Origin of the sequence: Haloarcula laminariae, assembly GCF_025457605.1 — an archaeon.
GTDB classification, from domain to species: Archaea; Halobacteriota; Halobacteria; order Halobacteriales; family Haloarculaceae; genus Haloarcula; species Haloarcula laminariae.
Map to the genome: position 1 here is coordinate 2,159,652 of NZ_JAMZFY010000001.1, position 52,474 is coordinate 2,212,125.

General features: G+C 67.4%; 62 protein-coding genes and 1 tRNA gene (2 of these 63 only partly in view). 33 read left to right on the forward strand and 30 right to left on the reverse strand.

Features of this window, described 5'->3' with window-relative positions; genetic code table 11:
• On the forward strand, positions 1-868 hold the end of the coding sequence (locus tag NJQ98_RS10985) for a DUF7527 domain-containing protein (protein WP_262178509.1). 1,562 nt of this gene lie to the left of the window's left edge; the window shows 868 of its 2,430 coding nt (coding positions 1,563-2,430); the start codon falls outside the window, past its left edge; its stop codon occupies positions 866-868.
• Positions 869-879: 11 nt separating this feature from the next.
• Here NJQ98_RS10985 and NJQ98_RS10990 read toward each other — a convergent pair whose 3' ends face one another.
• Complete coding sequence (locus NJQ98_RS10990; RefSeq protein WP_262178511.1) at positions 880-1,185, reverse strand: hypothetical protein; 306 nt, start codon at positions 1,183-1,185, stop codon at positions 880-882.
• A 237-nt stretch (positions 1,186-1,422) separates the two neighbouring features.
• Between NJQ98_RS10990 and NJQ98_RS10995 the strand changes: the two genes are divergently transcribed.
• Entirely contained in the window at positions 1,423-2,799 is a 1,377-nt protein-coding gene (locus NJQ98_RS10995) for an adenylosuccinate synthase (protein WP_262178514.1), read from the forward strand.
• A gap of 59 nt (positions 2,800-2,858) precedes the next feature.
• A complete protein-coding gene (locus NJQ98_RS11000) occupies positions 2,859-3,053 on the forward strand; it encodes a methytransferase partner Trm112 (RefSeq protein ID WP_262178516.1) in 195 nt (64 codons plus the stop codon).
• Between the two features lie 18 nt (positions 3,054-3,071).
• Here NJQ98_RS11000 and NJQ98_RS11005 read toward each other — a convergent pair whose 3' ends face one another.
• From NJQ98_RS11005 to NJQ98_RS11015, 3 genes are all read right to left on the reverse strand, one after another.
• Entirely contained in the window at positions 3,072-4,151 is a 1,080-nt protein-coding gene (locus tag NJQ98_RS11005) for a DR2241 family protein (RefSeq protein WP_262178518.1), read from the reverse strand.
• A gap of 128 nt (positions 4,152-4,279) precedes the next feature.
• Positions 4,280-5,158, reverse strand: coding sequence for a CbiX/SirB N-terminal domain-containing protein (locus tag NJQ98_RS11010; protein ID WP_262178520.1), 879 nt, complete (start codon positions 5,156-5,158; stop codon positions 4,280-4,282).
• Between the two features lie 73 nt (positions 5,159-5,231).
• Positions 5,232-6,587 carry a hypothetical protein gene (locus NJQ98_RS11015; protein ID WP_262178522.1) on the reverse strand — a complete coding sequence of 452 codons (1,356 nt, stop codon included), beginning with the start codon at positions 6,585-6,587 and terminating at the stop codon, positions 5,232-5,234.
• A 202-nt stretch (positions 6,588-6,789) separates the two neighbouring features.
• Here NJQ98_RS11015 and NJQ98_RS11020 point away from each other — a divergent pair, with 202 nt between their 5' ends.
• From NJQ98_RS11020 to NJQ98_RS11030, 3 genes are all read left to right on the forward strand, one after another.
• Positions 6,790-7,263 carry a DUF7523 family protein gene (locus tag NJQ98_RS11020; protein WP_262178523.1) on the forward strand — a complete coding sequence of 158 codons (474 nt, stop codon included), beginning with the start codon at positions 6,790-6,792 and terminating at the stop codon, positions 7,261-7,263.
• A 61-nt stretch (positions 7,264-7,324) separates the two neighbouring features.
• Positions 7,325-8,809 carry a cysteine--tRNA ligase gene (gene cysS / locus NJQ98_RS11025; RefSeq protein ID WP_262178525.1) on the forward strand — a complete coding sequence of 495 codons (1,485 nt, stop codon included), beginning with the start codon at positions 7,325-7,327 and terminating at the stop codon, positions 8,807-8,809.
• A gap of 82 nt (positions 8,810-8,891) precedes the next feature.
• Entirely contained in the window at positions 8,892-9,617 is a 726-nt protein-coding gene (locus NJQ98_RS11030; protein ID WP_262178527.1) for a DUF6517 family protein, read from the forward strand.
• 19 nt (positions 9,618-9,636) lie between these two features.
• On the opposite strand, the gene NJQ98_RS11035 is transcribed toward NJQ98_RS11030, so the two are convergent.
• A complete protein-coding gene (locus tag NJQ98_RS11035; protein WP_262178529.1) occupies positions 9,637-9,894 on the reverse strand; it encodes a DUF7410 domain-containing protein in 258 nt (85 codons plus the stop codon).
• Positions 9,891-11,270: a hypothetical protein gene (locus tag NJQ98_RS11040; RefSeq protein WP_262178531.1), complete on the reverse strand. Its 1,380-nt coding sequence runs from the start codon at positions 11,268-11,270 to the stop codon at positions 9,891-9,893. Before NJQ98_RS11040 ends, NJQ98_RS11035 begins: the two co-directional genes overlap by 4 nt.
• Positions 11,271-11,478: 208 nt before the next feature.
• Here NJQ98_RS11040 and NJQ98_RS11045 point away from each other — a divergent pair, with 208 nt between their 5' ends.
• Both NJQ98_RS11045 and NJQ98_RS11050 read left to right on the forward strand, forming a co-directional pair.
• The gene (locus NJQ98_RS11045) at positions 11,479-12,336 is read left to right on the forward strand and encodes a cytochrome c oxidase subunit 3 (protein ID WP_262178533.1); all 858 of its coding nucleotides are present in this window, start codon (positions 11,479-11,481) and stop codon (positions 12,334-12,336) included.
• Positions 12,337-12,412: 76 nt separating this feature from the next.
• A complete protein-coding gene (locus NJQ98_RS11050) occupies positions 12,413-12,655 on the forward strand; it encodes a DUF7385 family protein (RefSeq protein ID WP_262178535.1) in 243 nt (80 codons plus the stop codon).
• Between the two features lie 6 nt (positions 12,656-12,661).
• Here NJQ98_RS11050 and NJQ98_RS11055 read toward each other — a convergent pair whose 3' ends face one another.
• Positions 12,662-12,961: a DUF7562 family protein gene (locus NJQ98_RS11055; RefSeq protein WP_262178537.1), complete on the reverse strand. Its 300-nt coding sequence runs from the start codon at positions 12,959-12,961 to the stop codon at positions 12,662-12,664.
• A 217-nt stretch (positions 12,962-13,178) separates the two neighbouring features.
• On the opposite strand from NJQ98_RS11055, the gene NJQ98_RS11060 reads away from it, so the two are divergent.
• Both NJQ98_RS11060 and NJQ98_RS11065 read left to right on the forward strand, forming a co-directional pair.
• Positions 13,179-14,219, forward strand: a complete 1,041-nt coding sequence (locus tag NJQ98_RS11060; protein ID WP_262178539.1) for an NAD(P)-dependent alcohol dehydrogenase — start codon at positions 13,179-13,181, stop codon at positions 14,217-14,219.
• Positions 14,220-14,270: 51 nt separating this feature from the next.
• Positions 14,271-14,795 carry a DUF8173 domain-containing protein gene (locus tag NJQ98_RS11065; protein WP_262178541.1) on the forward strand — a complete coding sequence of 175 codons (525 nt, stop codon included), beginning with the start codon at positions 14,271-14,273 and terminating at the stop codon, positions 14,793-14,795.
• Between the two features lie 13 nt (positions 14,796-14,808).
• Here the strand turns inward: NJQ98_RS11065 and NJQ98_RS11070 are convergent, their stop codons facing one another.
• The 5 genes from NJQ98_RS11070 to NJQ98_RS11090 form a co-directional block, all read right to left on the reverse strand.
• Positions 14,809-15,450, reverse strand: coding sequence for a DUF2238 domain-containing protein (locus NJQ98_RS11070; protein WP_262178543.1), 642 nt, complete (start codon positions 15,448-15,450; stop codon positions 14,809-14,811).
• On the reverse strand, positions 15,437-16,030 hold the full coding sequence (locus NJQ98_RS11075) for a hypothetical protein (RefSeq protein WP_262178545.1): 594 nt from the start codon (positions 16,028-16,030) through the stop codon (positions 15,437-15,439). Before NJQ98_RS11075 ends, NJQ98_RS11070 begins: the two co-directional genes overlap by 14 nt.
• Positions 16,031-16,239: 209 nt before the next feature.
• A tRNA-Thr gene (locus tag NJQ98_RS11080) sits at positions 16,240-16,313 on the reverse strand.
• Between the two features lie 112 nt (positions 16,314-16,425).
• Complete coding sequence (locus NJQ98_RS11085) at positions 16,426-16,839, reverse strand: universal stress protein (protein ID WP_262178547.1); 414 nt, start codon at positions 16,837-16,839, stop codon at positions 16,426-16,428.
• Positions 16,840-16,916: 77 nt separating this feature from the next.
• Entirely contained in the window at positions 16,917-17,897 is a 981-nt protein-coding gene (locus tag NJQ98_RS11090; RefSeq protein ID WP_262178549.1) for a class I SAM-dependent methyltransferase, read from the reverse strand.
• A gap of 76 nt (positions 17,898-17,973) precedes the next feature.
• Between NJQ98_RS11090 and dph5 the strand changes: the two genes are divergently transcribed.
• Positions 17,974-18,744 (forward strand): diphthine synthase, encoded by a 771-nt coding sequence (gene dph5, locus NJQ98_RS11095; protein WP_262178551.1) that lies wholly within the window; start codon positions 17,974-17,976, stop codon positions 18,742-18,744.
• Here dph5 and artA read toward each other — a convergent pair.
• The 5 genes from artA to NJQ98_RS11120 all read right to left on the reverse strand — a co-directional run bounded on the left by artA (position 18,741) and on the right by NJQ98_RS11120 (position 25,266).
• A complete protein-coding gene (artA, locus tag NJQ98_RS11100; RefSeq protein ID WP_262178553.1) occupies positions 18,741-19,742 on the reverse strand; it encodes an archaeosortase A in 1,002 nt (333 codons plus the stop codon). The two genes, dph5 and artA, sit on opposite strands and share 4 nt — an antisense overlap.
• A 193-nt stretch (positions 19,743-19,935) precedes the next feature.
• On the reverse strand, positions 19,936-22,278 hold the full coding sequence (locus NJQ98_RS11105) for a DUF7827 domain-containing protein (protein ID WP_262178555.1): 2,343 nt from the start codon (positions 22,276-22,278) through the stop codon (positions 19,936-19,938).
• Positions 22,279-22,852: 574 nt separating this feature from the next.
• Complete coding sequence (locus NJQ98_RS11110) at positions 22,853-23,605, reverse strand: VOC family protein (protein ID WP_262178557.1); 753 nt, start codon at positions 23,603-23,605, stop codon at positions 22,853-22,855.
• A gap of 46 nt (positions 23,606-23,651) precedes the next feature.
• The gene (locus NJQ98_RS11115) at positions 23,652-24,092 is read right to left on the reverse strand and encodes a TIGR04206 family protein (protein ID WP_262178559.1); all 441 of its coding nucleotides are present in this window, start codon (positions 24,090-24,092) and stop codon (positions 23,652-23,654) included.
• 64 nt (positions 24,093-24,156) lie between these two features.
• On the reverse strand, positions 24,157-25,266 hold the full coding sequence (locus NJQ98_RS11120; RefSeq protein WP_262178560.1) for an OBG GTPase family GTP-binding protein: 1,110 nt from the start codon (positions 25,264-25,266) through the stop codon (positions 24,157-24,159).
• 136 nt (positions 25,267-25,402) lie between these two features.
• Between NJQ98_RS11120 and NJQ98_RS11125 the strand changes: the two genes are divergently transcribed.
• From NJQ98_RS11125 to NJQ98_RS11150, 6 genes are all read left to right on the forward strand, one after another.
• Positions 25,403-25,603: a VNG_1110C family protein gene (locus NJQ98_RS11125; protein ID WP_262178562.1), complete on the forward strand. Its 201-nt coding sequence runs from the start codon at positions 25,403-25,405 to the stop codon at positions 25,601-25,603.
• Between the two features lie 223 nt (positions 25,604-25,826).
• The gene (locus NJQ98_RS11130) at positions 25,827-26,315 is read left to right on the forward strand and encodes a 50S ribosomal protein L11 (protein ID WP_262178564.1); all 489 of its coding nucleotides are present in this window, start codon (positions 25,827-25,829) and stop codon (positions 26,313-26,315) included.
• Between the two features lie 186 nt (positions 26,316-26,501).
• Positions 26,502-27,140: a 50S ribosomal protein L1 gene (locus NJQ98_RS11135; protein WP_262178566.1), complete on the forward strand. Its 639-nt coding sequence runs from the start codon at positions 26,502-26,504 to the stop codon at positions 27,138-27,140.
• Between the two features lies 1 nt (position 27,141).
• Positions 27,142-28,188, forward strand: coding sequence for a 50S ribosomal protein L10 (locus NJQ98_RS11140; protein WP_262178568.1), 1,047 nt, complete (start codon positions 27,142-27,144; stop codon positions 28,186-28,188).
• 18 nt (positions 28,189-28,206) lie between these two features.
• Positions 28,207-28,551 carry a 50S ribosomal protein P1 gene (gene rpl12p, locus NJQ98_RS11145; RefSeq protein ID WP_262178570.1) on the forward strand — a complete coding sequence of 115 codons (345 nt, stop codon included), beginning with the start codon at positions 28,207-28,209 and terminating at the stop codon, positions 28,549-28,551.
• 118 nt (positions 28,552-28,669) lie between these two features.
• Positions 28,670-29,896, forward strand: coding sequence for a tripartite tricarboxylate transporter permease (locus tag NJQ98_RS11150; RefSeq protein ID WP_262178572.1), 1,227 nt, complete (start codon positions 28,670-28,672; stop codon positions 29,894-29,896).
• Here the strand turns inward: NJQ98_RS11150 and corA are convergent.
• Together corA and NJQ98_RS11160 are read right to left on the reverse strand one after the other, a co-directional pair.
• Positions 29,891-30,868 carry a magnesium/cobalt transporter CorA gene (corA, locus tag NJQ98_RS11155; protein ID WP_262178574.1) on the reverse strand — a complete coding sequence of 326 codons (978 nt, stop codon included), beginning with the start codon at positions 30,866-30,868 and terminating at the stop codon, positions 29,891-29,893. The two genes, NJQ98_RS11150 and corA, sit on opposite strands and share 6 nt — an antisense overlap.
• Positions 30,865-31,035, reverse strand: coding sequence for a hypothetical protein (locus NJQ98_RS11160; RefSeq protein ID WP_262178575.1), 171 nt, complete (start codon positions 31,033-31,035; stop codon positions 30,865-30,867). Before NJQ98_RS11160 ends, corA begins: the two co-directional genes overlap by 4 nt.
• Positions 31,036-31,152: 117 nt before the next feature.
• Here NJQ98_RS11160 and NJQ98_RS11165 point away from each other — a divergent pair, with 117 nt between their 5' ends.
• Complete coding sequence (locus NJQ98_RS11165) at positions 31,153-31,437, forward strand: DNA-directed RNA polymerase subunit L (protein WP_262178577.1); 285 nt, start codon at positions 31,153-31,155, stop codon at positions 31,435-31,437.
• Between the two features lie 2 nt (positions 31,438-31,439).
• On the opposite strand, the gene NJQ98_RS11170 is transcribed toward NJQ98_RS11165, so the two are convergent.
• The gene (locus NJQ98_RS11170; protein WP_262178578.1) at positions 31,440-32,276 is read right to left on the reverse strand and encodes a hypothetical protein; all 837 of its coding nucleotides are present in this window, start codon (positions 32,274-32,276) and stop codon (positions 31,440-31,442) included.
• 152 nt (positions 32,277-32,428) lie between these two features.
• Between NJQ98_RS11170 and NJQ98_RS11175 the strand changes: the two genes are divergently transcribed.
• On the forward strand, positions 32,429-32,668 hold the full coding sequence (locus NJQ98_RS11175; protein WP_262178580.1) for a HalOD1 output domain-containing protein: 240 nt from the start codon (positions 32,429-32,431) through the stop codon (positions 32,666-32,668).
• Positions 32,669-32,671: 3 nt separating this feature from the next.
• Here the strand turns inward: NJQ98_RS11175 and hisF are convergent, their stop codons facing one another.
• Entirely contained in the window at positions 32,672-33,487 is an 816-nt protein-coding gene (gene hisF / locus NJQ98_RS11180; protein ID WP_262178581.1) for an imidazole glycerol phosphate synthase subunit HisF, read from the reverse strand.
• 155 nt (positions 33,488-33,642) lie between these two features.
• Between hisF and NJQ98_RS11185 the strand changes: the two genes are divergently transcribed.
• Together NJQ98_RS11185 and NJQ98_RS11190 are read left to right on the forward strand one after the other, a co-directional pair.
• A complete protein-coding gene (locus NJQ98_RS11185) occupies positions 33,643-33,834 on the forward strand; it encodes a DUF7550 family protein (RefSeq protein WP_262178583.1) in 192 nt (63 codons plus the stop codon).
• A gap of 179 nt (positions 33,835-34,013) precedes the next feature.
• Positions 34,014-34,478 (forward strand): pyridoxamine 5'-phosphate oxidase family protein, encoded by a 465-nt coding sequence (locus NJQ98_RS11190; RefSeq protein WP_262178584.1) that lies wholly within the window; start codon positions 34,014-34,016, stop codon positions 34,476-34,478.
• On the opposite strand, the gene purL is transcribed toward NJQ98_RS11190, so the two are convergent.
• Entirely contained in the window at positions 34,479-36,641 is a 2,163-nt protein-coding gene (purL, locus tag NJQ98_RS11195) for a phosphoribosylformylglycinamidine synthase subunit PurL (protein ID WP_262178586.1), read from the reverse strand.
• A gap of 61 nt (positions 36,642-36,702) precedes the next feature.
• Positions 36,703-37,299, reverse strand: a complete 597-nt coding sequence (locus tag NJQ98_RS11200) for a TetR/AcrR family transcriptional regulator (protein ID WP_262178588.1) — start codon at positions 37,297-37,299, stop codon at positions 36,703-36,705.
• A gap of 84 nt (positions 37,300-37,383) precedes the next feature.
• Here NJQ98_RS11200 and NJQ98_RS11205 point away from each other — a divergent pair, with 84 nt between their 5' ends.
• Both NJQ98_RS11205 and NJQ98_RS11210 read left to right on the forward strand, forming a co-directional pair.
• Complete coding sequence (locus NJQ98_RS11205; protein WP_262178589.1) at positions 37,384-38,088, forward strand: YqjF family protein; 705 nt, start codon at positions 37,384-37,386, stop codon at positions 38,086-38,088.
• Positions 38,085-38,507 (forward strand): thiol-disulfide oxidoreductase DCC family protein, encoded by a 423-nt coding sequence (locus NJQ98_RS11210; protein ID WP_262178591.1) that lies wholly within the window; start codon positions 38,085-38,087, stop codon positions 38,505-38,507. Before NJQ98_RS11205 ends, NJQ98_RS11210 begins: the two co-directional genes overlap by 4 nt.
• Before the next feature lie 168 nt (positions 38,508-38,675).
• On the opposite strand, the gene NJQ98_RS11215 is transcribed toward NJQ98_RS11210, so the two are convergent.
• The 3 genes from NJQ98_RS11215 to NJQ98_RS11225 form a co-directional block, all read right to left on the reverse strand.
• A complete protein-coding gene (locus NJQ98_RS11215; RefSeq protein ID WP_262178595.1) occupies positions 38,676-38,969 on the reverse strand; it encodes a DUF7521 family protein in 294 nt (97 codons plus the stop codon).
• 62 nt (positions 38,970-39,031) lie between these two features.
• Positions 39,032-39,331: a DUF7521 family protein gene (locus NJQ98_RS11220; RefSeq protein WP_262178598.1), complete on the reverse strand. Its 300-nt coding sequence runs from the start codon at positions 39,329-39,331 to the stop codon at positions 39,032-39,034.
• A 2-nt stretch (positions 39,332-39,333) separates the two neighbouring features.
• A complete protein-coding gene (locus NJQ98_RS11225; RefSeq protein ID WP_262178600.1) occupies positions 39,334-39,711 on the reverse strand; it encodes a winged helix-turn-helix domain-containing protein in 378 nt (125 codons plus the stop codon).
• 321 nt (positions 39,712-40,032) lie between these two features.
• Here NJQ98_RS11225 and NJQ98_RS11230 point away from each other — a divergent pair, with 321 nt between their 5' ends.
• The 5 genes from NJQ98_RS11230 to NJQ98_RS11250 all read left to right on the forward strand — a co-directional run bounded on the left by NJQ98_RS11230 (position 40,033) and on the right by NJQ98_RS11250 (position 43,881).
• Positions 40,033-40,353: an Htur_1727 family rSAM-partnered candidate RiPP gene (locus NJQ98_RS11230; protein WP_262178602.1), complete on the forward strand. Its 321-nt coding sequence runs from the start codon at positions 40,033-40,035 to the stop codon at positions 40,351-40,353.
• Positions 40,350-41,561, forward strand: a complete 1,212-nt coding sequence (locus NJQ98_RS11235; protein WP_262178604.1) for a TIGR04347 family pseudo-SAM/SPASM protein — start codon at positions 40,350-40,352, stop codon at positions 41,559-41,561. The genes NJQ98_RS11230 and NJQ98_RS11235 overlap by 4 nt, the downstream gene beginning before the upstream one ends.
• A gap of 46 nt (positions 41,562-41,607) precedes the next feature.
• The gene (locus tag NJQ98_RS11240; RefSeq protein ID WP_262178606.1) at positions 41,608-42,294 is read left to right on the forward strand and encodes a PHP domain-containing protein; all 687 of its coding nucleotides are present in this window, start codon (positions 41,608-41,610) and stop codon (positions 42,292-42,294) included.
• Positions 42,295-42,297: 3 nt separating this feature from the next.
• Positions 42,298-43,380, forward strand: coding sequence for an asparagine synthase C-terminal domain-containing protein (locus NJQ98_RS11245; RefSeq protein ID WP_262178608.1), 1,083 nt, complete (start codon positions 42,298-42,300; stop codon positions 43,378-43,380).
• Positions 43,381-43,674: 294 nt separating this feature from the next.
• Complete coding sequence (locus NJQ98_RS11250) at positions 43,675-43,881, forward strand: DUF2061 domain-containing protein (protein ID WP_262178610.1); 207 nt, start codon at positions 43,675-43,677, stop codon at positions 43,879-43,881.
• Here NJQ98_RS11250 and NJQ98_RS11255 read toward each other — a convergent pair whose 3' ends face one another.
• Together NJQ98_RS11255 and NJQ98_RS11260 are read right to left on the reverse strand one after the other, a co-directional pair.
• Positions 43,882-44,352 (reverse strand): NUDIX hydrolase, encoded by a 471-nt coding sequence (locus tag NJQ98_RS11255; RefSeq protein ID WP_262178612.1) that lies wholly within the window; start codon positions 44,350-44,352, stop codon positions 43,882-43,884.
• Positions 44,353-44,443: 91 nt separating this feature from the next.
• Positions 44,444-45,418 carry a transcription initiation factor IIB gene (locus NJQ98_RS11260; protein WP_262178614.1) on the reverse strand — a complete coding sequence of 325 codons (975 nt, stop codon included), beginning with the start codon at positions 45,416-45,418 and terminating at the stop codon, positions 44,444-44,446.
• Positions 45,419-45,644: 226 nt separating this feature from the next.
• Between NJQ98_RS11260 and gatC the strand changes: the two genes are divergently transcribed.
• The 4 genes from gatC (at position 45,645) to NJQ98_RS19080 (ending at position 49,136) form a co-directional block, all read left to right on the forward strand.
• Complete coding sequence (gene gatC / locus NJQ98_RS11265) at positions 45,645-45,923, forward strand: Asp-tRNA(Asn)/Glu-tRNA(Gln) amidotransferase subunit GatC (RefSeq protein ID WP_262178617.1); 279 nt, start codon at positions 45,645-45,647, stop codon at positions 45,921-45,923.
• Positions 45,924-47,204 carry an Asp-tRNA(Asn)/Glu-tRNA(Gln) amidotransferase subunit GatA gene (gene gatA, locus NJQ98_RS11270; RefSeq protein WP_262178619.1) on the forward strand — a complete coding sequence of 427 codons (1,281 nt, stop codon included), beginning with the start codon at positions 45,924-45,926 and terminating at the stop codon, positions 47,202-47,204.
• A gap of 210 nt (positions 47,205-47,414) precedes the next feature.
• On the forward strand, positions 47,415-47,582 hold the full coding sequence (locus NJQ98_RS11275; RefSeq protein ID WP_262178621.1) for a hypothetical protein: 168 nt from the start codon (positions 47,415-47,417) through the stop codon (positions 47,580-47,582).
• 42 nt (positions 47,583-47,624) lie between these two features.
• On the forward strand, positions 47,625-49,136 hold the full coding sequence (locus NJQ98_RS19080; RefSeq protein ID WP_262178623.1) for an FAD-binding domain-containing protein: 1,512 nt from the start codon (positions 47,625-47,627) through the stop codon (positions 49,134-49,136).
• Here the strand turns inward: NJQ98_RS19080 and NJQ98_RS11285 are convergent, their stop codons facing one another.
• Positions 49,137-50,243, reverse strand: coding sequence for a glycosyltransferase (locus NJQ98_RS11285; RefSeq protein ID WP_262178626.1), 1,107 nt, complete (start codon positions 50,241-50,243; stop codon positions 49,137-49,139).
• Between the two features lie 95 nt (positions 50,244-50,338).
• Here NJQ98_RS11285 and NJQ98_RS11290 point away from each other — a divergent pair, with 95 nt between their 5' ends.
• Positions 50,339-51,664 (forward strand): MFS transporter, encoded by a 1,326-nt coding sequence (locus NJQ98_RS11290; RefSeq protein ID WP_262178628.1) that lies wholly within the window; start codon positions 50,339-50,341, stop codon positions 51,662-51,664.
• Here the strand turns inward: NJQ98_RS11290 and NJQ98_RS11295 are convergent.
• Positions 51,661-52,474 carry the 3' portion of a glycosyltransferase family 4 protein gene (locus NJQ98_RS11295; RefSeq protein WP_262178630.1) on the reverse strand. 236 nt of this gene lie beyond the right edge of the window, so only the last 814 of its 1,050 coding nucleotides appear in the window; its start codon lies off the right edge, out of view; the stop codon is at positions 51,661-51,663. The genes NJQ98_RS11290 and NJQ98_RS11295 overlap by 4 nt on opposite strands.

The following is a 52,474-nucleotide window of genomic DNA, read 5'->3' on the forward strand; positions in this document are numbered from 1 at the left end:
GATTCGGGACCTCTCCGCCGAGAACGAGGAGCTGGCCGCCGAGCGCGACCGCCTGACCGACGAACTGGAGGAGGCCCGCGCCGAGATACAGCGCCTGGAGGAGGAGCTTGAGGCGGCCGGCGGGCCCGCGCCGAGCGGGCGGGCGCTGTCGGCGGCGGAGGCCATCGACGGGACGAACCTCTTCGTCCGCTACCACTCGAAGGGGGAGGCGACCCTGGCGAAAGCGCAGGACGGGAGCGCCGACAGGGCGTCCGTCGAGGAGAACCTCCGACTGGAGTATCACACCCAGTTCGATGCCGAGGACGCCTCCGTCGACGGCGAGGCGTTCGAGACGTTCCTCCACGACAGCATCCACTACCGCTTTGTCGACTGGTTCGTCCGGAGCCTCCTGTACGAGATCAGGGACACGGGCCACGAGAGCGAGATGGGCGTGCTCTACGACGCCCTCCCGGATATCGACCGGGCCGAACTCAACGGCCAGGTCTCGGTGACCTACACCGAAGACGGGCAGGAACACCGTTCGCAGGAGACCTTCGACGTGGTCGTCCGCGACCGGATGGGCAATCCGCTCGTGGTCGCCAACATAAACGACTCCCGGCAGCCGGCGACCGACGGACAGATGACCGACATCGTGCGAAACGCCGAGCGGGTCGGCAACGCCTCGGACTCGCTGGCGGCGGCGTTCCTGGTCACGAGCAGTTTCTTCGAGCCCGAAGCCCTGGAGACGGCGAAACAGGCCACGTCCAGCGGTCTGCTCAGCCGCGACAAGCGCAAGAGCTTCGTCAACCTCTCGCGGAAGGGCGGCTACCACCTCTGTCTGCTCGAAGCGCGAAACAAGGAGTTCCACCTCGCGGTGCCGGAACTCTAGAAAGAGACCGCTTAGCTCTCTATCTCTGCGGCGTCGTCGATTTTCATTCCGTTGAGCTTGTCGATGATCTCGTCGATCTTCTCGTCCAGGTCGTCGACGAACTCGCCGGTCTGTTCCGTGGTAATAGCGCCCTGGCTGGAGGGCTCGATGAGGTTCTCCTCTTCGAGGACTCGCAGGGAGTACCGAACCTTGTGGTGTGGGTAGCCCGTCTCGTTGGACATCTTCACGATCCCGATAGGCTCGTTCTCTATTACCATGCGAAGCACCTGCAGGTGGCGCTCCAACATGTCGACTTCCTTCTCAAGCCTGTCTATCATGGCAATTGTTAACTTGTGTTGGGTGGGTTTAAAAGTTACCCTCGTCCACCCGGCCTTGCCGGTTTCACGCTACGACGGGATGGGTGTTAAAAGCGTCGTAACACTTCACATGGAATGTGTTGGCGTATCCGACCACGCCCGGCATCGGCGTGGGCCCGTTCCGAGTCCCGCGGACCGCGGCCAGTCACTGCTGTGAGACCGTAATCTGTTTATCATGGTGGCGGGAACGTCCGAGCGATGACCGTAACCATCGTCGGCTCGCAGCTCGGCGACGAGGGCAAGGGCGGCATCGTCGACCTGTACGGCGACGACATCGACGTCGTCGCGCGGTATCAGGGCGGCGATAACGCCGGCCACACCGTCGTCCACGAGGGCGAGACCTACAAGCTCTCCCTCGTCCCGAGCGGGGCCATCCGCGGCAAGGTCGGCGTACTCGGCAACGGCTGCGTCGTCAACCCGCGAACACTGTTCGACGAGCTAGACACGCTACAGGAGCGCGGACTGGACCCGGACGTGCGAATCGCCGAGCGCGCACATATCATCTTCCCCTTCCACCGCGTGCTCGACGGTATCGAGGAGACAGTCAAGAGCGAATCCGACAGCGAGGTCGGCACCACGGGCCGAGGTATCGGCCCGACCTACGAGGACAAGGTCGGCCGGCGCGGTATCCGGGCCGGCGACCTCCGCAACCCCGACGTCCTCCGGGAGCGCTTGGAGTACGTCGTCCCGCAGAAGCGCGCCGTCGTCGAGGACGTCTACGGGGTGGCCGTCGAGGACCTCGACGACCCCGACGCGTTCGACGTGGACGCCCTCTACGAGGAGTACCGCGAGTACGGCGAGCGCTTCGAGGCCGAGGACATGACGGTAAACGCCAGCGTCTTCCTCACCGAGAAGATGGCCGACGGCCAGAACGTCATGCTGGAGGGCGCACAGGGGACCACCATCGACATCGACCACGGGAACTACCCCTACGTCACGTCTTCGAACCCGACCGCGGGCGGCGCGACCACGGGGACCGGTCTCAGCCCCGGCGTCGTCGGCGGCGGCGAAGTCGTCGGCATCGTCAAGGCCTATCTGACCCGCGTCGGCAGCGGCCCCCTACCCACGGAGCTCGGCGGCGTCGTCGGCGACACGCCCGGCTACGAGGAGCAGGGCGGGGGCGAGAACGAGGAGCTCGCCACGCAGATACGCGAGGAGGGCGGCGAGTACGGGACCGTCACCGGTCGCCCCCGGCGGGTCGCCTGGCTCGACATGCCCATGCTGCGCCACGCCGCGCGCGTGTCGGGCTTTACCGGCCTCGCCATCAACCACATCGACGTGCTGGCCGGCCTCGACGAAGTCAAGGTCGGGCACGCCTACACTCTCGACGGCGAGGAACGCCACACGCTGCCCGCCACCACCGAGGAGTGGAGCCGGTGTGAGGCGAGCTACCGGAGCTTCGACGGCTGGCCGGAGTTCGACCCGGCGACGGTCGCGAGCGAGGGGTACGAGGCGCTCCCCGAGAACGCGCGGACCTACGTCGAGTACATCGAGGACGAACTGGACACGCCGGCCTACGCGCTCGGCGTCGGGCCCGGCCGCAGCGAGACGATAGTCCGCGAGCGCCCCGTCTGAAAGCGTTCGGGGTGTCGGCAGACAGTATCCTTTTATTCCCACCGACCCGACCAGCGGGTATGAAAGAGGACTTGATGGACATCATCTGCTGTCCGCTGGACAAACACGACCTCGACCTCGACGTCTCCGAGCGCGACGGCGAGGAGATTCTCGACGGGACGCTCACCTGTACGGAGTGTGGCGAGCGGTTCCCCATCGAGGACGGCATCCCGAACCTCCTCCCGCCGGACATGCGGGAAGAGGCCCCGGCGTAATCACCGGCGTTTTCCGTATTACTCGTCGGTCTCGACGCCGGCGAGATTGCCGTCGTCGTCGAACAGCTTCGCCCGCAGGAAGCGAGTCCGGTAGCGGTTCGCCCCGTCGTAGACGTCGGCCTCGCGGATGTCGTCGGCCCGGCCGTCGGCGACGGCGTCGATTATCTCCTCGACCTGCTCTTTCTCGCTCGGCGTCAGCTCGAACTCGTAGGTCTGTGACTGCTCGCCCTCCAGCTTGGTCCACTGGCGGGCCCCGGCGATGACCAGCGAACAGGGCTCACGGCAGGGGAAGGCGCCGTCGCCGCCGTCGACGTCGAGCTCGGTCTCCTCGTCGTAGTCCCACTCCCGCCGTTTCAGACACTGGGAGTCGTCACAGCAGGCCTCGGCCACCCAGTTGACGTGTTCGTACCCCTCGCCGCGGTCCCACGTGCGGACGACGCCGTAGATACCGGTCTGGCGCTCGACGGTCTCGTGCCAGTGGTCGATGTCGAGTTCCCCCTCGCGCTCGCGGTGCCAGTTCTGGACCGTCGCCGGGTAGAACGCGTGGACGGCCTCGACGACGTCGGCGGCGCCGAGGTCGGGGAACTGCCAGCCGGTCCGGAGGGAGGGGGCGGTCTTCAGCGGCCGGTACGCCCCGTCGTCGTCGTGCTTGGCGAGTTCGCGGGCGTCCAGGGGCGCCTCGTGGGCGTCCAGTTCGTCCGCCGGCGTCCCGGCGTCGTCGACGTGTCGCAGGTCGTAGCTGCGCCCGGCCGGGCCGTCGAGCGAGACGGTGACCCGGAGCTGGCCCCACTCGGTGGTCAGTCCGTCCGCGAGCGCCTCGTACCGCTCCGGAACGGGCTGGTCCCCGCCCCCTTCGAGCCAGCGAAGGAACGCCCAGCGAGCGTCCGTCTGGGGCGCGACGGCGTGCCAGAAGTACCAGTTCCCCACGTGCGGGTCCTCGGCCGCGGTATCGCGGAGCGCGGCCTCGTCGAGCCCGTCCGCCGTCGCCGCGGGCGTCTCGAACGTGTAGCCGCCGGCGCTCTCCTCGACGCGGAGGCCGTCGAAGTCGATACCGTCCGGCGCGGTAGCCACCAGCGCGTCCACCGGGTCCTCGTTCATACTGGACCACGGGACTCGGGCGAAAAAAGCGGGTCGGTTCCCACGGCCGTTGCCGAGGGACCGTCGAGCGGTTCCGGGTACCGCCGACCCGAGCCGGCGGCGACCGGTGAATCCAATACTACTCCGTTTCAGTCGCCGGCGGCCGACCCCGCGCCGCTCTCCCCGCGGACCTGTTCGATGGCCGCGCTCACGTCGGCGCCGGCGTCGGCCGCCCGCTCCAGCACCACGTCGGCCATCAGCGGTTCGGTCCCGACGGCGCCGGCGTACCAGATGCGGTGGCCGTCGACGGTCTCCGGGACCGCCCAGCCGTCGCGGTAGTCCTCACACAGCCCCATGTCCTCGGGGATGTCCTCCTGGGTGTGGTAGCCGTCGGCGATAAAGAGGGGAACGACGACGACGTCCTCGCTCTCGAAGAAGTCCGTCACGTCGTCGACTTCGGGGTCCTCGTCCATGAACAGCGCCTCTACCTCGTCGAAGCGGTCCATCTCGGCGATGCGGTCGGCGTGGTACTCGATGGCCTTCGCGGAGTTCTCGTTGCGCTCGGTGCCGTGGCCGACCACGGCCAGCCCGAAGCCGTCGCCGACGTCGGGGTCGTCGGTCACCGACTTCGCGCGCTGGACGATGACGTCGCTCATCGAGTCGTGGGTACCGACGGGACCGCAGTAGTGGACGGTCTGGTCGGTGTCCGCGGCGGTCAGCGTGGCGGAGTTGGCGCTCGTGCCGTCGGAGTCCCACAGCTCAGGGTCCCACTCCTCCAGGCGGAACTCCCGCGGGATAACCTGCTCGGTGAAGTAGCCCTCGGAGATGAACAGCGGTACCAGATACACTTCCCCGGCGTCCACGGTGCGGAGGGCCTCCCGGAAGTGCGGTTCCTCCTTCCAGAACGACTCCCTGACCTCGCTGAACGCGCCGGTCGCGCGAATGGTGTCCGCGTGCGAGAACGTGGGGGTGCTCGACTCGGCGTTCAGGTGTGAACCGTGGGCGGCGATGACGAGCGCTTGATCCATACGGGCCATTGGGCGGAATCGGCCTTAGGGGCTTCGCCCTGCGACGAGCGAGTCAGTCGGGGACGCGGCCGGCCTACTCGTCCGCAACCTCGGTCACGTGACGCGGGGCGAGTGAGTCCGACTCGACCAGCCGGACGCCGAGTTCCTCCGCGAGTCGCTCGTCGGCCGCCCGCACCGTCCCCGTCGTCGCCAGCATCGCCGTGTCGGTGCCGGCGGCGCCGGTGACGACGCTACAGCGTTCGATGCTGTCCCTGACGGTCCCGGCCTCGGGGCTGTGAACGACGACGCCCATCAGCTCGTCACCGCGGTCCGCGAGCAGGTCGAACGGTCCCGACGCCGCCGAGCTGACCGCCCAGCCGGCCGTTCCGAGGACCTCGCTGACCATCTCCCTCACCGCCTCGACCGTCGGCGGGTCGGCGGTGTCGCGCATCGTCGACACGTTACGGAGGCGGACCCCGAGGTCCGCGGCCAGTCGCGCGTCGGCCTCGCTAATGGTCCCCGTCGTCGCCAGCATCGCCGTGTCGGTGCCACCGGCCCCAGTAATCGCGTCACACTCCCGTATCGCCTGTTGGTCGAGGCGGCCGTCGTCGGGGCAGTGGACGACGACCCCGACGAGTTCGTCCTCGCGCTCGGCCAGCAGGTCGAACGGGCTCTCGGGTTGTGCGCCCCGGGCCCGCCAGTCCGTCTTTGCCAGGGCCTGCAGTATCTCGTCTATCGCCGTCTCCTTGTCCGGCTTCTCCGGCCCCGGGGTCGGCTCCGTCCCGGAGCGGCGGCTATCGGTCGCCGTCGGCTCCGGCTCGGCGGTGTCGGTTCGCTCGTCCCCGTCGCGCTGTGGGTCGTCGAGCGACGGTATCAGCTCGGCCACCCGGTCGCGTTCGAGCGACTTCGCGGAGTCGACCGTCGTCTCGAACAGCCCCCGTAGCGACCGTGTCGCGGTGCCCACGCGGCCGGCAGTCGCACACGCTTCGCGTCTGCGCCGGAGGTAGTCAGCGACCGCCCCGAGACCGTCGGCCTCGGTGTGGAGACGCCACGTCGGCCCGTCGGCACAGTCGAGTGTCAGACGCCCCTCCCGGCGGTCCGCGGTCGTGGCCACGTCGGTTATCTCCGCGATGTCGAGCGTGAGCTTCCGGTCGCCGCCCAGTTTGCCGACCAGCGCGATCACCCGCCGGTCCGTGACGACCACGACGGTCTCGTACCGGCTGTCCGGCACCACGCGCGTGGTCGTCTCGCGCTCTATCTCGATGCCCCGCTCCCGGTTCGTCACGACGTACTCTACGGTCTCGTCCTCCGCGACAGCGTCTATCGCCGGCCGGTCCGCGAGGTACTCGCCGGACCGGAGTCCCTCCTTTGCGGTCCGGGTGAGCGCCGGCGGCAGTTCGCTGTCCCCCCTGGTGACGTTGCTAATCTGGCCCACTGATTGCCCTCCCACGCGATATCCCCCCGTTCGGATAACGTGTCGTTCGTTCTTTTTGACGGTATCCGACAAAAAGCTTCGCTGCGGTTGCTGTCGGCTCTGTGTGGGCGACTGACGGTCGAGCGTGACCGCGCTCCCGGACAGTGTGGCACGTCGACCCGAGAGAGTGCGACCGGTTCCGGCGACACTTTTGTGCGTTCCCCGCCGGGGATACCGTATGTCACTCGCCGCCGCCACGCGCGACGCTGTCCGCGAGCGCCCGTTCCTCTACGACGCCCTACGGGCCGGCGTGGTCAACTACACCGCCGCCGCCAGAACGCTCGACGTCGAGGGGGACACCGACGCCGTCGCCACCGCGCTGCGCCGCTTCGCCGACGAACTGACCGACGAGCCCGTCCACGAGAGCGAGGCCCGCGTCTCGATGCGGAGCGGCCTCGGCCGCGTCGAAGACGGCGACGGGGCCCTCGTCGTCGGCGACATCCGTCTGCGCGAGGGCGCGGGCTCGCTGACCGGCATCGTCGCCAGCGGCGACGTGTCGCCGCCGGCACTGGCCGACGTACTCGGCTGCCTGCGAGCCGGGGACATCGCCGTCAGGGCCGCCGGAGTGGGCGAGGGGAGCCTCGTCGTCGTGGTCGAGCGGCGCGACGGACCGGACGCCCTGCGGGTCGTCGAGAGCGCCGTGGGGCGGTAGCCGGGGACCGAAACGAACGGTTCCGACGCCTTGAAGCGGCCCGGTCCGGTGGGTACAGCTAATGACGCTGCGCGTGACGAACACGCTGACCGGCGAGACAGAGCCGTTCGAGCCACGCGACCCCGATTCGGTGTTGCTGTACTACTGCGGGCTGACGACGTCTGACCCGCCCCACCTGGGCCACGCCCGCGGGTGGGTCCACGTCGACGTCATGTGTCGCTGGCTGGAGTGGCTGGGTTACGACGTCCACCACGTCGAGAACTTCACCGACGTCAACGAGAAGATAGTCGCCCGCGTCGGCGAAGACGGTGAGAGCGAGGCCGACGTCGCGCGCCACTACGTCCAGCAGGTCATCGAGGACATGCGGTCGCTGAACCTCTCCCGCGCCGAGGTGTATCCGCGCGTCTCCGAACACGTCCCCGAAATCATCTCGCTCGTCGAGCGCCTCGTCGAGAGCGGCCACGCCTACGAGGTCGACGGCTCGGTCTACTTCGACGTGACGAGCTTCGAGGACTACGGCGAGCTGTCGGGCCAGTCCGTCGAGGACCTCGAATCCCAGGGCCAGGCCACGGGCGAGAAGCGCAACCCGGCGGACTTCGCGCTCTGGAAGGCCGGCGGCGTCGCGCCCGAAGACATCGAGGAACACCAGCACCCCGAGGCCGCCCCCGCCGAGGAGGCCTGCGAGACGGCCCAGACGTGGGACTCGCCGTGGGGCGAGGGCCGGCCCGGCTGGCACATCGAGTGTTCGGCCATGTCGATGACCCACTTGGACGAGACAATCGACATCCACGTCGGCGGGCAGGACCTCGTCTTCCCCCACCACGAGAACGAGGTCGCACAGAGCGAGGCCGCGACCGGAGAGCGGTTTGCCGACTACTGGCTCCACGTCCGCCTGCTCGAGACGAAAGGCGAGAAGATGTCCTCTTCGCTGGGGAACTTCTTCACCGTCAGCGAGGCCGTCGACGAGTTCGGCCCGGACGTCCTCAGGACGTTCCTGCTGTCGACGGCCTACACCTCGCGGGCCACCTACAGCGAGGAGACCATCGGCGAGGCCCAGGAGCGGTGGGACCGACTGCAACGCGGCTACGAGCGCGCGGTCGAGGCCTGTGACAGCGTCGACGCGTACGCCACCGTGAGCCACGAGGGGCTCCGGGACGCTGTCGACGAGGCCCGCGAGACCTTCGAGGCGGCGATGAACGACGACTTCAACACCCGGGAGGCGACGACGGCGCTGCTCGACCTGACGGGGGCGGTCAACGCGTACGTCGACGACCGCGAGACGTACGACTACGCGGCGCTCCGGCAGGTCGTCGAGACCTTCGAGGAGTTCGGCCGTGGCGTCCTCGGTCTCGGCTTCGGTGACGGCGGCGAGGACGGCGACGTCTCGCTGGCCGGCGACCTCGTCGAACTCGTCCTGCAGGCCCGGGAGGACGAGCGGGCGGCGGGCAACTACGAGCGGGCCGACGAGCTACGCGACGAACTCGAAGCCATGGGCGTCGAGGTCCAGGACACCGACGAGGGGCCGACCTACCGCCTCGGCGACTGACGCGAGCGCGCCGCTGTCGAGGGGACTTTCGCTCGCCGGGATAGCCACGAAACTTATAAACAAAGAACAGGGTTGTGTTGGTATGAGACGTGTTATTCTGACAGCCGTCGTGGCCGTACTGGTCGTCTCCTCCGGCTGTGTCGGCCTGATTACGGGCGAGACAGTGGAGTTCGAGGCCAGCGAAGGGACGGTCAGCGACAGCGCGCTGGATTCGACCGGGTACGAGATGAACAACTCCAGCGAGCGGACGATAACCCGGGACGTGAGCTTCTTCGGGCAGGAGCGGACCATCCGCATCGTGAACCAGGTCAACAGGTACACCAGCAGCGGCTCGCTGGCGGATGCCTCGGGTAACGAGACCCTGGCCAACAACGAGACCTTGGCGAACAACGAGACGGTTCAGGACGCCTTGGCGGAGGAGTCGGGCGGCGATACCGAAGTCGCGGACATGAAGCGGTTCGTCGTGGTCTCCTCGCCGGGGGCGTCGGTGGCCGGGCGGACGCTCAACCCCGCCGCGAGTTGGTCCAACGAACGCATCCTCGAACAGGTGGCCGAGCAGACCGGAACGCTGGACGACCTCGAACAGCAGGACACGCGGACGGTCGAGTCACTCGGCGAGGAGCGCAACGTCACCCAGTTCACCGCGACGACCCAGATAGAGGGCCGCGAGGTGGAGGTCCAGGCCCACGTCGTCAGCTTCGAACACGACGGTGACGTAATCATCGCTGTCGCCGTCCACCCCGAGCAGTTCGACGAGTCCGACAACGTCGACGAGCTCATCGGCGGCCTCGAACACAGCGGCAACTAGACTCCACTGTTTTCGGCGCTCAGACGAGCGCGTAAATCATCAGCAGGAAGAAGTAGATGACGACGAGCGCGCCGAGCGCCCGCAGTCGGAAGGCCCCCAGCTCCGATTTCTCTGCGTCGTGGGCCGCCCGGAACGCTTCGATTTCCTCGTCGCCCAGCTCCGCGGGGTGGTCCAGCCCGCGGTGCAGGGCGAGCAACTCCTCGCGAGCGTACGGGTGCCCGCAGTAGCGACACTCGTAGACCTCTGCGCCGTCGGGGACGTGGTAGTCGTCGGTCATAGGTAGGGCAGTGGCACCTCCGGCCGGGAGATGACCCACAGGCTGGTCATCGTATAGAACACCATCACGGCGATGAAGGGGTACTGCGAGCGGACGGCCTGGAGCCGCGACGGGAAGACGTCGTAGGCGACGGCGTGGGCCACCCAGATGGCGACGAGGTGGCCGACGACGACGGCGGCGATGCCGACGCCGCTGAACCAGCCCGGCGGCTCGTAGACGGGGACCGCGCCGGGGTCGGACAGCGGCGACAGCAGCGCCACCCCCAGCGCCGGGGCGAGTACGAGGAAATAGCCCAGATAGTGTGCGAGGTGATACCCCGCGGCGATGGCGAGCAGTGGCGGGGCGAACCGCTGGGCGAGCGTCTCGGCGGTGAGATACGTGGCGGCGGCGCGCCGGCTCAGCCGGACCGCGAGCCAGTACGCGCCGAGGAACAGCCCGAACCCGGCGGCGAGCGCAAGCGGGTAGAGCAGCTGCGCCGGGAGGCCGGCGTCGACCAGCGGCCGCGTCAGGTCCCGCCAGGCCGGCGTCACCACGAGGCCGTCGAACGTGGTCCCCCACAGTAGGGCGACCACGAAGGCCACCTCGTCGCGCCCGTCGACCAGCAGCGGCGACGAGAGGTCCATCCCGGGCAGGCGCAGGCGGAGACCGCGCTCGTCGTAGCCGATGGGGGCGACCCGACCGTAGTACCGGAAGACGCGCTCGACCGGGTCCGCCTCGGCGAACCACGTCTCGCGGCCGAAGACGACGGCCCCAGCCAGCGCCAGGGCGCTGTATCCCACGACTGCGGTCGCCAGCAGGCGCGGGTCGTCGGCCAGCGGGCTCACGACTTCGAGCCAGATGAGCGCTAGCAGGCCGACCACGGCGGGCCAAGCGCCCACGCGGTCGGGGTACTCTCGGTCCAGCGACGGCAGCGCCAGCGCGACGGTGTCGAGCGGGTTGAGCGCCCGCCAGGTGTTGCCGACGAGGTACGTCGTCATGGCGAGCCCGGCCCACCAGCCGACCCACACCAGCAGGATGGCGAGGTTCGTCTGCGGGGTCGGCGGGCCGACGAAGCCGACGACGATGACGGCCACGTACCCCACGAGCCCGACGGTACGGGCGAACAGTTCCGGGAGGCGCGACTCACTTACTGTCAGCGGGACCCCCCAGTCGTGGATGCGCTCGATAAACGAGCGGTCGGTGACGAAGGAGGCGAGCAGGAACGAGGCGCCGACGGCGGCACCGCCCGTCGAGAGGAACAGCCAGGTCGGTACCGTAATCGACTCGCGACCGCCCCCGGCGAGGCTGCCCCCGTGGGCCGAGGCGGTCCCGGCCGCCAGCAACAGCACGAGCGCGCCCGCCAGCCGGCCGCCGACGCGGCGTCGACGCGTGTTCATCGGTGGCACTAGAGTCTTGGGGCCCGTGTAGCTTCCGACATCGACCCGGCCGCGGCCCGTCGCTTGCTCTGAGGCTCGCCGCCGAGATGTCTCACAGTACTCGACGCCCGGGTCGCTCCGCGGCATCGCTCCGTCGAGGCACCTCCCGCCGTCGGCACCTCGCGACCAATGGGATGGGCTTTTAGTAATTCGCTCGTAAGGGGCCGGTATGAGCACGACCGACGAACACGAGGGAGGCCACGAACACCACCTCCCCGCGACGGAGGACTGGCCACACGGCTTCGGCGAGGCGAGCTGGTGGCCCTTCATCACGGCTATCGGCGGGTCGGGGATATACGTTGGAGCGGCGCTGTTCGTCCTCTCGATGGGCGAGAGCGCGCTCGTGAGCGCGACCACCGGCGCCGGCGTCACTGTCGCCAGTATCGGCCTGTTCCTGGCCGGTATCTACGGCTGGCTCTACCACGCTTTCGTCGTCGACTTCTGGGAGCGGGGTACCGACCACCACTCCGGACGGGCGCTGAAGTTCGCGATGCTGTTGTTCCTGGGGACGGAGGTGGCCACCTTCGGGGCCGGCTTCGTCTACTACTTCTTCATCCGCGGGTCCGACGTTTGGCTCGCGGCCGACATCCCGAGCGTGTGGGGCTCGCTGGTCGTCGTCAACACCCTGATTCTCGTCGCGAGTTCCGTCACGCTGCACTACAGTCACGTCGCGTTGCGGAACGGCAACCGCTCCCGTTTCACCAAGCTGCTCGGCGTGACCCTCCTGCTGGGCATCGTCTTCATCGGCGGGCAGGTGTACGAGTACTACGAGTTCATCGTCCACGAGGGCTTTACCCTCTCTGAGGGCATCTACGGCTCGGCCTTCTACGGCCTGACCGGGCTCCACGGACTCCACGTCACGATGGGCGCGGTCCTGCTGGGCATCGTCTTCGTCCGTGGCTGGTACGGCCAGTACTCCGCCGAGCGCCACACCTCGGTCTCGACGGCCTCGATGTACTGGCACTTCGTCGACGTCGTCTGGGTCTTCCTCGTCGTCGTCCTCTACGTCGGCGCGAACCTGGTCTGAGACGGCGTATCGTCGCCGCGTTCCGCGGAGCGGCAATCCGTACAACGCTTAAGCACCGCGGGGTCGTCGGACGTGTATGGAACAGCTAGACGTCAGCGGTGGCTTCGACGTCCACGACTACCGCCACGGGCTGAAACTACTGAAACAGGACCGCGGGACGATGACGCTGGCGAACCGCGAGGGATTTGCCTGTCCGTCCTGTGGCGACCCCTTCGAGCGGCTGTTTATCACCGAACAGCGGACGGCGAGCTTCGGCGACCCGGGCACGTCGTTCTGTCTCGCCCGGACCGACGACGGGCTCCTCGTGCTCACGCACTGATTCCGGTCACTCCTCCTGAACCGGCGAGCAGTCCTCACGAGCCAGCGCGAGATACCGAGCGACGAACGCCTCGGGACAGTCCGTCCCCTCCGCCGCCTCGACGAGACGGGCCTCCAGCCCGTCGCGCGGGCGGTGACAGCGCGCCCGGTCACAGGGCTTGCAGAGGTGCTCGAAGGACTTCCCCTCGCGCTCCCAGCGGTCGCCGTGTTTGTCGTACTCGCGGGCCGCCGACCGGTCGACCGACTCCCCGCAGGCGATACACGTGACAGTTGCGTCGTCGCGGTGCCAGGCGTTCCGAAACCCCATCGCTACACACTGTCCTCCCTGTCGCTCACGGCCTTGATTGTGACCATATCCGTGCGTTCGGGTGTCCGAATACTCGCTGTTGTGCCCCAGCTGAGAGGGGCATTTATCCGTCCCCGGGCGGCGCTGCAGCCGTGAAAGGCCGAGACGCCCCTTTCGGGGCTCCGACCGGGAAATTAACAGCTGATTTTTATAACGAATTATCCCGAACGTTCAGGGGATGCGCGCCGCCAGATTACACGAGTACACGGACGAGATGGAAGACGGGCTCTCTATCGACGAGGTAGACGAACCCCAGGTGACAAACAGCGACGACGTAATCGTCGAGGTCGAGGGCGCGGGCTGGTGCCAGACGGACAACCACATCATCGAGGGGATGTGGGAACAGTACGTCCCACAGCCGCTGCCGATGACGCTGGGCCACGAGAACGCCGGCACCGTCGTCGCCGTCGGGGAGGAGGTCCAGCTGGTCGAACCAGGCGACCAGGTCATCTGCCATCCCGTCCAGACCTGCGGTACGTGCCGTCCCTGCCGGCAGGGCGAGACGATGTACTGCGAGAACGACGCGTTCAACGGGCTGACGACGGACGGCGGCTTCGCCGACAAGCTCCACACGAGCGAGCGGTCGGTCATCCCGCTGCCCGACGGCGTCGACCCGGCCGACATCGCGCCCCACGCCGACGCGGGCATCACCGCCTACCACGCCGCGAAGAAGGCCGTCCGGGAGCTCAACCCCGGCGACGCGGCGGTCGTCATCGGCGTCGGCGGCCTGGGCCACATCGGGCTGCAGTGTCTCGACGCGATGAGCGCCGCCGACATCGTCGGCGTCGACATCAAACAGTCCGCCCGCGACCTCGCCAGCGACCTGGGAGCTCACTACACTATCGACCCGACGAGCGAGGACGTGGCCAGTGAAATCGAAGGCATAACCGACGGGGTCGGCGCCGCGCAGGTGCTCGACTTCGTCGGCGCCGACGAAACCACCCAGCTCGCGCCCGACATCACCGCGGCCGGCGGGGACCACCACATCATCGGCTACGGCGGACACATCCACGAGCCCGCACAGGCGCTGGTCAACGGCGAGTTCGCCTTCCAGGGCAACATCGTCGGCCGCTACGCCGAGCTCCAGGAGCTCGTCGCGCTGGTCGAACGCGGCGCCGTCGACCTCCACACCACCCGCTACGACCTCGAGGACGTCAACGACGTAGCGGTGAAGCTCGAAGAACGCGAGATAGACGGCCGCGCGGTCATCATCCCCTGAGACGGGGCCATCTGGCATACGCTTTTTACCGCCCCGTTCGTCTCCACCGGTATGTCAGCTACCTCACAGGCGATTGCGGCCGCGTTGCAGATGGGACCGGGGCCGGGCCAACCGGTGGAATCGGTCGGCAGTCCGCTCCTCAATCTGGCCGGGAGCGCCGTCGGCGCCTTCGTCACCACGCTCGTCGTCGGCGCAATCCTGGTCGCCGTCGTCCCGGACTACACCGAACGGAAGATGGCTACCCTGCTAGACGAGCCGGTCGGCTCGTTCATCTACGGCTTCGTCTCGCTGATTTTCTTCGCCCTCGTGGTACTGGTGCTCGTCATCACCATCATCGGTATCTTCGTCGCGATTCCGCTCGTCCTGGTGTTGTACATCGTCTGGGCGGTCGGCGCGTCCATCGCCTTTCTCGCCATCGGTGAGCGCCTCGTCGGGCGCGACGACGGCTGGACGAAGCCGCTGCTCGTCGGGGCCGGTATCAACGGCGCGCTGACGCTGACCGGTATCGGCGGCATTCTGACGCTCGCCATCGGCGCAGCCGGCTTCGGTGCCGTCCTGCGTGACTTCCTGGACTGAGCGGTAGCGGGTCTTACCGCTCGTCTACGGACCGAAGCCACCGGCGGACGAGCGGCACGAAGTCGTCGAAGTAGCCGCTCCCCCAGACAGCGACGAGAAGGGCGCCGACGGTGTTGAATACCATGTCCGTGACGATATCCTCGATGCCGTAGACGACCAGCGGCGACCCCACGCCGAGAACGCGCGACAGCTCGGCGATGGTGAACTCAAGCACCTCCCAGGCGACTCCGGCGGCGAGGACGAACACGAGAATGAACACCCCGCGGACGGCCGCCGGGACCTCGACCGCGGCCGAGTGGCGCTCGAACGCCAGGAGGACGGCGTAGCCGATGCCCGCGATGAGCACCGCCGAGACGGTGTGGGTTATCTCGTCGTACCAGGAGACCCACCGGTAGGGACCGAGCGCGCCCACGACGTGGAGGACGACGGCCACGGTGATGAGGAGGACGAGCCCGGCGTCCATCGTATACCCGTATTCGCGCCGCAACAGCGCCGGCAACAGCGTCACGCCGAGAGCCACGCCCGCGTTCGCCGCCATCCCCAGTTGGAACGTCACGACGCCGTACACGGTCAGCCCGCCGAGCAGGACCTGCAACACGCGAACCAGGCGCCGTTCCCCGGCCGCGGACAGCCCGAGCGCGTCAGTTAGCGTCATCTGTGGTAACCGCGGGTCGCTTGGCGGAGCCGACGTGTCCGGTCCGGTCAAAGTACCACTGGAAACACGCCGCCACGGCCACACCGACGCCGGTCACGAGGACGATATCCCACTGCAGCTCCCGCTGGGACCGCAGGAACGTGGTCCCCAGCCACCGGTCCGAAGCGTACTGTGCGACGATCCACCACCCCTGGACGGCGAGCGTCGTCAGCGCGGCAAAGCCCACCGCGAAGCGTCGGCTCATCTCGACCGGGGTCAACGCGTCGAGTTCGACCACCACCAGCAGCGCCAGCGTCGCGACGGCCAGATAGCCCGCCGCTTCCGAGTGGATACCGAACGACTGGACGGCCGCGGCGGCGACACCGAGCGCTACCACCGGCCACGGAACCATCACCGTCCACGCCCGTACCGCCAGGGGCGGCACCACCGCGACGGCGACGACAAGCAGCGTCAACCCGGCCCAGAGCACGTCGCCGGTACGAAGGCTCCCGACAGCGTCGAGCGTCAGCAGGCCTATCAGTACCCACGCCAGAGCCGCGTTCGTTCGTTCGTCGCGTGTGAATGCAGTGAACTGAGCCACGACCCGAACATGTCATACTGGTAACTAAAATATTCGGGCGCCACAGCAGTCGGCTGTCGCGCCGTTCCGCGACAGCGGCCGAAACGACCCTGCTCGGGATCGGTTCACAGCAGGGAGCCGGTGGGGATAGCACGGTCTGGACGGAGTCCTTCCCTGATTGGAATCACCGGAACGAATTGCCGACTCAGGGATTCGCTCGGCGGAAAAGAAGCCGGTGGAGGGATTTGAACCCTCGGCCTAATCCTTACGAAGGATTCGCTCTGCCAGTCTGAGCTACACCGGCGCGTTGGCACACTCGACCAAGCACGCGTTCCGACAGCACGTCCACAGTGTGCCTCTCAGCAATACAGGATAGTGCCGATAACCGCAATAAGGATTGCGAATCGGCGGCGCCCTCAGGCCAGTTGCGTCCCGACGATAGTGACGGGGACGGGCGATTCCAGCAACACCTGCTGGGAGACGCTACCGAAGATGACCTTGCCGGTCGGGGAGCGCTTTCGCGACCCCATGACGATCTGGTCGACATCGTGGTCCTCGGCCATATCGAGGATGCCGTCGGCCGGCGGGAGTCGCCCCGCGGCGAGTGTCACGTCGTAGCCGCGTTCTTCGAGGTAGTCCCGCGCGAGCGTGACGGTCTCGATGTCGGTCAGGTTATCCAAGTCCTCGGGGTCCTCGACATCGTCCGGGGGGAGCGCGTGGGTGACGACGACCTCGATGTTCGCCGCGTCGGTCGGCATATCTTCGACGAAGGCGGCCTGTCCGCGGGCACGATCCGGGTCCGTATCAACGGGGAGGAGTATTCGGTACATGATATCCGAGGGACCGTCAGGTCCCGTTGCGCGGAGGTTCAACTGCTGCCCCCGTAACTTTTGTCACTCCGGCGAACTCACCGCCGTATCCGAGCGTCGATGACGACGTTGTGTTCGCCCGGCGCGTACGACCGCACGGTCCGGCGGGTCTCGATAGACACCTCGTAGGCCGGTTCGGCCGCCGCGCGTATCGCCCGCTCGCCCGGTCCGAACGGGTCCGTGTCGGGCTGGATGTCGTAGTAGTGTATCTTGCAGTCGTCCCCGGCAAGCCCGACTGCGGTCTCCAGAAAGTCGTCGGCGCTGTGTGGGAGGTTCATCACGACGCGGTCGGCCCACCCCTCGTAGTCGGTCGAGACCTGCCGGACGTCGCCGGAGATGGCCCTGACCCGGTCGGCGACGCCGTTTCGCTCCGCGTTCCGGCGGAGGTACTCGATAGCTCGCTCGTTGATGTCCGTCCCGACACAGGTCGCGCCCCGCTTCGCGAACGGGATGACGAAGGGGCCGACGCCGGCGAACATGTCGAAGGCCTGCTCGCCCTCCTCGACCTGTTCGACCACCCGGTGGCGCTCGGTGGCCAGCCGCGGGGAGAAGTACACCTCGGCCAGGTCGAGCTCGAACGCACAGCCGTACTCCCGGTGGAGCACCTCGGTGGTGTCGCCGGCCAGGACCTCCCAGTCGCGGACGCGTTCGGTGCCCTTTATCTTCGAGGCGCGGTTCAGTACCCCCTCGACGGGCAGGTCCGAGGCGACGATGGCGTCGGCTATCCGCCGGGCCCTGTCCGGGTCGTCCTCGTCGATGATGACCAGGTCGCCCAGCCGCTCGTAGCTCGGGTCGAACCCCAGCTCGTCGGCGGGCATCGTCTGTCCCTCCCGGACCGGCGCGTCGAAGGCCACGACCTCGAATGTCTCCGGCACCGCGGCGGCTTCCGTCACTGGGATGTACAGCGTGTCCGCTTCGACGGTGATGTCGTAGCCGTCGTCTATGAGGTCCGCATCGGCGAGGCGCTGTCGGGTCGCCTCGCCCTCGGTGACGGCCACACGAACGCAGGGAACGGCCATACGCTCCCCTCGCCCGCCCCCAGCGGTAAGCCTGACGCTTCGCGTCCTTTATGGCCCGCGCCGACCGACTCGGGGTATGCTCACCTTCGTCGGTCTCGGCCTCTACGACGAGCGCTCTGTCACTATCGATGGGCGCGACGCCATCCGCGAGGCGGACCGCGTCTTCGCGGAGTTCTACACCAGCCGGCTCGTCGGGACGGACCTCGACTCCCTGGAACGGTTCCACGACACGACCATCGAGGTCCGTGACCGCGCCGGCGTCGAGCGTGACCCCGAACCTGTCCTCGACGCCGCCGAGTCGGCCGATGTCGTCTTCCTCACCGCCGGCGACACGATGGTCTCGACGACACACACCGACCTCCGAATCCGCGCCGAGGAGCGTGGCATCGAGACCCGCATCGTCCACGGAACGACCGCACAGACGGCCGCCGGCTCGCTCACCGGCCTCCAGAACTACCGTTTCGGGAAGGCGACGACGCTGCCCTTCGAGAAGGCCCACGGCGGCGACGGCGTCCCCGACAGCGTCGTCGCGACCATCGAGGACAACCGTGAGCGAGACCTCCACACGCTCGTCTACCTCGACATCAAGGTCGACGACCCCCACTGGGCCGAGAGCGACGACACGTACATGACAGCCGACCGGGCCGCCGAGCTGCTCAGTGCCGAGTTCCCCGAGCAACTCGCCGTCGTCGTCGCCCGGGCCGGAAGCCCGGACCCGCTGGTCGTCGCCGACACGCTGGCGAATCTCGCCACCCGTGACTTCGGCGACCCGCTTCACCTGCTCGTGATACCCGGGGACCTACACCCCATCGAAGACGAGGCGCTGTCGGCTATCGCCGACGCCTAGTCGTCGGTCGGGGCCGCGTCGTCCACTGTGTCAGCGCCCGTATCGAACGCTGCCGCTAGGTCGTACTCGTTTCCGGTCACCAGGAAGAGGAAGTCATCGACCAGCACGGTTATCTCCGGGAGCTCCCGCACGAGGAAGTAGGTGATCGCCACCAGAGCGAGGACCGAGCCCGTCTGTGCGAGGATTCTGTCCGCCACGTAGTACGACACCATCTGTGGGTCGTCCAGTCCGAACACCGTCATCACCAAGCCGGGGAGAATCTGCATCCGCTGTTCGCCGAACGAGACCGCGATGAACACGTTCCGCACTAAGTTCAGCACGTAGATGACCGACACCGTCATCGCCAGCGCCCGGAGTTTGCGCCGCCAGGGCGCCGACACGGCCAGGATACCGCCGGCGAAGATAGCGATGCTACCGATGCCCGTACAGGCCAGTATGATAGTGTACGTTATCGGCTGTGTCGTCCCCTCGAACCAGAACGTACTCTCGTAGGGGTAGGGCTTGTCGGCTATCGGAACGCCGTTGTACGAGAGCCCGTCGACGAGGAGCGGGTCGACCCCCAGCAGCGACAGCAGAAACGCCGTCTGGTCGGCGACGGATTCGACGAGAGCCCCGCGCAAGGGAGCAATAGTGAGGAAGGGCACGTACACCAGTCCCATCATCCCCACCGCCCGCGTGAGGGCGAACAGCGAGTCCCGGCCCTGCCACAGCTGGTAGCCCGCCCACACCGACAGCGGGACCGCCGCGAGGCTGCCAACTCCTTCGATGAGGCTCTTCTGCGTTAGTATGAAATGGGGGATGAGGACCAGCCAGAACGCCCCGAAGGCGACCCAGCCGGCCACGGCGACCCGGCGTGCCCACTCCCTGTCGGACCGGCCCACGACGGCACTGCCGAGGAAGGCCGCGAGCACCACCCACATCAGAGGCTCCGACCAGACGAGCGGGTCGAAGGTAACCCCGCCAGCGGTGATGGTCGACTGGAGTACCGGGAGCATCATTGAGATATCTTTGCCAATCCGGCCTAAATGCTTTGTCGTTGTCTGTGAGTACCAAGCCGGAGACAGCGGGCGGGAACGTCCCGCTGGCCGCCGTCGTATAGCTAACCGGCGCTGGACGAGCGCGTGTAACGGGCGCTGTCGCTACCGGACGAGCGTACAAAAAAGTTCGAAAGTCAAGGACGGGGCGGTCCCGTTAGTTGTTGCGTCGGACTGCGAGCAGCGCCGCGGCGACGAGAGCGATGAGAGCGAACGCGGCCGTGAAGCCGGGACCGCTACCGCCGGTTGCGGTTTCGGTCGTTTCGCCGCCATCGTCAGTCGTCTCCTCGGTTGCCGTGTCCGTGTCCATGTCCGGCGTGTCCGTGTCCGGCGTGTCCGTGTCCGGCGTGTCCGTGTCCGGCGAGTCGGTGCCGTCGTCCGGCGTGTCCGTCACCGGCTCACCGGTGAACTCGGTGAGGCGACCGTCGTACTCGTCGCTGGTCGAATCGAGGTTGCCACTGAAGTCAGAGGCAGTTGCCTCAGCGGTGAACTCGGAGCCGGCGCTGTTGTCGCTGAAGTCAGCGACAGCGGTGAAGGTACCGTCAGACTCGACGGTCGCTTCGGGCCGCTTGACGAACGGGTCGCCGCTGGCGTCACTGTCGAGAGTGGCCTCGATAGTGGTGCCAGGTGCGAGGTTCGTGTCACCGGTGACTTCCTGACCGGGGCCGGCCTGGAGAACGATCTCGTCGTCAGCGTTGGTGTCGAGTTCGATCTCCGGGTCCTCTACGGTGTACTCCTGATCGACAGTGGTAGTGTCCTCGTAGAGTTCGGTGTTTTCGTCGTAGACCGTGAAGTTAGCGATGTAGTCGTCACCGTCCGAGTGCAGGTCAGTGCTCGAGTCGTTGTTTTCAGCGTTGACTGCATCAATGAAGTCGTCGCTGCTGAAGGTGACGTAGTGTGCGTCGTTGTCATCGTCGTAGAGAACCTCAATGTTCGACACATTGTTGAGCTCTCCGAAGGTGACATCGTTGTTACCCTGGCTGTTCTTACCCGTTTGGGTCTCGAAGACGAGCGTAGCGGGTAGTTCAGCGCTTTCGTTGGTGGCGACTGAGTTGTTACCGACTATGGATTCGTAATCCGACGCACTGTCAGTGCCGGTGAAGGCACCTTCGAGCCCGGAGGCCTCAACCTGAACCACGACACCGTCGCCCTGTGCGATGGTGCTGGTCTGGGTGAGGTTCCCTGCCTGTGCGTAGCCGGAGACATCTTCCGCGTCCGCGCTCTGCAGGTCGCTCAGCGCGTCTTCGGGGACGGTCCACATCTGAAGGTTGTCGACAGTCCCTTCGCTCAGCGAGAGCGTCCCACGAGCGTCCGCGTCAGAGGACTCGTAGGTATCTTTCGGGGTGTCTGCGGTGACGAACAGGCTGTAGTCACCGGACTCGAGAGCGTCAACGCCGGGAGTCCCGGAGAAGCCGGTCTTGCCGACCTGACTGACGTCAGTGTCGTCGTCACCGGCGCTCAGGGCACCGCTACCGGAGCCAGCCTCGAAGCTGTTGAACTCAACGTAGGCGACGCCGTCTTCGTTCTCGTCCTCAATCTCCGCAGCGACCGCGTAGCCGTCCTCACTCTGGTCGCCGACCTGCACCGTTGCGGTGTCGGTGTTCTCCAGTTCGATGGTCATGTTGACGACGTCACCGACCTGGTCGGAGTAGACGTTGTCACCGAAGCCGGTCGTCTCGTCACCAGTGTCGGTGACTTCGATAGTGTCAGTGTCGGACGCACTGGTATCCGTCACGTTCGTGACGAACGTGTAGGACCCTGCGTCGATGTCCTGGAAGTTAACGGTCTCCTCACCGTCTGCGGTCGGGTTGGTGGCAGTGGCGTCACGGACGATGGTAATCGTCTCGGAGTCAGCGTCCGGGAACTCGTTCTCCCCGTTAGGGGCGATGTCGTTAGGGGCGAGGTCGTAAGGCCCGTTGTTGACGAAGATATCTTTGAGTTCGCCAACGTCTAGGTCATCCTGTGCGGAGACGTTGACCGCGTAGGAGGTTCGGACGTTAGATTCGATTTCGAAGTCGACCTCAGCCTGGTCGCCGTCGTTACCGACGGATTCGTCGTCAAACTGGGCAGAGAGGTCCTGAGTCACGACCTCGAACTGGTCGTCAGCAACCTCGGACCGGTTGCCGTCACCGTCGAGGTCAATCGGGTTGGTCTGAGCGTCGGCCGGAACGATGGTGAAGTCACCTTCACTCAGTCGACCGTCGAGTTCGAACGAGGCGTAGCTCGAACCATTGGTCGTAATCGTCCGTCGGAGGCTGCCGACTTTGTCGTTATCGCCACTGGTGTCGACTGCTCGAATCTGATACTCTTTGTTGTCTTCAACCCCAGCGGTACTACTGTTGAGTTTTATTTCCTGACCACCATAGAAGGTGGAGGCACTAGCGTTACCTGAAACCTCAGCAGCGGCACTCCCGGTCAGCGCGACGGTCCCGGCGAATACCGAGAAGACCATCAGCGCAGCCAGAATCAGGCTGCGGAGTTTGTCTGAATTGCTTGTCATAGTTGTTGGTTGCTATCGGGCGGCGTCAGCCGTTTTCCACGTGGTCGGAACGCGGTCGCCGCGACCGCGCATAGACCGAACCGGTGTACTCACTTCTGGCGCCATGGGTAGGGGTACGGATGTAACCTGAGCCGGATGTTATAAATGCTTTGTGGTCAGTCGCGTGGGATGTCAAATTTTACCATGCCCGAAATCGGGCCCAACAGGGCCTCCTATGTCAGTATAAGGGCTTTGTGGTTATTTCCGGATTGGTGTCATTCGCGTGTCCGACACCGTGGGTTAAAGTACCACGATAAGACGGTGATGTTCTGCTAAGTCCTGCAACGAGGCTTTTTCGCGCACACGCGCGAGAACAGTTGTGACAGCTACGCCGTCAACGTGGACTCGGCGGTCCTCGCCACCTCGTACAGGTTACGCAGTTCCCAACTCCTGTCCGAGACATCTCTCAAAGCTTGAAGTCTGCTACTCCACGGGCCCCTCCGTCGCCGTTCCGTCGAGGGCCCTCACTTGTGCCTCCGCGGGTCACTGCGTTCCCCGCTCCGGTACGAGACTTCTCGCGATGCTCGAAGTCTCGCTACTCCCGAACGATCTCGACTTCGTGTCCGTCGGGGGACTTGGTGAAAGCGTAGCGGTCGTCACAGCTCTCGGGGTCGCGGTAGTCCTCGGCGTTGCGCTGCATGAGCGACTCCCAGGTGTCGTGGAGGTCGTCGGTGCTGACCGCGACGTGGCCCCAGGCGTCGCCCAGCTCGTAGCTGCGGCCGTCGTAGTTGTAGGTCAGTTCGACCGACATCGCCTCGTCAGCGGCGTCGCGGGGCTTGAGGAAGTACAGGGCGAAAGAGGAGTGTTCGGAGCGGCGGAACATCTCGTAGTCGAGTTTCCGGGTGAACCAGCCGATGGCCTTGTCGGCGTCCTCGACGCGCAACATCGTGTGGTCGAGGCTCCACTTCGCGCCGTGGTCGCGCTCGACGATTTCTATCTCGTGGCCGTCGGGGTCCTTCACGAAGGCGTAGGAGCCGCCACAGGAGTCGGGGTCGCGGTAGTCCTCGACGCCGGCGTCCATCAGTTCCTCGTAGGCGTCGTAGACGTCCTCGACCCGGACCGCGATGTGGCCCCACGCGTCCCCGTGCGTGTACGTGCGGTCGTCGTGGTTGCACGTCAGTTCGAGGAGCGCCCCCTCCTCGTGGACGTCCTCGGGCCCGAGGAAGACGTTGGTGAAGGTGTCGGCCTCCCAGCGGCTCTTCTCCTCGTAGTCGAGGTGCTCCTGATACCAGTCGAGGGAGGCTTCGAGGTCTTCGACACGCATCATCGTATGGTCGAGTGTCAGCATGGTCGAACCGTCGTCCCGAACGGCGAAAAGCGTATCGACGGCTCTGTCACGGGCTGCTCTCGCTCGCGCCGAACAGCGGCCAGTAGTACCACCAGACCGCCGCCAGCATCCCGACCGTCCCGACGGGCAGTGCGACGTACCCCAACCGGCGGTTGAAGCCGACGAGGACGCCGACCTGTGAGAGCGCCGCACCGACCAGCGACAGCGCCGTGATCCGGGGGTCCTCCCGCCAGACGACGCCCGAGACGACGCTCGCGAGCGCGACGAGATACAGGAGGACGCCGGTGCGCCACGATTCGATAAACGAGGGCACCCCTTCGGTGAACCTGAAGAAGAAGTCGTATATCGAGACGAACTGGAGCGGGTTCGTGTTCACCAGCCCGGCGGGAAAGACCAGCGTCAGTTCGCTCCCGATGACGAGGACGGTCCACGGGCACAGCCCCAACAGAGCGACGACGCCGAGGCGACGACGGGAGTCAGCGGCCATACCGGACTGGAGGACTCCAACGTAATGAATCATCGTGCGCACACGCGATGTGTCGGTCGACTCGCTATCGGCGGGCGATGATGCGCAGTACGTCCTCGTCGGCCAGTTCGTGGTCCCGGCCGACCTGCTGTTCGTCGTGTTGCGCGCTCGGTCCGGTCACGCGGGCAAAACGGAACCGGTCGTCGAAGCTCCCGCCCAGCTTCTCGCAGGCGTCGTCGACGGTGGCGCCCTCGCGGAGAATCAGCGGCTCCTCACGGTCGACGCCCCGGCCCGGTTTGTCCATGTAGATGCGGATGAGCCCGAGTTCCTCCCAGATTCGCTCGACGAGCCCGTCCAGACCCTTCTCCTTCTCGGCGCTGATGAAGATGGCGTCGTCGGGGTCGATATCCCGCTCTTCGAGTTCGGCCTCCACGGTCGGGACGTAGTCGGGCTCGATGAGGTCGGCCTTGTTGACCGCGACGATAGAGGGGAGATAGACGCGGTTGTCCATCACGCCGTCGACGAGCCGGTCGATGTCGACGGACTCGCCGATGGTGACGTCGGCGTTGACGTAGCCGTGCTCGCGCAGGACCCCCTTGATGGTCTCCTCTTCCAGTTCGAGGTCGGCGGCCTTGTTGATAGAGAGGCCGTCTTTCCCCTTCTTCCGGATGTTGACCCGCGGCGGCTCCTCGTCGAGGCGAATCTTGTTCTGGTACAGCTCCTCGCTCAGGCGGTCGTACTGGTCGATGTCGAAGACGGAGACCATGAAGACGATGAGGTCGGCGGTCCGGACGACCGACAGCACCTCCTGGCCGCCGCCGCGCCCGCCGGCCGCGCCCTCGATGAGCCCGGGCACGTCGAGAATCTGGATGTTCGCGCCCTTGTGTTTGAGCATGCCGGGATAGACGTCCAGGGTCGTGAACTCGTAGGCCCCGGTCTCCGACTCGGCGTTGGTCAGGGCGTTCAACAGCGTCGACTTGCCGACGCTTGGGAACCCGACCAGCGCGACGGTGGCGTCGCCGTGTTTCTCGACGCCGTAGCCCCCGCCCCCGCCCGACCCGGACTGCTGTTCCAGCTTCTCTTTTTTCTCCGCGAGCTTCGATTTCAGCCGACCGATATGCGCCTCTGTCGACTTGTTGTAGGGCGTACTGGCGATTTCGTCTTCGAGTTCCTGAATCTCGTCTTCGAGCCCCATTGTGTGTACGTCGGCCGCGCGCGCCGAATAAGGCTTTCTTCCCTCGCCGACGCCGCCCCTGATAGGACCGGGACTGACAGGGCCACGAGCAAAGATTTCGACACACCTATAGGAAGTCCGCTTCCAGCATCCGATAATGGTGAACGCGGACCGATTCCGTGACAGCACGCAGATTCTGTTACCGTCGGGTGCGCTCAACGGGATTCGGGAGGAGCTCGAATCCCGGTTTACCGTCACCGTCCGCACCGAGGACGAACAGGTCCGTATCATCGGTTCTCCGGTCGAAATCAAGGACGCCGGCGACTTCCTCGCGATGAACGGCGTGACCTTCGCATGACCGGGTCTCTTTCGTCGTCGGGTCGCCCGTGGTGACCACTCCTCGGAAACCGTTCATGAAAAAGGCCGGACTCGCCACGTTCGCGTCCGGGGAAACCGCTCGCCTGAGGCGAGCGTACGCTACTGGGACAGCACCGCATCCCCACTGTGCCAACCGTGTGTCGCCCTCACGCGGCGCCCCCCGAAACGCAATCCTTTAAACCGCCGAGAGGGATTGCTTGGACATGGCTGGAACTATCGAAGTGCTCGTCCCCGGCGGGCAGGCCAACCCTGGCCCGCCCCTCGGTCCCGAGCTGGGTCCGACACCCGTGGACGTGCAGGCAGTCGTGCAGGACATCAACGACCAGACGGAAGCGTTCGATGGGACGGAGGTCCCCGTCACCGTCGACTACGACGACGACGGGAGCTTCAGCATCGAGGTCGGTGTCCCGCCGACGGCCGAGCTCATCAAGGACGAGGCCGGCTTCGACACCGGCAGCGGCGAGCCCCACGAGGAGTTCGTCGCCAACCTCACCGTCGACCAGGTCATGCAGATAGCCGAGCAAAAGCAGTCCGACCTGCTCGCTTACGACCTGAAGAACGCCGCCAAGGAAGTCGTCGGCACCTGCGCCTCGCTGGGCGTCACCATCGAGGGCAACGACCCCCGAGAGTTCAAAGAGCGCATCGACGGCGGCGAGTACGACGACCAGTTCGCGGCGCAGGCGTCTGCCTGAGTCGTTACGTATCTGCCGTCTTCTCCGGTTTCACCGCCCGTGAGCGGCGGCGCCTGTCCTCGCCCGCTCCAGCCGAACGGCGGTTCGACGGGTTTAAGTTTCCGATAGGCTTCTTCTCCGACGAGACAGGCATCCGCCTGTTTCACTGACCCGTAGAAGCCGTTTGGCGTACTACGGAGGTGAACAATGGCAGACCAGGAAATTGAGAACGCAGTCTCTCGCGCACTCGAAGAGGCACCTGAGCGGAACTTCCGCGAAACGGTCGACCTCGCCGTGAACCTGCGCGACTTAGACCTTAACGACCCGTCGAACCGCGTCGACGAGTCCGTCGTTCTTCCCGCTGGCACCGGACAGGAGACCACCATTGTGGTCTTCGCCGAGGGCGAGACAGCCCTCCGTGCCGAGGAAGCCGCAGACGACGTACTCGACGAGGACGAACTCGCAGAGCTTGGCGACGACGATGACGCCGCCAAGGATCTGGCCGATGACACTGACTTCTTCATCGCGGAGAAGGACATGATGCAGGACATCGGTCGCTATCTGGGGACCGTCCTCGGTCCGCGCGGGAAGATGCCGGAACCGCTCGACCCCGACGACGACGTCGTCGAGGTCGTCAACCGAATGAAAAACACCGTGCAGCTCCGCAGCGGCGAGCGTCGGACCTTCCACACCCGCGTGGGCGCCGAGGACATGTCCGCCGAGGACATCTCGGACAACATCGACGTCATCGTCCGCCGCCTGCACGCGGACCTCGAGAAGGGGCCGCTCAACATCGACACCGTCTACGTGAAGACGACGATGGGCCCCGCCGTGGAGGTGGCCTGATATGAGCGCCGAAGGCGAGCGAAAGACCGAGACCATCCCACAGTGGAAGCAGGAAGAGGTCGACGACATCGTCGAGATGATCGAGTCCTACGACTCGGTCGGCGTCGTCAACATCGCCGGGATTCCGTCCCGACAGCTCCAGGACATGCGCCGTGACCTCCACGGCACCGCGGAGCTTCGCGTCTCCCGGAACACGCTGCTGGTCCGCGCCCTCGAAGAGGTCAACGACGGCCTCGAAGGGCTGACCGAGCACATCGCCGGTCAGGTCGGACTCATCGGTACCGACAGCAACCCCTTCTCGCTGTACCAGGAACTGGAATCCTCGAAGACGCCCGCGCCCATCGGTGCCGGCGAAATCGCCCCGAACGACATCGTCGTTCCCGAGGGCGACACCGGCGTCGACCCCGGGCCCTTCGTCGGCGAGCTCCAGTCCATCGGCGCGGACGCTCGCATCCAGGAAGGGTCGATTCAGGTCCTCTCGGACTCGACCGTGCTCGAAGCGGGCGGAGAGGTCTCGCAGGACCTCGCGAACGTCCTCAACGAGCTCGGCATCGAACCCAAGGAGGTCGGACTCGACCTCCGCGGGGTCTTCTCCGACGGCGTGCTCTTCGCCCCCGAAGAGCTGGAACTCGACGTCGAGGAGTACGAGCAGGACATCGCCGCGGCCGCGAGCCGGGCGTTCAACCTCTCGGTCAACGCCGAGTACCCGACCGCGACCACGCTCCCGACGATGCTCCAGTCCGCGACCGGCGACGCCAAGAGCCTCGCGCTCTCGGCCGCCATCGAGGACCCCGAGGTCGTCCCCGACCTCATCAGCAAGGCCGACGCGCAGCTGCGTGCCCTGGCTGGTGCCATCGACGACCCGGACGCGCTGCCCGAGGAACTCCAGGACGTGGAGACCGCGCCGGCAGCAGACGAACAGGCCGACGACCAGACCGAGAACACAGACTCCGAGGACGACGCCGACGACGCCGAGGCCGAGACAGACGAGGCCGAGGACGACGAAGACGACGGCGACGCCGGCGACGCGCTCGGGGAGATGTTCTAACCACACCAACACAGAACAATGGAATACGTTTACGCTGCACTCATCCTGAACGAATCGGGCGAAGAGATCAACGAAGACAACCTCACCGACGTGCTCGAAGCCGCCGGCGTCTCCGTCGAGGAGTCCCGCGTCAAGGCCCTCGTGGCCGCTCTCGAGGACGTCGACATCGAGGAGGCCGTCGAGCAGGCCGCCGCCGCGCCTGTTCCCGCCAGTGGCGGCGCCGCCGCGCCCGCCGAGGGTGGCGACGACGAGGCCGACCACGACGAGCCGTCCGAGGAAGAGGTCGCCGAAGCGGAAGAAGCCGACGACGATGACGACGACGACGAGGCAGACGGCGAAGGCCTCGGCGAGCTCTTCGGTTAAACCGGTCGACTCCGACCCGCAATTTTTTCGACGCCACCGCCCAGCGACAGCGCCGCCCACATCGCACTGTGGCCGTCCTCACTGAGGTTCAAATACCTGCGGGCGTCCACCCCTCGCCATGCTCCCGGTCAGATTCGCGGCCGACCCGGTCGGCGCCGCCGCCCTGCTCGCGGCCATCGGCGGGGGTATCGGACTCGGGACGGTAAGCGGGCTGGTCCCCGGGCTCCACGCCAACACGCTCGCGCTCCTGCTGGCGGCGACGGCCGGGTCGGTGCCCGGCCCGCGGGTGTACGTCGGCGCGGCGATGCTGGCCGCGGGGGTGACCCACACGTTCCTGGACGTGGTGCCGGCGCTGGCCCTCGGTGTGCCAGACCCGGCGATGGCCGCCGGTGCGCTGCCGAGCCACCGGCTGGTCATCGAAGGGCGGGGTCGGGAAGCGCTACGGCTCTCGGCGCTGGGCAGCGGCGGGGCGGTGGCGCTCGCGGTGCCGCTTGCCGTCCCCGTGACGTGGCTGATGGTCCGTGTCTATCCGCTCGTCGCGGCGCACCTTCCGCCGGTGCTCGGCGCTATCGCGGCGCTGCTCGTCCTCTCGGAGCCGGGCTGGGACCGTCGTATCGGCGCGGTGCTCTCGCTGGGCGCGAGCGGCAGCCTCGGACTCGCCGTGCTCGACGCCCCAGTCGCGGGGGCTCTGCCTGTCGCCGACGTGTTGGTCCCGGTGTTTGCCGGCCTGTTCGGTGCGCCGGTGTTACTGGCCGCTATCGAGGGCGAGGGCGTCCCGCCACAGGCCGACGCGAGAGTCACGACGCCGCGGCGCACGGTCGCGGCGCTGGCGACGGTCGGGACGCTTTGTGGGGCGGTCGTCGGCTATCTCCCGGGCGTCTCCAGCGCCGTCGCCGCGACGCTGGCGCTCGGCCTGACCGCACAGCGCGGCCCCAGAGCCTTCGTCGTGACGACCAGCGGCGTCAACACGGCCACGGCGGTGTTCGCGCTGTTCGCGCTGGTGGTCTTTGGCGACCCCCGCACCGGCGTGCTGGTGGCGCTGAACCGCGCCGGCGTCCCGCTGGTACTGCCGTCGCTGCTGGCCGCAGTCGCCGTCTCGGCGGTCGCCGCCGCCGTATTGGTCCCCCGCCTCGGCGACCGCTATCTCCGGACGGTCGGGCGGCTGGACCCGGCCAGGCTCTCTGTCGGCGTCCTCGTCGGCCTGCTGGGGCTGTCGGCCGTCTTCGCCGGGCCGCTCGGCGTCGGCGTCTTCGCTGTCGCGACGCTCGTCGGTCACGTGCCGCCGACGACGGGCTGTCGGCGGGCGACGCTCATGGGGGTGTTGCTGGTCCCGCTGGCGCTATAGGTAGTCGCGCCGGCGGAAGTGCAGGAGCATGACGACGCCCATCAGCGTCATGCCGAGCATCGCTGCCGGATAGCCGAACGTCCAGCCCAGTTCTGGCATGTTGTAGGGACTGTCGGCGAAGTTCATTCCGTAGACCCCGGCCACGAAGGTCAGCGGGATGAAGATGGTCGCGACGACGGTGAGCACTTTCATCACCTCGTTGGTCGACTGCGAGACCGTGTTGAGGTAGATGTCCCGGGCCCCCGAGACGAGGTCGCGGTAGGTCTCGGTCAGGTCGACAATCTGGACCAGGTGGTCGTAGATGTCCCGGTAGTACTTCTCCGTCTGGGGCTGGACCTGTTTCGGGTCGCCCCTGGCCAGCAGGCCGACGGCTTCCCTGGCCGGCCACACCTGCTTGCGGAAGGACAACAGGTCCCGGCGGACGTCGTTTATCTTCTCGATGGTCTCGCTGTCAGTCGACACCGTCACCTCCTCCTCTATCTCCTCGATGTCGGTCTCTATCTCGTCGAGCAGGTCGAAGTACGCGTCGACGATGACGTCGATGGCGCGATAGGCGGTGAAGTCCGGCCCCCGCTGGAGCAGCCGCTCGTCGCCGCGCTCGGCGGCGTCCATCACCCGCTGTATCGGTCCCGGCGGGCCGGTGCCCAGCGTGACCACCCAGTCGCGGCCAATGAAGATGCCGACCGGTCTGGCCGCCACCTCCTTCTCGAAGGTCGTCTCGCCAGGCGTGAGGCTGATGGCTTTCAGCAACACGAAGGTGTACTCCCGGAACTCCTCGGTCTTGGCCCGCACGTCGTCGCGCAGGTCCTCGATAGCGAGCGGGTGGAGGTCGAAGGCCGACTGGACCGCTGCTATCTCCTCGTCGGCCGGGTCCGCGACGTGGACCCAGGTGGTACCGACGGCCCGGCGGGCCTCGGCGAGGTCCTCGTAGGCGACCGCTTCCTCGTCGGCGTAGACCAGCGCCGATATCACGCTGTGGCCTCCGGCGCGTCCGAGCGCCCGACCGCAAACAGCGTCACGCCGACCATCACCGCCGTCAGTGAGAAGGCGCGCCCGGGGAACGGAGCCGCGAGGCCGACGAGATAGCCGGCGACCCCGCCGGCCGAGAGCACCAGTCCGGTGCCCGAGACGGTGTTCATGCGCTCTCAATCAGCGTGGCGGAACAAAAGCGTACTCCCAGCGGGAGTCTGGACCGGGCGCGTCGAGCCTGCGGAGAAGCGACACGTTGATGGGTACAAGCACCGGTAGCTATCGGTATGGACCTGCGCGTCATCGACAAGTCGGATACGGAGCTCTCTATCGAGATTGCGGGTGAAGACCACACGTTCATGAACGTCATCAAGGGGGCGCTGCTGGAGACGGAGGGCGTCACCGCGGCGACCTACGACGTCAATCCCGAGCAGTCCGGTGGGCAGACCGACCCCGTCCTGACCATCAAGACCGAGGAGGCCGTCGACGCCCTCGACGCGCTCGAAGCCGGCACCGACCGCGTCATCGAGAAGGCGGATGACCTCACCGAGGCGTTCGAAGCCGCGGCGTAGTTCTAGCAGACGACGTACGTGACGAAGACGGTGTCGTCCGGGGCGACGTGGACGTCGACGCCGACGGTGTCGCCGCGCTCGAAGGCGTTACCCCGCTCGACGTAGCTGTCGACCAGCGCCGTCGCCAGCTGACTCTCGTTCTCGAACTCGCCCACCGGCTGGCCGGTCCGTTCGGGCGCCACCCGGTAGCTGACCAGCGTCGGTCGGTCACACGGCAGGGCGAACCGGGTGATTGCCTCGCGGTCGGGCCGCTCGCCGTCGCCCGCGACGGCGGCCACGGTCGCTTTGTTGTAGTACGCGGCGGCCTCGTCACTGGTGGCGTTCCGGTCGAGTGCGCCGGCCCCCTCGCTCTCGCGTCGCTCGTTCAGCTCGGCGACGTAGGCGTCTTCGACCCCGGTGAGCGAGAGCCCGCCGACGCTGTCGGCGCTCCCCGGAGCCTCGGGCACCGCCGGTGGGCCGGACGGTCCGCCGACGGTCGGCAGCGAGATGACGCCGACCACTGACAGCAGGAGGACGCCGAGCAGGACGGCGACGGCGGCGTAGCCGGCGACGTACCGCGGTTCGAGAACGTCGCGCCAGCCGGTCCCTATCTCGTCGAGCGGGTCCGTCTCCGGGGGCCCCTCGCGCAACTGGAGGTCCGCCCCGCCACAGCGCTTGCAGGGGGGCGAGTTGCGCTGGTGGGACCGGCCACAGTCCTGACAGACCCAGACGGTCCCGCCGGGGACGACCTCGTGGTTGACCTGGGTCACCGCCTTCTCGAAGCTGCCGTGCCCGCAGTTGTCACAGGGCGGGTCGTTCTCCTCGTGTGGTTTCTCGCACCACTCACACCGCCATTCCATCACCAGACCTAGGTGACCGAGCTACAAAGGCATCGTGGCGTGGGCAGCCACCGCCGGTGTCTCGGACTGTTCGCGTCAGACGTTTGTTGCGAATACGGTGGGCAGAGATGTTCCCGTGTGTTTATTCTCTCACCCGACCTGAGTGACAGTAGATGAACCCCACCGCAACGGCGGCACAACAGTCGGCCAGCGAGACCGTGATCGCTGCGGTCGCGAGCCGGGCCGGCGTCGACCCGCTGGAGCTCGACACCCCGCTGTACGACGCTATCGAGCCCGACGAACTGGACGCCATCGTCGGCGGAGCGGGCCGCTCGACGGTCGAAGTGACGTTTCGTTACTACGGCTACACCGTCACCGTCGACAGCGACCTGACGGTCACGCTCAGCGAGTAGTCCCTAGAGGCGGACCGGGATGCCCTGTTCGTCCAGGTACTGTTTGGTCTCCGCGATAGAGTACTCGCCGAAGTGGAAGATAGAGGCCGCCAGCCCGGCGTCGGCGCCGGCGTCGACGAAGACCTCCGCCATGTCTTCCGGCCCGCCACAGCCGGAGGAGGCGATGACGGGAGTCGACACCGCATCGCAGACCGCTTTCATCAGCGGGATGTCGTAGCCGTCCTTGGTCCCGTCGGCGTCGATGGAGTTGACGAAAATCTCGCCCGCGCCCCGGCGCTCGGCCTCCTTCGCCCACTCGACGGCGTCTAGCCCCGTGCCCTCGCGGCCGCCCTTGACCGTACACTCGAACCAACAGGACTCCCCGTCGACCTCGACGTACTGCTCGCCCTGTTCGTCGAAGCGCCGCCGGGCGTCGAGCGAGATGACGATACACTGGCTCCCGAAGGCCGCGGCGCCCGCCTCGATGAGGTCCGGGTTCTCGATGGCGCCCGAGTTTATCGAGACCTTGTCCGCGCCGGCCCGCAGCGTCTCCTTGATGTCCTCGGGGGTCCGGATGCCGCCGCCGACCGTCAGCGGGATGAAGACCTCGTCGGCCACGGCGGAGACGGTGTCGAGCATCGTCTCGCGGCCCTCGGCGGAGGCGGTGATATCCAGGAAGACGAACTCGTCGGCCCCCGACTCGTTGTAGGCCTTGGCCATCTCGACCGGGTCGCCCGTGTACTCCAGGTCCTCGAAGTTCACGCCGGTGTAGACGGCCGCGTCCCCGTTCTCGTCGACGTCGACGTCGATGCAGGGGATGATACGCTTGGTGAGAGTCATTGCCTGTCGGTTCGCTACAGGGCCGTTTCATCGTTTCGACTGACGCAACTGCTCGGCCGGGCTCGTGCCGGCTCGCTGTCGTCTCCCAGCCTGGCTCGTCTCGGCGGCCGGGGTGAATCCGATAGTTACAGGTAGTCGCCCCCACACCGTCCGGTATGGCAGACGACCATCACGACGAGGACCGGCCCGACTACGACCCCGAACACGTCGAACTGCCCGCGGCGGCGCCGCCGCTCCGGTCGACAGCCCCCCAGAGCGACTTCACCATGGGACAGGTCGGACAGGGCGCCGCGGTCGCGCTCGTCGGGCTGGCGCTGACGTTCGGCGTCGCGCTCGCGCTCGTCTGACGGGACTTTCGGCCCGGAACAGCTAGCGAGGCGGTCGGTTTCTGCGGACCCGCTCAGCTAGCAGCGGCCACAGTCCGGCTCACGGCCGAGTCCCGGGCTGGGTACCGTTCCCGCTAGATATTCTCAGACAGTGGGACCGGGCACGCCGTTTGAAGTCACAAGGGTCTGACTGGTACGGTATGGCTACCGACCCCTACGCACAGTGGACGGGCGAGCCGATGGCCGAAGACGACGTCGAGGCGTTGCTCACCGTCGCCGACCATGGCATACTCGGACTGGCCGCGGACGACCAGCCGTACACGATTCCGGTCTCCTTCGGCTACGACGACGGGGACGTCTTCTTCGCGTTCGTCCGGAGCGGGCCGGACAGCGAGAAGTTCGAGTTCGCCGAGGACGGGAAGACGGCGCGGCTGCTCGTGACCGATATCAAGGCGCGGTTCGACTGGCAGTCCGTCGCGGTCACCGGTCCGCTCGAACCCGTCAGCGTGACCGACAGGGACTGGACGCGGCTCGTCGAGTCGCTGGACGAGAACCCCTGGTTCTCGACGGCGTTCGGGGACGACGAGCGCGTCGAGGGCGTCCAAGGGTGGCGGCTCGTCCCCGACGAGGTCGAGGGTGTCGCGGTCCGTCCGGAAACGGAGTAATCAGGCCAGTTCGTCCTCGATGGTGTCGCGAAGCTCCGCTATCTCCGCGGCGTCGTAGTGGAGCCGGTCGTCGTTGACCGTGATTTCGAGGTGGTTCGAGCCGTCGGCCTCGCCAAGTTCGGTCACCGGGGCGACGCCGTCGAAGGCCTCCCGGACCGCGGCCGGGTCGGTCGTCTCGAAGACGACGCGGCCGGGCTGTTCGTTGAACAGCAGCCGCTTTCGCGTCCCGCGGTCGACCGTCTCCAGGGCGACGCTGGCGCCGGCGTCGTCGTGGACCATCTCCGCGAGCGTCACAGCGAGCCCACCGTGGCTCACGTCGTGGGAGGCCAGCACGTGGTCCTCGTCGGCCACCTCGGCGACGGTCTCGATGAGTCCCGTGGGGTTTGCCGGGAGTTCGGGGAACGCGTCGGTACCGCCGAAGAGAGCGGTGTACTCGGAGCCGCCCAGCCGGGGGTCGGTCTCGCCCTCCAGCGAGGTGTCGCCGACGACGACCAGGGTCCCCTCGCCCGACAGCGACATCGGCGGGGCGTCGTACCCTTCCTTGACGCCGACGAGGGCGAGCGTCGGCGTCGGCGGGATGGGGCCGGTCGCCGAGTCGTTGTACAGGGAGACGTTGCCGCCGACGACGGGTACGTCGAGTTCGCTACACATGTCCGCGAGCCCGTCGACGATGCCCTTGAAGCCGCCGTAGACGTCGGGTTTCTCTGGGTTGCCGCCGTTCAGACAGTCGACGGCGGCGTGGGGGACTGCGCCCTTCGCGGCGACGTTCGTGGCGTTTTCCAGCGCGACTGCGCGGGCCCCGTCGTAGGGCGCCGCGTCGGTCCAGTTGGGGTCGGCACCGGCCGAGAACGCGAGGCCGGTGCCCGATTCGCGAATCGCCAGCAGAGCGGCGTCGTCGCCCGGCAGCACGCTCGTCCGGACCTGGACCTCGTGGTCGTACTGGCGGTACACCCACCGCTTCGAGGCCGTGTTCGGGCTGGCGACGATGCGGTCGAAGGCCGCCGCGAGGTCCATCGTCGGCAGGTCCCGCTCCTGGACCGGCGGGGCCTCGCTTGGCAGGTCGTTCATCGGCGCGCCGTCGCCGAGGAACTCGGCGTCGACGTCGACCACCGTCTCGCCCTCGAACGTACAGACGTAGTTCGTCCCGGGCTCGGTGAGTTCGCCGATGACGGAACACCCCAGGTCGAACCGCTCGGCGAGTTCGGCGACGCGGTCGACGTTCTCGGGCGCGACCTCGTACACCATCCGCTCCTGGCTCTCGGCCAGCAGGTACTCCCTGGCGTTCATGTTGGGCTCGCGCTCGTGGACCCGGTCGAGTTCGATGCGCGCGCCGAGGCCGCCCTTCGCGACCAGTTCGGAGGACGCGCCGCCGAGGCCGGCGGCCCCGAGGTCCCGGGCCGACTCTATCAGTTCCTCGTCGAGCAGCGCCTCGTTGCACTCGATGAGCAGCTTCTCGGCGTAGGGGTCGCCGACCTGGACCGCCGGCCGGTCCTCGGTCTCGGCGTCCTCGGCGAGGTCCTCGCTTGCGAAGGAGGCCCCGCCCAGGCCGTCCCGCCCCGTCGAGTTGCCGACGAGGACGAGCTTGTTGCCCGGCTCCTGGGCCTCGGCGGTAATCGTGCGTTCGGGCTCCAGCAGGCCGATACAGGAGACGTTGACCAGGGGGTTGCCCTCGTAGTCCTCGTGGAAGGCCACCGAGCCGGCGACCGTCGGGACGCCGATGCAGTTGCCGTAGTGGGAGATACCCTCGACGACGCCCTCGAAGAGGTACTGGGAGTGTTCGCGCTCGAAGTCGCCGAAGTAGAGGCAGTCGGCCAGCGCGATGGGGTAAGCGCCCATCGAGAGGGTGTCACGGACGATGCCGCCGACGCCGGTGGCCGCCCCGTCGAACGGGTCGACGTAGGAGGGGTGGTTGTGGGACTCGACGCCCAGCGTGATGTACATCTCGTCGCCGTCGTAGGTCGGCAGGGAGACGACGGCGGCGTCGTCACCGGGACCGATGACGACCTGGTCGCCCTCGCTGTCGAAGGCGGTCAGAAGCGGACGCGAGGAACGGTAGGCACAGTGTTCGCTCCAGAGGTTCTCGAAGAGCGCGGCCTCCGCTCGCGTGGGCTCCCGACCGATCTCTTCGACCACTAGCTCGTGGTCAGCGTCGGACAGGCTCATTAGGTGTGCCTGGCCTCCGCCCGGCTAAATCGCTTTCCATGCGGCCGCGTCGGTGGCCCGCTCACTCGGCCGGGTCAGCCAGCAGGCTATCGACGTAGGCCTCCCAGCCGTCCCGGAGGTCCTCGGCCACGTCCATCTCCAGGGCGACGGCGATACCGGTGGACCCGTCGGCCGCCGCGAGCAGGAACGCGGCGGTGGCCCGGGGCTCGACCTCCCGGAACACGCCCTGCTCGACGCCGGCGGCGACGATGTCGGTCAATGCGTCGAGACACGCGGTTTCGAGCTCCAGCAGCGGCGCCCGGAGCGTCTCGTTGTACGGCGCGTGCGAGAGCAACTCCATGATAGCGACGGCGATGCCGGCGTACTCGTGTTCGGGCGTCCGGAAGAGGAAGTCACAGGCGTCACGTATCGCCGCCTCGGGGTCCTCCGTCTCGACGCGCAGCAGGTCCTCCCGGAGGTGGTCCGCCGCCAGATCGAGGAAGGCCGCGATCATCTCGTCCTTGCTGTCGAAGTAGTAGTAGAGCCCCGCCTCGCTGTTCTCGTATGCCTCGGCTATCTTCGCCGTCGTCAGGCGCTCGTAACCGTGCTGAGCGAGAGCTTCCTGGACCGCGAGGGCGACACTCTCGCAGGCGTCGGCGTCCATATCGGGGCTCGTCATACGACCGAGTGGGCGCTCAGTCGTTTCAGCGTTTCGCTGTGAGCCGACGGGAGCGCTTTTTCCGTTCGGCCCCGAACCGGACGTATGGTCCTCCCGCTGGAGATGGGGTGGCGACATCTCCTCTTCGAGAACTGGCCCGTCGACCCGGCTCTGATGGACGCACATCTACCGGAGCCGCTCAGCCCCGATACGTTCGACGGGGCGGCGTGGCTCTCGGTCGTCCCCTTTACCAACGTCGACGTCCGGCCCGAGGGGTTCCCGGCCTGGGCCAGCGTCCCGCTCCCCGAGCTCAACGTCCGCACCTACGTCACCCGCGACGGCGAGCCCAGCGTCTACTTCTTCAGCCTGGACGCACAGGGCGTAAGCAGCGTCGTCGGCGCCCGAATCTTCCATCACCTGCCGTACTACTACGCCCGCATCTCCCTGGAGTGGGCCGACGGCCGCGTCCGGTTCAGCAGTCGACGCAAACACCCTGGCGCCCGGCCTGCCCGCTACGAGGCGACCTACTGGCCGACCGGCGAGCCCTTCAGCGCGCCCGAGGACCCGCTCGGAAAGTTCCTCGTCGAGCGCTACCGCTTCTACACGGAGGCCCCCGACGGCAGCCTCCGGTACACTGACGTGTCCCACGACCCGTGGACGCTGTACCCCGCAACGGCCGAAGTAGAGACCGACACGCTCTGCTCGGCGGACGGGTTCGACCGACCCGAGGCCGACCCCGTCTACTTCTACAGCCCCGGGCTCGACGTGGTCACCGAACCGAGCAGACGCGCCCCGGAGGAGAGGGCGTGAGCGAGAGCGAGCCGCCGGGCGGGGACGGCCCGGTCCTGCTGTTCGATGGGGTCTGTAACCTCTGTAACGGCGTCGTCCAGTTCATCATCCCGCGGGACCCGGAGGGGCGGATTCGGTTCGCCCCGCTGCAGTCGGCGGCGGGCAAGGCGTTGCTGGCGGGTCACGGACTGCCGCCGAGCGACCTCGACAGCGTCGTCCTCGTCGAGGACGGCGAAGTGTACCGGAAGTCGGCGGCGGTCATCCGGCTCGCCGAACTGCTGGGGTGGCCCTACCGGGCCGCGGCAGCCGCCCGCGTCGTGCCCCAGTCGGTTCGGGACGCGCTGTACGACGTCGTCGCCGCCAACCGCTACGACGTGTTCGGCCGGAAGGACCGGTGTATGCTCCCCGACGACGACGTCAGCGACCGCTTTCTCGAGTAATCGGACAGTTCCGCCGACTGTCCCGGCCCGCTTCGACGGCGTCCCATCGACGGACTCACCACCCCTTCGGCGCGTTCCGCTGGGCCGCGGAACGGTCCCCTCCGTCGGCCAGTGCGGTCTAATCGCTCGATGTCCGCTTGCCGCCGCGTCCGATACCGTCGCCGCCAGTCACGTCCCGACCAGGCGGTCCGAGTACAGCGAGTAGGTCATCACCAGAAAGCCGGCTGCGGTGAAGACGCTCTCGACCGTGGTACTCACGACGAGGGGGACCCCTGCCAGCTGGTTCAGGCTCCCCGCCAGGACCGCCCCGGCAGTCACCAGCCCGATGCCGAGCGAGAGGACCCGCATCGCCGTCGAGCGGGTCCGCTTGTAGGCCCTGTGGGTCAGCGTCGTCAACACGACACCACAGGCCAGGGTGAGCGTCTTGGCCACGACGAGCAAGACCGTGCTGAGGGAGACCATATCGTCCGATACCGGCTCGCTAAAATAAATACGATTAACAATGTTGTCAGAAACTGGGAACGCTACCGCACGTACAGCGAGTAGAGGATGACGCCGAGGCCGACCGCGGTCAGCGTACTGGAGATGAAGACGCTGGTGTACAGCAGGTTCTCGCCGAAGTACCGCCCGACGATGATGTCGAGGACGCCGCCGAGAATCGCGCCGACGGTGATGATGCCGAAACCGAGCGTGAGCCACCTGTGCTGGGGGGCGCCAGTCCGCCGGTAGGTCTTGTACGAGAAGTAGGTGATGAGCCCCCCCATGATGAGGGTGAGTGTCTCCGCGACCACGATGCCGACCTGAGAGCTTGGGATGTGTACCATGGTTATGTCTCCTTTCGAACTTCCGACCAGAGGTTCTCCAGGCGCTGGTCCGGCGACCGGGCCCGGTGTGATATCTCGACCTCGAACTCGCGGACCTCGTCCAGCGAGATGACCACCTCCTCGAAGTCGATCGCGTAGCGGCTGGCGTGTTGCCCGTCCGACCGGACCTCGACGCCCTCGTACAGCAGCGAGGAGTCGGTGAGCAGTTCGAGCTTCCGGTAGGTCGTCGAAAGCGGGACCCCGCTTTCCTCCGATATCTCGCTCGCGGTCATCGGCTCTGCAAGTACGCTGACGATAGCACGACAGTCCTCGTCGTCCAGCGCATCGAGGACCGTCGTTAGTTCCGGCGCCTCCTCGTCAGCTACGGGGTCCCGGACCATCCTTGAAATTCGTTCTTGTCCGGATGCCTTTAGTCTCACCGTCTCCGGCCGGGCTACGACGGCAGTGGTCGAGATATGCTGATGAGTCTTTGGACGGGTGCAGGTTATAAACGCCCCGGCGATTCCCGCCAACCGAGAACGCTTCTGTCGGCGCGAGAACATTCGGCGGGGGGTTTGGCCCCCCGTCGCGAACGCCCACGTATGACCGACCACATCGAACCCCGCGGGCCGTCGGCGGGTCGGGTCGGGACGTCCTCCGACGGTTCCCAGTCCGTGAGAACGCACTGGCAGCGTTTTTTCCGGACAGTGCCTGACACCAGTATGGACGATAAGACAGTCGACGCGCCGAGGGGGGCCACCAGTCGCGAGTGGGAAGTGTTCTGTCGCGAGAACGAGTCCGAGCCGCTCACGCACGCCGGCAGCGTGAGCGCGCCGACGGCCGCGGTCGCCCGGGAACAGGCCGCGACGCTGTTTGGCCACGCCGCCGCGGCGCTGTGGCTCTGTCCGGCCGACGAGACAGTGCGGGTACAGGAGGGCGACCTCGGCGTCGGCGCGGCGGCCGGGGAGAGCGACGACGGGGCGACGCCCACGATGGAGGAGGGGCAGATGGACGCCGAGACGCTCCGGGGGGAGGCCGAATGATATCGGTCTCGAAGCTGCTGACCGACCTCGACGCGGAGGGCGACGGGCTGCGGTACGACGCCGCCGAGGAGTCGACGAAACGCCAGATTCGGGACCGGAAACAGCGGCGCCCGGTCGTCGTCTGGAACGTCACCAAGCAGTGTAACCTCTACTGTGACCACTGCTACGCCGCCGCCGACACCGAAATCGCCGACGGGGAACTCTCGACGGCCGAGGGGAAGGCGCTGCTCGACGACCTCGCCGACTACGGCGCCCCGGTGGTGCTGTTCTCCGGCGGCGAACCGCTCGTCCGCCAGGACCTCGAAGAGCTGATCGTCTATGCGAACGAAGTGGGCGTCCGACCGGTGCTGTCGACCAACGGGACGCTCATCACCGAGGAACGCGCCGAGTCGCTCAAGGACGCCGGACTGAAATACGCCGGCGTCTCGGTCGACGGCCTCCCGGAGCGAAACGACGACTTCCGCGGCGTCGACGGCGCGTTCGACGGCGCCGTCCAGGGCATCGAGAACTGCCTCGACGCCGGCCTGAAGACCGGGCTGCGCTACACCATCACGGAACGCAACGCCGCCGACCTCGAAGGCGTCGTGGACATGCTGACGGACGTCGGCGTCGACCGCTTCTGCTTCTATCACCTGGACTACGGCGGGCGCGGGACCGAAATCGTCGACGCGGACCTCACGCCGGCCGACCGCCGCGAGGCCGTCGAGCGCGTCTGCGACATGACTCGGGACTACCACGACCGGGGCGAGGAGATAGAGACGCTACTCGTGGGTAACTACGCCGACGCGGCCTACCTGGTCGAGTACGCCCAGGAGCACATGGGCGAGACGCAGGCCCGGCAGGTCTACGAGTATCTGCGGGTCAACGGCGGCGACCCGACCGGCGAGCGCGTCGCCGATATCGACTACCAGGGGAACGTCCACCTCACGCAGTTCTGGCAGGGATACTCGCTGGGGAACGTCCGCGACCGCTCCTTCGGTGCCATCTGGGAGGACGAGTCGAACCCGCTGCTCCGGGCACTGCGCAATCGGGAGGCCCACCTCTCGGGCCGCTGTGCGGACTGCCGCTACGCCGAGGTGTGTCGCGGCGCCTCCAGACTCCGCGCGCTGACCGTCGAGAACGACCCCTTCGCGCCCGACCCGCAGTGCTATCTCACCGACGAGGAAGTCAGCGGAGCGAGCCGGTTCGGGTGGGCCGAATCCGACTGAAGCGCGGACCGGGGCGCTTTTGCCCCAGCCATTGCTATCGACGGGCGTGCTGACGGTCGAGCTTCACACACACTCGTCGCTGTCCCACGACGGCCGAGACCCCGTCGAGTTGCTCCTCGAGCAGGCCCGCGCAGTGGGACTTGACGCCCTGGCCGTCACTGACCACGACGAGATCGAAGCCAGCCTTCGAGCCGCCGAACTGGCCCCCGACTACGGGCTGGTCGGCATCACCGGGATGGAGGTCACCTGCGAGGCGGGCCACGTTCTGGCGCTCGGCATCACCGAGGCCATTCCGCCGGGGCTGTCGTTCGCGGAGACGCTCGACCGCATCCGCGAGCAGGGCGGCCTCGCCGTGGTCCCACACCCGTTCCAGGAGTCGCGCCACGGCGTCCTCGACAAGATATCGAAGGCGGAACTCGCGACCGCCGACGCCATCGAGGTGTACAACTCCCGTCTGCTCACCGGCCACTCGAACCGACAGGCCGAGCGGTTCGCCAGGCGCCGCGGCCTCCCGATGACCGCCGGCAGCGACGCTCACATCGCGGAGATGGTCGGCCAGGCGGTGACGACGGTCGACGCCGACGAGGCGTCGGTGGCCGCGATTCTGGACGCTATCCGCGAGGGGCGCACGACCGTCGAGGGCGAGCGAACGCCGTGGCGCATCAGCTTCCGACAGGCCGCCGGCGGCGTCAAACGCCGAATCACGAGCCGTCTGAACGGCTTGCTGGAGTGAGCGATGCGGGGGACAACCGACAGTGTCGTCCGCGACGCGCTGACGAGTGGTGAACCGTTACCCGGAACGGCCGGCTTCGCCGGCGAACTCGACGGGGCGCTCGTCAGGGACGTGCTGGGCCGGGAACCCCTGTTCGTCGATGCGGGCGAGTCCGAGGGCACGGTACCGGACTGGAGTGACGACCCCACCGACCTGACGGAGCCACAGCTGTTCCCGGCCGGGCACGTCCTGGGTACCGGCGAGCTCCGAGCGGTCTGGACGCTCCCCGACCCCGAACCGTTCGAGGACCGGGAGACCGCCGTCGAGCGCGTCCGGGACGCCGTCGAGACGAGCGTCGACGCCGTCGACACCGACGGCCTGGCCATCGCTTTCTCCGGCGGCGTCGACTCGGCGCTGCTGGCCGCACGGCTCGACGCGCCGCTGTACGTCGCCGGGTTCCCGGAGAGCCACGACGTCGGGGCGGCCCGTTCGGCGGCCGAGCGACTCGACCGGGAGCTGCACGTGGTCGAACTGACTCACGACGCCATCGAGCGGGCCGTCCCCGAAATCGCCGCCGCGACCGGCCGCACCGACGCGATGTCGGTCCAGATAGCGCTCCCCCTGTATCTCACGGCGGAGCGCGTCGCCGCCGACGGGTTCGACCGCCTCGCGCTGGGCCAGGGCGCCGACGAGCTGTTCGGGGGGTACGCCAAGGTCGAGAAGGCGCCCGACGACCCCCGCGTCGAGGCCGACACCGTCCGTGGCGCCCAGCGAGAGGTCGTCCGGACGCTCCCGGAACAGCTCCCGCGGGACGTGCTGGCGCTGCGGGCGGCGGGCGTCGAGCCGGTGACACCGATACTGCACGACCGCGTCGTGTCGGCGGCGCTCAGGCTGGACGACGAGATGCTCGTCGACGGCGAGACGCGCAAGTGGGCGCTCCGGCAGGCCGCGTTGCACTCGCTCCCCGAGTCCATCGCGATGCGGGACAAGAAAGCCGCCCAGTACGGCTCGCTTGCCGCTCGCGAACTCGACCGGCTGGCCCGCCAGGCCGGCTACAAACGGCGGATGGACGACCACGTCACCCAGTACATCGAGTCGCTCCTGTAACGAACGGACGGTCGCTGGGGTTCACGGACCGGTCGACCGCCAGCGTCGCTTGGCCGGTCCGTGGCAACTGTCAGAGCATGGGCTGGCCTGTCCGCGCGTTCGTACTTGAACCTCCGTCGCCACTGCAGCCACTGGCGTCCGCTGTCGGCGGTCGACTGTTAGCCACGAGTAATTAAATATAATTAGTTTTTAGTTTGACGGCTGAGAACAGTCGCCTGAATGACAGTCAGTCCGTACGCTTCGATAGTCCTGTTCGGCCACGTATGCCGGGATAGCTACCGGAGGTGACCCTCTGTGGCCACGCATCGGCGGTCCATGGTCAAGGCGATAAGCTACCGGCTGTTCGCCACGTCGGTTGTCTTCGCCATCGCCTTCTTCTACACCGGACAGATAGGGTCGTCAGTGAAAATCGGCTTCACCGCGGCCGTCGCCAAGACGCTGCTGTACTACCTCTGGGAGCGGGTGTGGACGGCCATCGACTGGGGAACCGAGCCGGCGTAGCTACTCGACCGTCTCGATCGCTCGTCGGCCGATTTCCACCACGTCCGCCGGGATTTCGTCGCTGTGGGCGTCCAGTTCCTCGGCGGTGAACCACGTCCAGTCGTCGGCGGGCTGTTCGCCGGGACCGGGCTGGATGTCACGGCCCGGAGCGTCGCCGTAGAAGATGAAGTCGATGTGCTGGTGGCCTACCTCGCCGTTCTCGCCGACGTTGATGTCCTCTACCAGGAAGTGCTGTGGCTGGGGAATCGACCGAACGGTCTCGCTCGCGATGGCCTCCCGCGGGGCGACGAGGTCGACGGCGAGGCCCAGTTCCTCCTCGGTCTCCCGGAGCGCGGCCTCGTGAGGGAGTTCGTCCCGGTCGAGGTGGCCGCCGGCGGGGAGCCACATCCCCAGTTTGTCGTGTTCGTGTAGCGCGACGGCCCCGTCGTGGACGGCGTAGACGGTCGCGACGAAGTGGCGAGTCGTCTCCATGGCCCGGTCGACGCGCCCCGTGAAAAATTACGTTTCGAAGTTTCGGGCTCGGAGCCGCCGTTTCTCCGACAGCGAAAAAGACGGACAGAAGCTAGGGGTGGACGCTGTCTTCGGCTTCCAGCAGCTCGTGATAGCGGTTCCGAATCGTCACTTCGGAGATGTTGGCGACCTCGCTGACCTCGCTCTGGGTGACCTTCTCGTTCGTGAGCAGCGAGGCGGCATACACCGCGGCGGCGGCGAGTCCGACGGGGGACTTCCCGGAGTGGACGCCCTCGGCTTTCGCGTTCTGGAGGAGCTGGCGGGCGCGGCGTTCGACTTCCTCGGAGAGGTCCAGGTCGGACGCGAAGCGGGGGACGTAGCTCTCGGGGTCGGCGGGCTGGATTTCCAGGGAGAGCTCGCGGACCACGTAGCGGTAGGTGCGGGCGATTTCGTCCTTGCCCACGCGGGAGACGTTAGCGATTTCGTCGAGGCTCCGGGGCGTGCCGGCCTGTCGGGCGGCGGCGTACAGCGACGCCGTCGAGACGCCCTCGATGGAGCGGCCCGGCAGGAGGTCCTCGTCGAGGGCCCGCCGATAGATGACGCTCGCGGTCTCGCGGACGTTCTCGGGCAGACCCAGGGCCGAGGCCATGCGGTCTATCTCGCCCAGCGCCTGCTTGAGGTTACGCTCCTTGGAGTCGCGGGTCCGGAAGCGCTCGTTCCAGGTCCGCAGGCGCTGCATCTTCTCGCGCTGGCGCGAGGACAGGGAGTTGCCGTAGGCGTCCTTGTCCTGCCAGCCGATGTTGGTCGACAGCCCCTTGTCGTGCATCATGTTCGTCGTCGGGGCGCCGACGCGGGACTTCTGGTCTTTCTCCTTGGAGTCGAACGCGCGCCACTCGGGGCCGGGGTCAATTTCGTCTTCCTCGACGACCAGTCCGCAGTCCTCACAGACGGTTTCGCCGCGTTCGCTGTCGGAGAGCAACGAGCCGCCGCACTCGGGACAGACCAGTGACTCGTCTTCCTCCTCCTCTGTCTGTGTCTCGTCAGATTCGCGCTCGCTCGTGTATCGGCGGATAGTGGTATCGGTCATTGGTTTGGGCGTACAGGCGGGTCTGGTGACCCGAAAAACGTCTCTTGTATCCTTCTGTTGTAGCCTGAGCGACTTAAAAGTTTTCCCGAATCGCAAAGTTACGATTTTCTTATCCGAATCAGCGTTCGCGTTTACAGCCGAAAATGCTGTTACATAGTGAACCACCCTAAACAGTTCGGCTCGCGGTTCCGAAACGCTTACCGCCGGGCCACTGCTCCAAAACCCCATGAGCGACAACGCTGTCGACGGCGACGAGGTCGCCCACATCGCCGACCTCGCCCGAATCGACCTGGACGACGAGGAGGTCGAGCGGTTCACCGAGCAGTTCGGTGAGATCCTCTCGGCGTTCGAGGCCTTAGACGAGGTGCCCGAGACCGACCGCGAGGCCGACCTGACCAACGTGATGCGCCCCGACGAAGTCCGGGAGTGTCTGAGCCAGGAGGAAGCGCTGCAGAACGCCCCCGACTCGGAAGCCGGACAGTTCAAGGGCCCCAAGGTGTCGTAGATGGGCGACTACAACGCCTACATCGCCACGGACACCATCGACGGGGCCGATGACGGGCCACTCGCCGGGGAGACGGTCGCGGTGAAGGACAACATCTCCACGAAGGGCGTCCAGACCACCTGTGGCTCCGCAATGCTGGAAGGATACGTTCCGCCCTACGACGCGACGGTCGTCGAACGGCTCAAAGAAGCCGGCGCGACCATCCCCGGGAAGACCAACATGGACGAGTTCGGGATGGGTACCACGACGGAGACCTCGGCCTACGGTCCCGTCGAGAACCCCGCCGCCGAAGGGCGGGTCCCCGGTGGCTCCTCGGGCGGGTCCGCCGCCGTCGTCGCCGCCGGCGACGCCGACTACGCGCTGGGCAGCGACACCGGCGGCTCGGTCCGCTGTCCCGCCGCCTTCTGTGGCGTCGTCGGCATCAAGCCGACCTACGGGCTCGTCTCCCGGTACGGCCTCGTGGCCTACGCCAACAGCTTGGAACAGATAGGGCCCATCGCCCCCACCGTCGAGGACGCGGCCGAGCTCCTGGAGGTCATCGCCGGCCCCGACGAGCGCGACGGGACGACCCGGGACGCTCGGGACCACGGTGCCGACTACGAGTTCGCCGACGCCGCCGACGGCGACGTCGACGGGCTCTCCATCGGCGTCCCGACCGAGCTGTTGGACGGGGCCGACGAGCGCGTCGTCGAGACGTTCTGGGACGCCATCGACGACCTCGAATCGCAAGGCGCGAGCTACCACGAGGTCGACCTCCCGAGCGTCGAACACGCCGTCGAGGCCTACTACGTCATCGCCATGAGCGAGGCGTCCTCGAACCTGGCCCGCTTCGACGGGGTCCGCTACGGGAAGTCGGGCGGCGAGGGCAACTGGAACGAGTCGTTCGCGGGGTCCCGCGAGGACGGGTTCGGCGAGGAAGTCAAGCGCCGGGTCCTGCTTGGCACCTACGCGCTCTCGGCCGGCTACCACGACAAGTACTACAAGAAGGCCCAGGACGCCCGCGCGTGGGTCAAACAAGACTTCGACGAGGCGCTCTCGGAGGCCGACGTGCTCGCCTCGCCGACGATGCCGGTCCCGCCGATGGAACGCGGCGAGAGCCTCGATGACCCCCTGACGATGTATCTCGCCGACGCCAACACGACGCCGGTGAACCTGGCGAACCTCCCGGCCATCTCGGTGCCGGCCGGCGAGACCGACGACGGCCTCCCGGTCGGGCTCCAGTTCGTCGGACCGGCCTTCGGCGAGAAGACGATTATCCGGGCGGGCAGCGCGCTGGCCTAGAGCGGAACTCGCGCCAACGGCGCGAGTCCGGCCTTTTTCACCCACGTTTTTGCCGCGAGTGGTGTCCACAGCGAACGGAGTGAGCGAGGACACCCGAGCGGGAAAAAGGTGGTCGCGCGAGAAGACGATCATCCGGGCGGGCAGTGCGCTGGCCTAGAGCGTGGCGAGCGAACTGGTACGTTTTTACCGGCCGACTCTCTCTGTCGGGGTGTGAGTGCCCTTGATTTCGTTCGCTGGCCGCTGGTGGCCAAGTCCGTCGCCGTGGGAACCGGTCTCGGGAGCATCTACGGCGTCGCGACGGGCGATTTCGTCTTCGGCCTCGTGCTGGGAGCCATGATGGGGTTCGGCTTCGCCATCGGCCGGTCGTACTCGACGTAACCGCCACCGCCGCTTTTACTCCGGGAGGCCCTACCACGGACAGTGACCGACATCGTCGTCTGGCACCGGGCCGACCTGCGCACCGTCGACAACGCCGCCCTGACGGCTGCGGCGGCCGACGCCGACCGCGTGGCGCCGGTGTTCGTCGTCGACCCGAGCTACTACGGCGACGACGGGCTGGCGTGTGACGCTCGGCTGCGGTTCTGCCACGAATCGCTGCGTGACCTCCGCCGGCAGTACCGCGACCTCGGGAGCGACCTCAAGCTGCTGTCGGGGGACCCGCGCGAGCGGCTGTCCGAGCTGCTGGACGAGGGCTGGGAAGTCTACTGCAACCGCGACGCCACCGCCCGGCGGGGGCTCGAACGCGACCGGGCGCTGCTGGGACGGGAGGGCGTCACTGTCTTCGAGGACGACGGGCTCCGCTGGCCGGACGAGCGCGACGCGGACGGGACCGTCGCCGTCGACACCCGCGAGGGGTGGGACGAGTCGTGTGCGGCGTACTTCGAGCGCGACCAGCACCCCCGTCCCGCCTCGCTCCCGTCGAACCCCATCGCGAGCGACGTAACCGTCGACGAGGTCGAACGCCGTCACGGCGTTGCCCCCGGAAAGTCCGGCGTCCCACAGGGCGGCACGGTTCCCGGCACCGAGGCGCTCTCGGCCTTCCTCGACCGGCTGGCCGAGTATCCCGGCGTCGTCTCGCCGCCGGCGGCCGCACAGGCCCGCTCCTCGCGACTCTCGCCGTACCTGAAGTTCGGCTGTCTCTCCGAGCGGCAGGTGTACCAGCGGGTCCAGTCAGCGCCCGACTCGCGGGGCCGGTCGATGTACACCTCGCGGCTCTACTGGAACCGCCACTACCACCAGAAGCTGGCCGACTGGCCGGGCTGGACCGAACGCGCGGTCAACCCCGTCTTCCGGGGACTCTACCGGGACGAGCACGACGCCGACCTCGACCGGGCCTGGCGCGAGGGCCGCACCGGCTTCCCGATGGTCGACGCCGCGATGCGCGCGCTCGTAGAGACCGGCTACATCAACTTCCGGACCCGGGCGCTGGTCGCGACGTTTTACGTCTACGTCCTGAAACAGTGGTGGAAGCCCGGGGCCGACTTCATGTACTACCACCTCGTCGACGCCGACCCGGCCATCAACTACACGCAGTGGCAGTCCCAGTGCAACCTGACCGGCGTCCACCCGGTGCGCGTGTACGACCCCGCAAAGCAGGTCCGGGAGTACGACCCCGAGGGCGAGTTCGTCCGCGAGTACGTCCCCGAACTGAGCGAGTTGCCCGACGAACACCTCGCCCGACCGGAGAAGACGCCGCCCCACGTCCAGGACGCCTGCGGCGTCGACATCGGGACGGACTACCCCTACCCCGTCGTGGAGTACGACCACGAGGCCGCGACCGCGAGGGACGACTACGCAGCGCTCGACGGGCGGGCGAAGGAGGCGCTGTCGGATCCGCGGGTACGACGGCGCTGTTCGTTCTCCGGTCGCGGCGGGGACCGGGCCGACGACGGCGGGGACGACGGCGGCCAGGCCAGCCTCTCGGAGTTCTGACTACTGGAGCACCGACTCGTACACCTCGACGAGCCGGTCGACGGCGTGGTCGATGCTGACCGCGTCCCGCCGGGCCAGACAGTGGTCCCGGAGCGTCGCGCGCTCGTCGAGCACCCGCTCGATGGCGCGCTGGAAGCCGTCCATGTCGCCCTCCGCGTAGCTGTAGCCGGTCTCGCCGTCGACGACGGTGTCGCTGAGCGCGCCCGCGTCGACGCCGGCGACCGGGGTCCCACAGCAGTTGGCCTCCAGGGCGACGAGCCCCTGGGTCTCGACCGGGCTGGGGAAGGCAAAGACGTCGAGCGCCGCGTAGAACTCCGGGAGTTCCTCGCGGTCGAGGAATCCGAGAAAGCGGACGTCGAGGTCGCTGGTCGCGGCCGCGTCCTCCAGGTCCTCTCGAGCGGGGCCGTCACCGGCGAAGACGACGGTCACGTCCAGTCCCACACAGGCCGTGAGGATGTCGCCCAGACACTTCTCGTGGCCGTGGCGACCGGTGTAGCCCACCAGCGGACCGTCGGGCAGGTCGTACCGGTCCCGGAAGTCGCTCTCCTCGGGCGGCGCGAAGAAGTCCGTGTCGACGCCGTTTGAGACGACCTCGACGGCCGTCCCGGCGCCGATGGTCTCCCGGACGTACTCGGCGGTCCGCTCGGTCGGGGTGATGATGCGGTCGGCGCCCCCGAGATACCACCGCTCGTACTGCTCGGCGCTGGACTGGACGGCCGACTCGACGAGATCCGTCTTCGAGACGTACTCGGCGTACTCGCCGGTCGGGGTGTGGTAGGAGGCGACCAGCGGCGCGTCTATCTTCCGGGCCAATCGCTTGCCGGCCATCCCGAGGCTGAAGGCGGTGTGTGCGTGGACCACGTCGGCGTCGCGGACCTTGCTCGGGATCTGTGGCATCCCGAGCCGGAACCCCTCGTAGAACGGGAACGGGAGGCTCCGGACGGGATACTCCCCAGCCACGGGGACGTGGTCGCTCTGCGGGTAGACCACGTCCATGCGGCCGCCGCGGGCCTGCCAGTGGTCGCGCCACGTCTGAACCGTGTAGGTGACGCCGTTGACGGTCGGCAGGTAGGTGTCGGTGAAGGCGGCGACCTGCGGCAGTGCCATGGCGACGGCGTAGACAGACCAACGGCTAAACGCTTGCCATTGGTGGGTGGGCGACGAGCGACGTATTTTTCAGCGGCGCGGCTGAGCAACAGCCAATGGGACGTGACCGGTGGCTGGTGGCCTGGGCGCTGGGGTCGGTCGCGTTCGGCGCGACCTCCCTGTTGATTCCGCTCTACTTCGTCAGTATCGGCGGCACCACGTTACTGCTCGGGGTGCTGGCCGGGACCGCCGCCGCGGCCGGCGCGCCGGCCGCGCTCCTCTTCGGTCGGCTGGCCGACGGCGGCGGCAACAGGCGGTCGCTCGTCCTCGTCGCGCTCGGGCTGGCCGCCGCCGCTATCGCGGCCGTCGCGGCGACCCGGTCGGTCCCCGTCGTCATCGCCGGCAACGCCGTCCTCTGGTTCGCCGCCGGCGCGGCCGCCCCGGTGCTGACGCTGCTGGTCACGGTCGGCTCGCCCGAACGCGACTGGCCCGGCCGCTTTGCCGCCCTCAACCGGTACCAGGGTTGGGGGTGGGCCGGGGGCCTCGTCCTCGGGTTAGCGTGGACGGGGCTGCTCTCGGCTCCCCTCGGCGTCGTCGGTGCCCAGCGGACGCTGCTGTGGGCCTGTACCGGTATCACGGTTCTCTCGGCCGGGCTCGCCGCGAAGTGGCTCCCAGCACAGCCGGCGGCGGGGGGCCAGCCCCGGGCCGGCCGCATCGCCCGCGCGCTCGCCCGATCGCGCCGGCTCCCGGTGCGCAGCGCGACCTTCCCCGTCGGACCGGGACGGCTCTACTGGCTCACCCGGTCGCTTCACCCCCGACAGCTCGCCGGCCGGCTCACGCCGTCGCTGTCGCTGTACTTCGTCGCCGTCCTGGCCGTCTTCACCGGCTTCGGAGTGTTCTGGGGGCCGCTGCCGTCGTATCTGGCCGGCACGCTCGGCTACGGCTCCGGGGTCGTCTTCGGGCTGTATCTGCTCTCCAGCCTGGGCTCGGCGCTGTGTTACGGCCTCGCCGGGCGGCTCGCCGAGCGGTACGACGCCGTCGGCCTGCAGACCGTGAGCCTGCTCGGCCGCGCAGTCCTCCACCCGTCGGTCGCCGTCGTCGGGCTCGCGGTCCCCGCCGGCGTCCTCGGGCTGGTCGCTAACGGCGTTCTCTTCACCGCCATCGGCGTCGCGTGGGCCGTCGTCGCCATCACCGCCGCGGCCATCGTCAGCCGGCTCGCGCCCCCCGCGATTCGGGGCGAGGCGCTGGGCCTGTACACCGCGCTGTCCGGGCTCGCGACCGGCGTCGGTTCGGTGCTCGGGGGGTGGCTCGGCGGCTACGGCTTCACGCTCGCCTTCGGCGTCGCCGGTGGTTTCGTCCTCGCCGGTACCGCGCTCGTAGCGCTCATCTGGCAGCGTACGGCCGAGGTTGAGCCGTCCGTTCGGCCGGCTGAGAGCCCCTAGACCAGCCCCTCGTACACTTCGACCAGCCGGTCGCCGACGCGGTCGAGCCCGTGTTCGCGGGCCGTCTCCCTGGCGTTCTCCCCGAGCCGGTCCCGCAGGTCCGGGTTCGCTTCGAGCCGTTCGAGCGCCTCGCGGAACTCCCGGCGGTCGCTGCAGATGAGGCAGTCGTGGCCGTCCTCGTAGTACTCCCGGAACACCGGGATGTCCGAGAGGACGACGGCTTTCCCACAGGCCATCGCCTCCAGGACGACGATACCCTGGTTCTCGACCTTCGACGGGAAGCAGAACACGTCGCCGGCCCCGTAGGCCCCGCGGATGTCCTCGACCCAGCCGGTGAACGTGACGTTCTCGGGCGGGTCGCCGGTCCACTTTCGGACCGCCGCCGAACCCTGTGGCCCGTCGTCGTAGGTGCCGAACCAGGCGAAGTCGTAGTCGGTTTCCCGAGCGAGTTCACAGAACGTCGTCAGCCCCTTGCGCTCGAAGACGCTGCCGACGGCGAAGACGACCATCCCGTCGAGGTCGTAGCGGTCGCGGTACTCCTCGCGGTACGCCTCGAACCCCTGCAGGGGTTCGGTGTCGATGCCGTTCGTGACCGGCTGTATGGGCGCGTCCACGGGGTAGTCTTCGAGGACGCCCTTCGTGTACTCGGAGGGACAGAGTACCTGGTCGGCCTGCGAGTAGAACCACTTGAGATACTCGCCCAGCGCCGGTGCGACGAGGTTCGACCCGCGGAAGCTCCCCTTGAAGTCCTCGCGGGTGACGTGAGCGTGGAGGACGAGCGGGATGCCGTTGCGGTTCGCGTGGCGGGCC

Coding starts and splice junctions, on each gene's coding strand:
- NJQ98_RS11035 (WP_262178529.1), bottom strand. CDS start 9,894: ATGACCGACGACTACCACGTCCCCGACGGCGCAGAGGTCTACGAGTGT.
- NJQ98_RS11135 (WP_262178566.1), top strand. CDS start 26,502: ATGGCAGACCAGGAAATTGAGAACGCAGTCTCTCGCGCACTCGAAGAG.
- NJQ98_RS11140 (WP_262178568.1), top strand. CDS start 27,142: ATGAGCGCCGAAGGCGAGCGAAAGACCGAGACCATCCCACAGTGGAAG.
- NJQ98_RS11055 (WP_262178537.1), bottom strand. CDS start 12,961: ATGGGGTTTCGGAACGCCTGGCACCGCGACGACGCAACTGTCACGTGT.
- NJQ98_RS11105 (WP_262178555.1), bottom strand. CDS start 22,278: ATGACAAGCAATTCAGACAAACTCCGCAGCCTGATTCTGGCTGCGCTG.
- NJQ98_RS11010 (WP_262178520.1), bottom strand. CDS start 5,158: ATGGATCAAGCGCTCGTCATCGCCGCCCACGGTTCACACCTGAACGCC.
- NJQ98_RS11200 (WP_262178588.1), bottom strand. CDS start 37,299: ATGACGAGCCCCGATATGGACGCCGACGCCTGCGAGAGTGTCGCCCTC.
- NJQ98_RS11030 (WP_262178527.1), top strand. CDS start 8,892: ATGAGACGTGTTATTCTGACAGCCGTCGTGGCCGTACTGGTCGTCTCC.
- NJQ98_RS11205 (WP_262178589.1), top strand. CDS start 37,384: ATGGTCCTCCCGCTGGAGATGGGGTGGCGACATCTCCTCTTCGAGAAC.
- NJQ98_RS11125 (WP_262178562.1), top strand. CDS start 25,403: ATGGTGAACGCGGACCGATTCCGTGACAGCACGCAGATTCTGTTACCG.
- NJQ98_RS11235 (WP_262178604.1), top strand. CDS start 40,350: ATGATATCGGTCTCGAAGCTGCTGACCGACCTCGACGCGGAGGGCGAC.
- NJQ98_RS11090 (WP_262178549.1), bottom strand. CDS start 17,897: ATGGCCGTTCCCTGCGTTCGTGTGGCCGTCACCGAGGGCGAGGCGACC.
- NJQ98_RS11000 (WP_262178516.1), top strand. CDS start 2,859: ATGAAAGAGGACTTGATGGACATCATCTGCTGTCCGCTGGACAAACAC.
- NJQ98_RS11225 (WP_262178600.1), bottom strand. CDS start 39,711: ATGGTCCGGGACCCCGTAGCTGACGAGGAGGCGCCGGAACTAACGACG.
- NJQ98_RS11110 (WP_262178557.1), bottom strand. CDS start 23,605: ATGCTGACACTCGACCATACGATGATGCGTGTCGAAGACCTCGAAGCC.
- NJQ98_RS11165 (WP_262178577.1), top strand. CDS start 31,153: ATGGACCTGCGCGTCATCGACAAGTCGGATACGGAGCTCTCTATCGAG.
- NJQ98_RS11245 (WP_262178608.1), top strand. CDS start 42,298: ATGCGGGGGACAACCGACAGTGTCGTCCGCGACGCGCTGACGAGTGGT.
- NJQ98_RS11060 (WP_262178539.1), top strand. CDS start 13,179: ATGCGCGCCGCCAGATTACACGAGTACACGGACGAGATGGAAGACGGG.
- NJQ98_RS11185 (WP_262178583.1), top strand. CDS start 33,643: ATGGCAGACGACCATCACGACGAGGACCGGCCCGACTACGACCCCGAA.
- NJQ98_RS11290 (WP_262178628.1), top strand. CDS start 50,339: ATGGGACGTGACCGGTGGCTGGTGGCCTGGGCGCTGGGGTCGGTCGCG.
- NJQ98_RS11130 (WP_262178564.1), top strand. CDS start 25,827: ATGGCTGGAACTATCGAAGTGCTCGTCCCCGGCGGGCAGGCCAACCCT.
- NJQ98_RS11085 (WP_262178547.1), bottom strand. CDS start 16,839: ATGTACCGAATACTCCTCCCCGTTGATACGGACCCGGATCGTGCCCGC.
- NJQ98_RS11175 (WP_262178580.1), top strand. CDS start 32,429: ATGAACCCCACCGCAACGGCGGCACAACAGTCGGCCAGCGAGACCGTG.
- NJQ98_RS11020 (WP_262178523.1), top strand. CDS start 6,790: ATGTCACTCGCCGCCGCCACGCGCGACGCTGTCCGCGAGCGCCCGTTC.
- NJQ98_RS11170 (WP_262178578.1), bottom strand. CDS start 32,276: ATGGAATGGCGGTGTGAGTGGTGCGAGAAACCACACGAGGAGAACGAC.
- NJQ98_RS11045 (WP_262178533.1), top strand. CDS start 11,479: ATGAGCACGACCGACGAACACGAGGGAGGCCACGAACACCACCTCCCC.
- NJQ98_RS11220 (WP_262178598.1), bottom strand. CDS start 39,331: ATGGTACACATCCCAAGCTCTCAGGTCGGCATCGTGGTCGCGGAGACA.
- NJQ98_RS11040 (WP_262178531.1), bottom strand. CDS start 11,270: ATGAACACGCGTCGACGCCGCGTCGGCGGCCGGCTGGCGGGCGCGCTC.
- gatC (WP_262178617.1), top strand. CDS start 45,645: ATGAGCGACAACGCTGTCGACGGCGACGAGGTCGCCCACATCGCCGAC.
- NJQ98_RS11050 (WP_262178535.1), top strand. CDS start 12,413: ATGGAACAGCTAGACGTCAGCGGTGGCTTCGACGTCCACGACTACCGC.
- NJQ98_RS11070 (WP_262178543.1), bottom strand. CDS start 15,450: ATGACGCTAACTGACGCGCTCGGGCTGTCCGCGGCCGGGGAACGGCGC.
- NJQ98_RS11150 (WP_262178572.1), top strand. CDS start 28,670: ATGCTCCCGGTCAGATTCGCGGCCGACCCGGTCGGCGCCGCCGCCCTG.
- dph5 (WP_262178551.1), top strand. CDS start 17,974: ATGCTCACCTTCGTCGGTCTCGGCCTCTACGACGAGCGCTCTGTCACT.
- NJQ98_RS11230 (WP_262178602.1), top strand. CDS start 40,033: ATGGACGATAAGACAGTCGACGCGCCGAGGGGGGCCACCAGTCGCGAG.
- gatA (WP_262178619.1), top strand. CDS start 45,924: ATGGGCGACTACAACGCCTACATCGCCACGGACACCATCGACGGGGCC.
- NJQ98_RS11115 (WP_262178559.1), bottom strand. CDS start 24,092: ATGGCCGCTGACTCCCGTCGTCGCCTCGGCGTCGTCGCTCTGTTGGGG.
- NJQ98_RS11285 (WP_262178626.1), bottom strand. CDS start 50,243: ATGGCACTGCCGCAGGTCGCCGCCTTCACCGACACCTACCTGCCGACC.
- NJQ98_RS11215 (WP_262178595.1), bottom strand. CDS start 38,969: ATGGTCTCCCTCAGCACGGTCTTGCTCGTCGTGGCCAAGACGCTCACC.
- NJQ98_RS11120 (WP_262178560.1), bottom strand. CDS start 25,266: ATGGGGCTCGAAGACGAGATTCAGGAACTCGAAGACGAAATCGCCAGT.
- NJQ98_RS10990 (WP_262178511.1), bottom strand. CDS start 1,185: ATGATAGACAGGCTTGAGAAGGAAGTCGACATGTTGGAGCGCCACCTG.
- NJQ98_RS11065 (WP_262178541.1), top strand. CDS start 14,271: ATGTCAGCTACCTCACAGGCGATTGCGGCCGCGTTGCAGATGGGACCG.
- NJQ98_RS10995 (WP_262178514.1), top strand. CDS start 1,423: ATGACCGTAACCATCGTCGGCTCGCAGCTCGGCGACGAGGGCAAGGGC.
- purL (WP_262178586.1), bottom strand. CDS start 36,641: ATGAGCCTGTCCGACGCTGACCACGAGCTAGTGGTCGAAGAGATCGGT.
- NJQ98_RS11190 (WP_262178584.1), top strand. CDS start 34,014: ATGGCTACCGACCCCTACGCACAGTGGACGGGCGAGCCGATGGCCGAA.
- hisF (WP_262178581.1), bottom strand. CDS start 33,487: ATGACTCTCACCAAGCGTATCATCCCCTGCATCGACGTCGACGTCGAC.
- NJQ98_RS11260 (WP_262178614.1), bottom strand. CDS start 45,418: ATGACCGATACCACTATCCGCCGATACACGAGCGAGCGCGAATCTGAC.
- NJQ98_RS11160 (WP_262178575.1), bottom strand. CDS start 31,035: ATGAACACCGTCTCGGGCACCGGACTGGTGCTCTCGGCCGGCGGGGTC.
- cysS (WP_262178525.1), top strand. CDS start 7,325: ATGACGCTGCGCGTGACGAACACGCTGACCGGCGAGACAGAGCCGTTC.
- NJQ98_RS11005 (WP_262178518.1), bottom strand. CDS start 4,151: ATGAACGAGGACCCGGTGGACGCGCTGGTGGCTACCGCGCCGGACGGT.
- artA (WP_262178553.1), bottom strand. CDS start 19,742: ATGATGCTCCCGGTACTCCAGTCGACCATCACCGCTGGCGGGGTTACC.
- rpl12p (WP_262178570.1), top strand. CDS start 28,207: ATGGAATACGTTTACGCTGCACTCATCCTGAACGAATCGGGCGAAGAG.
- NJQ98_RS11255 (WP_262178612.1), bottom strand. CDS start 44,352: ATGGAGACGACTCGCCACTTCGTCGCGACCGTCTACGCCGTCCACGAC.